A 57671-nucleotide genomic window follows, 5' to 3' on the forward strand; every position below is an offset into this window, starting at 1 on the left:
TTCAACTTCATGCTGGTGTTCCAGGCTGAGCACAACATTCTGATGCACCCCTTCCACATGTTGGGTGTCGCGGGTGTGTTCGGTGGCTCTCTGTTCTCCGCCATGCACGGTTCACTGGTTACCAGTTCTCTGGTGCGTGAGACCACCGAGACCGAGTCGCAGAACTACGGCTACAAGTTTGGTCAAGAAGAAGAGACCTACAACATCGTGGCGGCCCACGGCTACTTCGGTCGTCTCATCTTCCAATACGCCAGCTTCAACAACAGCCGCTCTCTGCACTTCTTCTTGGGTGCGTGGCCTGTGATTGGTATCTGGTTCACCTCCTTGGGCATCAGCACCATGGCTTTCAACCTCAACGGGTTCAACTTCAACCAGTCGATCCTTGACTCTCAGGGTCGTGTGATTGGCACCTGGGCGGATGTGATCAACCGGGCGAACCTGGGTATGGAAGTGATGCACGAGCGCAATGCTCACAACTTCCCCCTCGACTTGGCGACGGCTGAGGCGCCTGAGATCATCGGCTAGTCTTGACTGACTACTCCACTGATTGATTGAGCAAAGAGCGCTCCTCGTAAGAGGGGCGCTTTTTGTTTTTGCAAAAGCGTGGAATCGTTCACGCTGCGATCGCAGGTTGATTTAAACTTTAGGGCTGTCGTTATCGAGAACTACACCTATGTTGGAGTTTATGACCCTGCCCAATAATCTGCTGCCTCCGGTGGCTCCTTACTCCCATGCGGTGCGGGCGGGCGACTTTTTGTTTGTTACCGGTCAGCTAGCGGAAGATCCGGCTACAGGCGAAGTTGTCAAAGGCCCAATTGAGGAGCAAACCCGGCGGGTGATGGATAATCTGGCCCTAGTGCTCGACCATGCGGGCAGCGGTTTTAACAAGGTGGTCATGGCAAGGGTGTTTGTTACCGACTTTCGCTATTACGAAACGGTGAACGCCATTTACCAGTCGTACTTTGGCGATGCTCTCCGGCCCAGTCGCACGACTGTGGGGGTTACGGCTTTGGCAGGCTATGGGGATGTGGAGATTGATCTAATCGCCTACTGTGGGGAGTGAATCAGCGGGTGGATGAGTAGTGGTTCCCTGTAATAGCTCATCCACAAGTTCTAAACAAAGCCATACATAGAGATAAAGCACGCCCCGTTGACGAGGGCAGTCAGCACAGCGGCCATAATCACTCCTTTAGCCATGGCGGGACGCCCTCGCCGCCGCAGGGTAATCACTAACGGAATCACGTAGAGCAGCTGCCAAAAGAAGAACCCTGCTGCCCCAATGACCCAAGGAATGGCAAACGCGTAGTCACCGATGCCAATGACGGCCAACAACAAACCCAAGAGAAATATTAGTGCCCCTGCCACGGCATGGCAGCCCAACAGCAGCAGCATACCTTTGACAATTTCTAGACCTTCATTTTGGGAATTGGGATTGGTCATAGCGTGGGGAGGTTTAATGCCGGGCTTGTGGGCAGCGAGGCGATTCGCTAAGCGATCCGTCCCGGAATCGCAGAACCCCGCATTTTGAGCAATGCGCAGCCCGCTAGTGTAAATAATCAGGTGCCTTAGGGGGTGGGTTTTCTAAAGTCTAGTGCGTTTCGTATAAATTCCTGTATCAATCCCAGTATGAATGGATTAGAGACGGAGCAAAGTCCGTTGAGCAGGGCGGTAAGCACAGCCATAATAACGACGCCTTTTGCCATCGCAGTTCGGCCTCGCCGCCTGAGAATAGTGATTAACGGAACGACGTAGAGCAACTGCCAAAACAGAAACCCTACTAACCCAACCACAATAGGTGCTAGTGAGCTGTAGTTACCAAAGTGCGACTCTGTCACCATACCGATGAAAAAAATCAGCACCATTGCAAGGGCGTGACAGCCCAGCAGCAGCAGCATGCCGCTGGAGATTTCTGAGCCTTCGCGTGGGGGGGTGGGGCTAGGGTTGGTCATGGCGCTGGAACCGGGTTAGCGGCTTGAACCTCGGCCAGTTTAGCGGCCCCTGCGCTGCCCTCCCGGTAAAACAGGTTGTAGGTGTCAAAGGGAATGATGCGGCCATCGGGGTGGACGATGTGAATGCACGATCGCTTCACCGATCGCACATCGAAGTTATAGGCATCGAGAAACTGCACAATCATAATGCGAAAAATATTTTCGTAGGTGATGCCGCTGGGCACCGCTACCTGGGGCAGACAGCAGAGCAGCTGCTTTAGCGCATTGGCCGACGACTGCGGGGAGTGGCTGGTAGAAAACAGCTCGAAAATTTTTTGCTTGAGCTGGGGGTCTTGCTCGTAGAGCACCGAGTTAGGCATCATCTCCACAAAGGTGGGCGTTGAGAACATGCCTGTGAGAGGAATCACCTGACCTTTGACCTTAAGGGCGTAGGCCATTGCCAGCGAGTCGGGGTGGCAGGGCACCGGCAGAATGTCCTGCGGTTTGAAGTGGGGGCTCTGGTCGAGAATGGCGCGGCGCACCTCGGTGAGGGTGTAGCGATCGCGCCCCGCCTCAAACCCCTCTAGCCGCCCCGCCGCCTGAATGGGCTGAAACGTCACGCCTCGCACGCACCGTTGGGCCAGAGCGTAGTCAATAATTTTGCCAATTTCGTGGTCGTTGAGCCCTTTCTTGAGCGTGACCACCAGGGTGGTTGAGAGGTTGAGGTCGTTGAGGCGATCGATTGCCTGCTGCCGTGTAGCGCGCAGATCGGCCCCTCGCAGTTCGCGCAGGGCTTTTTCCTCAAAGCTGTCGAACTGGAGATAGATTTCAGTGCCGGTTTTGTATTGGGCGAGGCGATCGCAGAAGGCCGCATCCTGTGCAATCCTCAGCCCGTTGGTATTGATCATCAAATGCTGGATCGGTCGGGCCTTAACCAGCTCCAGCACTTTAAAGAATTCAGGATGCAGGGTGGGTTCGCCACCGCTGAGCTGCACCACCTGAGGGCTGCCCTCGTTAGCGACGACTGCATCCAGCATGCGCTCGATCTCGGCGAGGGAGCGGTGGCGGCGGAGCTGGCTAGCAGCGTTGTGCTCCTCGACACCCGAGTCGGCATAGCAGATGGGGCAGCTCAGGTTGCAGCGATCGGTCAGTTCGATCAGCGTCAGGCAGCTGTGCTGCTCGTGATCGGGGCAGAGGCCGCAGTCGTAGGGGCAGCCGTAGCGGATGGGGGTGTTGAACTTGAGGGGCATATCCCCCGGTTTGATAAACACCTGGGTTTGCCGGTAATACTCTTCGTCGTCAGCAATCAGCACCGCTTCGCGCCCGTGGGTAGGGCAGTGCTTGTGCAGATACACGCCCCCGTCTTGGAAAACAATTTTGGCCTCGACTTTGCCCAGGCAGCGGGAGCACAGGCTATTGGTGAGAGCGTAGAACAGGTAGGGGCGGGTGGGCATGGGGACGCTGCTACGAAACTGTGAGCTGCCGCCGCGAAAGCTGGCGTAACCCATAGGCCACTCCCAGCAGGCAGGCGAGTTGAATAAAGCTTAGCCCTAAGAGCGGCTGAAAGTCGGGCTTGAGAAAATCAACAGCAAAGCGAAAGCCAAGGTAGCCAACCAGATAGAGCTGAAACAGCCTGCCGCTGGGGATCTCACGTTGACGATACCAGACCAGAACTAACCCCAAAATTATCAGGAACGCCACCTCATAGAGCTGAGTAGGGTGGCGGGGCAGGCCGTCGCCAAAGTCGATGCCCCAGGGCAGATCGGTAACGGTACCGTAGGTGCGATCGCTCAACCCGGTCAAAAAGCACCCTACCCGCCCGATCGCCGTTCCCACCAACAGCGGAAACACAAAGGCATCACCGGTCGACCGCGTCAGGCCAATCCACTTTTTGGTCAGCTCGACGCCGATTAGCCCGCCCAGTAGCGCTCCCACTACCGTTTTGCCCTGTAAGCCTAGCAGCAGCCACGATCGCCAGTTGCTTCCCAACAAATCCACGTGCTGGAGCAGCACCAGCAGCTTTGCCCCCACCAGCGCCCCAATCAGCCCACCTACTACAACCGAACTGCGCTGGCTCAAGGGAATAGCGTCGCTGCTGACGTTGCGACGCAGCAACCCCATGGCGACCCCGTAAGCCACTACCTCAAACACAAAATGGGGGTGGAGCTTGAACGCCCCCACCCCCACATAAACCGGAAACACCATAGATCGACCCGATTAGGTGGGGTGAACCGCAGTTTAACCCAACAAAGCTCAATTGCTGTTGGGTGCCGCTGGCGCTCTACCTAGCCCTCACCCCCAGCTCCTCTCCCACGAAGGAGAGGGAGCCGGAGAACCTTTTAAAGTCCCTCTCCCAGCTTGGGAGAGGGAGTTAGGGTGCAGGCTAAATCTCGTCAGGAGAGATTATTTTTGATCTACCTAACCTACTAACCGCGCATTTTCTCAGACCAGACGCGGGTGGGCAGGCCCCACACGTAGATAAAGCCCTCGGCTGCCTTGTGGTCAAAGGCATCGTCGGAGCTGTAGGTGGCCAGGGCATCGCTGTAGAGGGCGAGGTTAGACTCGCGGCCCACCACCCGATTGGTGCCCTTAAACAGCTTCACCCGCACGGTCCCGCTGACTCGCTCTTGGGTCTGCTGAATGAAGGCATCGAGCGCCAGCTTCAGGGGGCTATACCAGAGGCCGTTGTAGACCAGGCGGCTGTAGGTTTCTTCGATGCCGCGCTTGTACTGGGTGACATCGGCGGTAAGGGTCAGGCTCTCCAGGTCGCGGTGGGCGTCGATTAGCACTAGCAGGGCAGGAGCTTCGTAGATTTCCCGTGACTTGATGCCTACTAGACGGTTTTCGATCATATCGATGCGGCCGACGCCGTGGCGACCGGCGATCGCATTCAATTGAGTAATCAACTCCACCGGGCTCAGGGCTGCACCGTTGAGGCTAGTGGGCAAACCCTTGGTAAAGCCGATGTCGATGTATTCCGGCTCGTTGGGGGTGTTTTCGATCGCCTCGGTCATCAAAAACACTTCTTCCAGGGGCTCGGTCATGGGGTTTTCGAGCGGCCCGGCCTCAATGCTGCGGCCCAGCAGGTTGCGATCGATGCTGTAGGGGCTAGATTTTTTCACCGGGAATTCGAGGCCCATTTTTTCGCCGTAGGCAATGGTGTCTTCGCGGCCCATGCCCCACTCGCGGGCGGGGGCTAGCACCTTGAGGCTGGGGTTGAGGGCAGCGATCGCCACGTCAAAGCGCACCTGGTCATTGCCTTTGCCGGTGCAGCCATGGGCGACGGCATCGGCCCCGTAGCGATCGGCGGCTTCGACCAAGGCTTTGGCGATTAGCGGGCGGGCCAGGGCGGTAGAGAGGGGGTAGCGGTTTTCGTATAGGGCGTTGGCCTGAATGGCGGGGAAGGCGTAGTCGGTAATAAATTCTTCGGTCAGGTCAGCGATTAGGGATTCTTTGACCCCGGCGTTTAGTGCCTTGAGGCGAATAGGCTCTAGCTCGTCGCCCTGGCCCAGGTCTGCCGCCAGGGTAATCACCTCTTTTACGCCCCACTCATTCATTAGGTAGGGAATACAGACGGTGGTATCGACGCCACCGGAATAGGCTAAGACAACTTTCTCTGCGCGACCCATGGGCAATTCCCTACTTTCGTTAGACGATTCGTTTAATAGCTGTCCTGAGCGGACGACTCACTAAATAAGCCAAAGCCTGTGGTTCTAAATAGAACGGTGACGCTCTGGCCATGGCTATCTTATATGGAGTTGCCCGCCCTGCACTACGGCGATTTAGCAAGATCTGATGACATCGGAAACGACCTACCCGCTGCCGCCATTTACTGCCATGCTAGGCAAAGCTGTCGTCAACGCGGTTTCGTTATGGTTTCTGCGCCTTTCTCTTCCGACATCCCGTCCAATATTTCTCCTAGCCATCGCGCCGCTATTCTCGCTGCCCTGGAGCGACTGGTCGATGTGATTGCCCAGCTGCGTCATCCCGAAACCGGCTGCCCGTGGGATTTGGCCCAAACCCCCACCAGCCTGATCCCCTACGTGATCGAAGAAGCCTACGAGGTAGTCGATGCCATTCAGGTGGGGGAAAAGGATGCGATCGCCGAAGAACTCGGCGACCTGTTGCTCCAGGTGGTGCTCCAAGCTCAGGTGGCCAGCGACAACGGCGACTTTGACCTGGGCACCGTGGCCACTGGCATTGCCGACAAGCTGGTGCGCCGCCATCCCCACATCTTTGGCGATGCCTCAGGTGAGACTCCCGAAGAAGTCAGCCAAAACTGGGACCGCATCAAAGCCGCAGAAAAGGGCGTTGCCCATGAGCCCCACAAGCTATCGCCCAAGCTGACCAAATACAGCCGCACCCTGCCGCCGCTGATGGCCGCCAGCAAAATCTCCGTCAAAGCCGCCAAGGCTGGGTTCGAGTGGGAAACCGTTGACGATGTGTGGGCCAAATTTCACGAAGAGCTGGACGAGTTTCACCAGGCCCTGGCCCATGAGCCCAAGGAAAATCAGCAGGCAGAGCTGGGCGATCTGCTGTTTACCCTGGTGAATTTGGCTCGCTGGTACGACCTTGACCCCGCCGAGGCGTTGCAGAGCACCAACCGTCGCTTCATTCAGCGTTTTGAGCTGGTGGAGGCAGTGGCAGAGAAGCCCCTGGGCGAGTATTCCATTGAGGAGCTAGAAGCACTGTGGCAGCGGGCGAAGGCGCGTTTGGCTCAGCCCGAGGACTAGTGGTGGGCAGTGCCCACCCTACGGCAACTCTGGTAGGGTGGGCACTGCCCACCAGTTCCGATCCATCCCCATGCAGAGCGATCGCACCTCTACCGCGGCGCGTCGGGTTTGTAATAATCGTTGGGGTTTACTGCCTGGCCACCGCCGTCTTTGTTGATGCAGCCAGCTTTATCGACGTAGCGGCAAACTCTAGCGTAGAGCCGGGCTCGGTTGCCGGGTGGGCCAGCCGAGAAGAGTACGCGATCGCCCCCCACCATGCCCACCATAATTTTGACGCCACATACAGGACAGGTTTGGGGAGCAGCCATAGGTAAACCCTCTGTTGAACCTGTGAGGATTTTACCTTGTTGGGGTGGATGGGTGGATGGGTGGATGGGTGGGTGAGTTTAGAGATTGTTGAGTGAGTTGCGCCAGGTTTTAACTAGGGACCGCAGCGGATCGGGCAGCCAAGGATCGTATTGGGGATAGATGGGTAGGCGGGGCTGAAGGTGCCAGCCGGAGGGGGCGATCGCATCCTCCAGCGACTCTAGAGTCGGGTGGTCATAGTCAGGGTTCACCTCATCCACTGGGCTAATGCCGCCCAGATCCCTCGCGCCTGCGGTTAAACAATCCAGCAGTCCTTGATGACTGACCAAGTTGGGCGGAATCTGAAGGTTGACGTCTGGGGGCAGATATTCCTTCGCCAGCTGCACGGCTCTCACCAGCGCGGCTTCATCGAGCGCCATTCCTGGCTGAAGCTGCTGCTGCCCAGGGCTGTGGGGTTGCAAAATGACTTCTTGAATGTGGCCATAGCGAGTTTGGATGGTGGCGATCGCCCGCAGCGACTCTACCCAGTCAGCCTCACTCTCCCCTAGCCCCAACAGCAGCCCGGTGGTAAAAGGAATCTTTAGCTCTCCGGCCCAGGCCAGCTGTTGCAGCCTCACCTCAGGTCGTTTGCTGGGGGCATGGCGGTGAACGGTGTCGAGCAGCTTCGGCGTTACCTGCTCGACCATGAGCCCCATCGACACATTGACCTGCCGCAGCTGCGCCATCTCATCGCGGCTTAGCGGACCGGCGTTGGTGTGGGGCAGCAGCCCGGCTTCTAGAGCCAGCGCACAAATTTGGTAAATGTGGCGAAACCAGTCATCGCGGCGGGGGCTGTGGGGAGCCACCTCTCCGCTGAGCACCAGCACTTCGCACACCCCCTGACGGCGCAGCGTGGGCAGCTGTTGAGCTACATCTTCTAAACTCAGCCAGGGCGAATGACCGGGGTCAACCCGAAAGTTGCAGTAGGTGCAGCGGTTGAAGCACTCGTAGGTGGGCACCAAGGTGTAGGCCCGACTGTAGGTCACCACCCGCTGCAACCCATGCTGTGTCAACAAACCGCTGCGTGAATCAACTGCCCTAGCCTGATCCATACCAACGCCATCGCTTCAACCCCGCCAGTTTAGGTGAGTTTAGGCCACTTCCGCCGTCACCACTTCTACCGGAAAGCCCGCCGCTTTCCAGGCCGCAACCCCGCCTCGAACGATGGCAACCTTGGAGAAGCCTGCCTCCCGCAGCTGCTCGGCCACAGCGGCGGCTTCATTGTCGGTGTTGCTATAAATATAGAGATCGCGGCTGACCTCAAAGCAGTTAGCAGCTGTGGACAGCAGCGAATCTGCCGGCATCGAAATGGCGCCGGTAATGTGGCTCTCGTTAAAATCGACGCGATCGCGAACATCAATAATCGTTAGCGCCGGTTCTCCCCAGTCCAACCGCTCCTTGAGATCGTAAACACGAGATTCAGGCCGCAAAGGCTTAGGCTTAGGCAAGAAGCCAAAAAAACGTTTCATGTGAGGAGGATCCTGGGAGAAGGAGTTCTCCTGCAATGTAACAAACCTTAATGGTGGGCGCAAACTTTCATTGAAAATAGTAGACAAAGTAACCTATTGTCTTGTTCTCATTGATTGAAAATTTCAATGAACTTCCTTGAGTCAAACCTCAACTCCTGAGTTGAATAGTCCGACACAAGCACCCCCGAATCGCTAAAAGCTTGATGTACCGTAGGGTGGGCACTGCCCACCAGCATCAAGCAAGCGCCATTCATTCATAGGGTTAAGACCACAACTAGATCCTTTGTTCCAGTGCCCAACCTGCGCAGTAGCATAGAATCAGTTGCCTCGGAGCCCCATCCCTATCCCTGCTGACAGCGTTTCTAATCTAGTGCCCTGCCGTATCCAGCTGTTGCCTGGAGATGTTATTCACAGCATCGCCGCCGGAGAGGTGATCGATTCTTTGGCGGCGGTTGTGCGCGAGCTAATTGAGAACGCTCTCGATGCTCAGGCCACGCATATTACCCTCGCCCTCTGGCCCGACCAGGGCCGGGTGCAGGTAGCCGACAACGGCACTGCCATGGCACTGGAGAATTTGCACCAGGCCGCCATCCCCCACAGCACCAGCAAAATTCGCACCCAGGCAGACCTGTGGCAGGTGAGTAGTTTAGGTTTTCGCGGCGAAGCTCTGCACAGCCTGGCCCAAGTTGCCCAGTTAGAAATTTGCAGTCGCGCCCCCGGTGCAGAGTCAGGCTGGCGCGTCACCTACTCTGCCCAAGGAGAACCCCTAGACACAGCTCCAGCCGCCCTTGCCCAGGGCACCGTGGTGACAGTCACCAATCTCTTTGGCGACTGGCCTGCTCGTCGAGAGCGACTGCCGACCATACCCCGCCAGCTCAGCCAAGTGCAGCGCGTTATCCACCACTGCGCCTTGGCTCATCCAACGGTGACTTGGGCGGTGCAAGTGAGCGATCGCCCCTGGCTGGCCTGCACCCCCAGCCCCACCGCTAAAGGGCTCGTTCCTCAACTGCTGCGGGCCGTCAGCGAAAGCGATTTGCAGGAAGGCTGGCAAGTCGCCCCTTGGTCCGTAGGAGAAGACAATTTCTTAGAGAATCTTCCTTCAAAAGCAGGGATCTATGGTCTGATTGGTCTGCCCGATCGCTGCCATCGCCCCCGACCTGATTGGGTCAAGGTCGCAGTCAACGGGCGGCTTGTAGCGGTTCCTGAGCTAGAGCAGGCTGTTGTGAACGCCTTTCGCCATACTCTACCTCGCCACCGCTATCCTTTGGCGTTTGTGCACCTCACCGTTCCGCCCAGCGACATCGACTGGAACCGCCGCCCCGACAAATCGACCCTCTACCTGCACCGGCTCGAAAACTGGACGGCACTCTGTCAAAGCCACGTGGCTACGCTTTTAGGGCAGCAGGCCGAAACTCTGACCGATGCCAGCCAGCAGCAGCGCGTTACCCAACTGCTCAAGACAGCGGAACCCAGTAGCACCTACGGCATTGCTGAATTGTCCGACGGGTTGCCCTACCGCGAGCGGCCGGGAAGTTTGCGGGCGATCGCTCAAGTCCACAACCGCTACATTTTGGCCGAACAGACCGATGGCCTTTGCCTGATCGAACAACACATTGCCCATGAGCGCGTTCTCTACGAGCGTCTGCAAACCCAATGGCAGCTGGTGCCGTTAACCACCCCCGTTGTGCTGGAAGGGCTAACTGAGAAGCAGCTAGAACAGCTCCAAAGACTGGGGCTGAACCCTGAGGAATTTGGGCCAAATCGCTGGGCTATTCGGGAAGCACCGGGGCCATTGTGCGATCGCGATGACCTCCCCGACGCCCTGCTAGAACTCAGCCTTGGCGGAAATTTGGACACGGCTCAGGTGGCGATCGCCTGTCGCACCGCCATTCGCAACGGCACGCCGCTCGCTCTCGCCACCCTGCAAACCCTGCTCGACGACTGGCAGCAGACCCGCAACCCCCGCACCTGTCCCCACGGCAGACCCATCTGCCTGACGCTGAGCGAGACTAGCCTGGCTCGCTTCTTCCGCCGCAGCTGGGTAATCGGCAAAAGCCACGGCATTTAGGGCGGGGTCAAGCACGGCGGGGTTAGGCAGCGAAATTTGTCGGGTCTTGGTCGCGGCGGTGACGAGTTGGCAACGGGTCGGGCTGGGCCTCCCCAACGAGGGCGGCGGTGGCCTCTAGGGCTTCGCGCAAGCGCTTGGCAGCATAGATCGACATATCGCGGGGGACATTGATGCGATCGCGCAGATACCGCAGCCCCAACTCAGCCCCAGCCGGAGGCTGGCAGGGCTCCCCCGTCATGAGATAAGTCAACGCACAGCGCAGGGCTGGATCAATGACATCCCTCGCAGCAGGGTTCACTTTAATAATGTTGTCTCGGTGCTTCACCATGCGAGTTAAAGCCTCAACGCGGGAGGTTTCTGGCTCTGGGTAATTTACGTCGGGCAGGCCAAACCAGGGACCGCGATCAACCTGGACCTGGTTGCGTCGGGTTTGGGGCAAATCGTTCTCGTAGCAGCCCCCCATCTGCGGCGGCAGGTCGTGCACGTGGGTGTGAAAGTCGCTCTGGGTACCGCGGTAGGTAGAGCGGCTCTCCAACCCATCAAACCAGTCCTTGAGGCGAGGGTTCTCCTCCCGCAGCGAGTAGCCTTTGTAGTAATAAAGGCTGGCATTCATGCGCTCCACATAGGGCACAAACACCACGTCAGCAGTGCTAAATTCTGGCAAAAAGAAAGGGCCAGGAGTCGCGGCCAAGGCCTGCTCCACCCGTTGCACAACTCCTACAAACTGCTCGCCCGCTCGCTGGTCTGCAGCCGGCGATCGCGCTGGCTGACATAGCCACATGCACCAGGCCCGAAACAGCAGTCGCTCTAGCTGCCGCAGAGGCACCACCGCCGGGTCTTTCATTCCCCATTGCAGCGGCCCAAACGCCTGCTCCAGCGCCAGCAGAATATCATCGCTCTCGGTAATCATCCGCCCGTCTAACTCCAGGGCAGGCAGCATGCCCGAAGGTACCTTGCGTTTGTACCAGGTTTCCTTCTCGCCATAGCAAAACATGGTGACCTTTTCGATGCGGTAGGGCACCTGCTTCTCTTCAAGCCACAGCCATACTTTTTGGCAATAGGGGCACCAGGCGTGATTGTCGCGGTAGAGGGTGACCCGCACTGCCGACTCAGGCTGGCCAAACAGGCGTAGCCGAGACTGGGCATTGGTAGGGCCATTCACGTAGTCAACAGAAAAATCGGCCATTTCTTCCAGGGCCGACCAGCTGAGGGGAGCAGTTGTCATAAATCAGGGCATGCGATTAGGTCACTACCCTGATTGTGCCAGGTTCAAAGGAGGGTTTAGGGTTCATGGTTTAAGGTTCAGGGCAATTCCTTTAACCTCACACCCTGTACCTTGAACCCTTGGATGGTTTAGGGTTCAAGGCAAATTCCTTAAACCTCACACCCTGTACCTTGAACCCCTTTCTAGGCCTTGTTATTCTCTATGGCCCAGCGGGCTAACTCTGTGCGGTTGTTTAGGCCGGTCTTGCCCAGCATGTTGCTGACGTGGCTTTCAATGGTGCGCTGGCTGACCTGAAGCTCGTTGGCAATCTCGCGATTAGCCATGCCTCGGGCGACAAACTGCACTACCCGCAGCTCGGTAGGCGTCAACTCTACATCAAAGGGAACTTGAATCGCTGGGCTGCCGCCACCTTTAATCTGCTGTTTGATCAGCCGAGAGGCCTGTTTGAGGGAAGACTCTACCTGAGCGACTAGCTCCTCAGGCTCGAAGGGCTTGACCATATAGACGTCGGCCCCGGTGTTGAGCCCCTTGACGCGATCCTGGCTTTGGCCTTTGGCGGAGAGAAACAAAATCGGAATCCACTCGGTGGAAGGATTTTCTCGCACGTGGCGCACAAAGGCGTGGCCATCCATCTCGGGCATCATCACGTCGCAGATGATCATGTCTGGGGTGGTGTTCTCCAGCATATCCAGGGCTTCTCGACCGTTGCCCGCTGTCTTCACCTCATAGCCACGGAACTCAAGATAGTCCTTGACTAACAAGATCAGGTTTGGGTCATCGTCAATTAGCAGAAGCTGCTTCTGATCGCCTGGGGTTGAATCCTTCATGCTTTGACAGTCACTGCGATTAGCTCATCGTTAAAACTAAGTATGCCCCCAAAAGCCCGGTGCCCTTACATTGAATAGCGCAGCACCGCGAGCTCTGAGCCCCACCCCTCTAATCGTGGTTAAAGGGCTAGCGCTTATTGCTGATGATACTTCAACAAATTGATATCAGCGTGCGATCGCCCTCCAAGGACCACTGTCGTAGCTCAGGGCTATCGTGAATCTCAGCAATTGCCCCTATAGCAAGCGGTCGCCCTAACACTAGGGCGACCGCTTGCTATAGATTAAGCTTCTGTGTTGCAATGCGGCGACATTGACTATTTCCGCAACATCTACACCTCAAAGCGTGCCACAGAAGGTTGTCCCTTGGACATTACGGCAGCAGCACTGTGTCAATAACGTGGATGACGCCATTGCTGGCTTCAATATCAGCCGTCACCACATTTGCTTCGTTGATGGTGACAGACTCTTCACCCACGGTGACGGTCACGGGAGCACCGGTTAGAGTATCCACCTCGCCAGAGGTCAAATCTGTGGAGCGAACTTCGCCATCCACCACGTGATAGGTCAGAAGCTGCGCCAGCTGATCACGGTTTTCGGGCAGTAGCAGCTCATCTAAAGTTCCCTCGGGCAGGGCTTCAAAAGCTTCGTCAGTGGGGGCAAACACAGTGATAGATAGTTCGCTATTGCTCAGGGCTTCAGTGAGACCAGCGGCTTCAATAGCAGCGGTCAGAATTTCAAAGTTTTCATCACCAGCGGCAATCTCAGCAATAGACTGCTCGGTGCTAGCGGTAGGCTGCTCAGCGTCAGTAGGTTCTTCAGCGGTGGGCTGCTCAGCACCAGTAGGTTCTTCGGCAGTAGGCTGCTCAGCGTCAGTGGGTCCTTCAGCGGTAGGCTGCTCAGCATCAGCGGGTTTTTCCGCAGCGCTGGGTTGCTCAGTGTCAGTGGGTTCCTCTAGATCCACAGCGGCAGGCTGCTCAGCCTGAGGCTTGTAGGTATCAGAGATAGCCTGCTGAGGAAACGCAGTGATAGCAGCAGGAGCGGCACCAAAAAGCACTAGACCCAAGGCAATGCGAAGAGTGTTCGGAGTCATAGAAAGTTACGTCCTAACAAGTGTTACAAATGCCTGGCTAACAGCGTTACATAGCTTAACCAGACTCGATGAGTTGTAACACGGTCTCGAAAGGCAACTATCCCTCCTCCGATAGAGTTATTTCGTTCCCCAAAAAAACAAAAAAATGGCATTGTCCCTTGTGCTGACCGATAGCGTATATTTGGGCTAGCTGAGAAAACAGCAGTAGGATTGCTAATTTATACCCTGAAACGCAGGTTATACGCGGATTGAGCCCGATGAGCTAGAACAATACCTGCTCGCTTTTCCCTGATTTCAAAAATTTGGTCATGACTGCAACTCGACAGAGCGCGAGGATGATGCGGTGGTCAACCTTCTTCAAGAGCCTATGTCGCTAGGGGGGTAAGTTGAGGGCGATCGGGCAATACAGGGGGTCGAGCTAGAGCCAAATTGCTGAGTAAATAACCGAAGATGCGTTGAGATGGTGACCTATCCAGAGCCGTCAACACCAAACAGCAACCAACGATTTGCGCTTATCCCAACCCGGGGCAGCTCTATCGAGCTTCAAGGAGATTTACTCGTGACGCTGACCATTGCTTTGGACTCGCCCAGGCACAGCCTCCATAGCGGCCATAACGGCTCTTTGGGCAGCTAGAATATCGCGTTCTTCGCCACCTAGGTAAAGACGACCAAAGCTACCTACCGAGCTAATCTGGAGAATATTGATCAGTGCTGCTTTTTCGGCCTCGTTGGCGGCTAAAGAGGCGTAGGCAGCAGGTTCTACTTCAAACACGTAGAGGGTTTGCCCTGCCACAATCATGTTGCCACGGCGGCTGCGGTTAATTAGCTGAACGTGGTGAGGGTCAAGGTTGCGAATCACCTGACTGGAAATGATTCGGGGTTTGAGCCGCTCTCGGTAGGTGAGCCCTAGGGCGTCGAGCATAGCCCCCCCGGCAGCATGCACTTCGCCTTGGTTGCTAGCGTGGATCTCAAGCAGACCGTAGAGACGTTCGACGATGAGTGTGCCAGGGCGCACCACGGCGGCTTTGAGGCCAATGTCGAGGATGCGGTTAATCTCAATGCCGGGGGAGATTTCTATCCATAGGGAAGCATCGCCGGGCAACGGCAAAAACCCCAGCGAGACAGTACCCATGTAGGCTGCATGCTGGGGTTGAAGATTGTCAATATAAACGTAGCTACGAAGATCGACGCCCAAGGCCCGGTGTTCCAATTTCTTTCCTTGGTAGTATACCGGGCTAGGGCGACAAGTCAGGCTCTTGCCCAAAGCATAAGCTGCCTTGGGCGCCAACTAAAACTTAGAACCAAAGCCGACAGAGGTTGTGCCCATGGCATCGTAAACGGTGAGACCTAGGGGTAGGTTTACCTCTCCAGACTCGTCTACCAGGTCATTGAGTATGGGTAAGTTTAAAGACTCAGCTAGATCAGTGATACCACTGCTTTCTTGGCGACCTACTCGTTGATCCAGTTGATTAGCTACGCGGTTGAGGCTGTCTTGGTCACGCTGTTCGACAGCAAGGGCGTCAGCCATGGTTTGAGGTGTTGTTTCCAGGTCTTGGGGGGCTGCCAGAGCTTGACCTGGGAGAACGCAAAGGCCTAGAACGGCTGCTGCTGTAAGCCAGTATGAATGGTACATAGGTCTTTTGTGTGTGAGGGGTTTTGACGGCTGACGGCCAGGAACTCAAACCCTTGCCCTGACAAAAAGGCGACGAGCTGTTTCATGTATAGCCCGCCAAATTGGATTGGCAAAGCAAACTTATTCTGAGTTCATGAAGCTGCGATGTTGCGAAGTGCCTGAGACAAATTTCTCAAAACACAACGGGAGTAGGCATCGGCCCACGGGGGTAGCTTGCCCAGTCTGTGCAAAAAACCACCGCTATTTCAGTCGAATGAAATAGTTCTGGAGTAGGAACAGGATCTGAATTTTTAGATATGGATCTAGATATCCACTTGCCGACCTGTTTCGGCAGCGATCGCGATTGCTTCCATCAGCTTCACAAAGTCGGTAGCCATGGGTCCCGCCGATACTGGTGAAGGCCTATTGTTGGCAACGCACTCTAAAAAGTGAGCGCACATCTGTTGAAGTGGCTCTAGGCGGGCGATCGCCACCGCTTCAACCGCGAGACCACTGGGTACAAAAGGGGGCTCCTGGGGCTGAAAGTGCCCAGAGTATAGGGTAAGGGGCTGAGCCTGAGGGCTTTCGTCAAAGACCAGGGTGCCGCGATCGCCTACTAAAGCCAACCGCCGCTGTCGGTCGGGGTTGGCCCAGCTCACGTGCACCATTACTTCTAGCGGGGCATAGCCAACTGGGTTGGGGTACATCAGCCGTAGCCAACCCACATCTCGCAACTTGGCCTCCGCCTCGGTTTGCAGCCACACTGGCCCCCAAGCGGCGACAGCCAGCGGGCTCTGCCCCAGCCAGTAATTCAAAATGGAAATGTCATGGATGGCTAGATCCCAGAACACGTCGGCATCGGAGCGTACTGGCCCCAGGTTGGTGCGGGCGGCATAGCCGTAACGCAGGGGCCCAATTTGACGGCACAGCTCGCGACCCCGTTGCACTGCCGGGTGAAACAGATAGGTGTGATCGACCATGAGCTGTCGCTGCTGGGTAGTGGCTAGCTGACAAAGAGCAGCACTGCGGTTGCTGTCTAGCGTGAGGGGCTTTTCGCTCAGCACGTGCAGGCCGGCTTTTAAGGCCGCCTGAATTATGGGGTAGTGAGTGCTGGCCGGGGTAGCAATTACTACGGCCTCTAGGCCTGAATGGGTCATGGCCTGAGGCCAGTCGTCGTAGCAGGCCACGGTGTCGCCCAGGGCAAAGCGATCGCGCAACTCGTCTAACCGCTGTCGATTAGGATCGACCACCGCCACTACTCGCGCCGTGGGCAGAGCCAAAAAGTTTCGCATCAGGTGACTGCCCCAGCGGCCCAAACCAAAAATAGCGAGGTTAAGGGGACGGGGAGGAGGACTCATAGGTAAGGGCTTGACGAAGGCGATCGTAGGCGACGGCGGCGGCGGCCTGCTCGGCCTGTTTTTTGGTGGGGCCGTGACCGCTTCCCCAACAGGTTTCCCTAAACCAGACGGTAGATGCATAGCGCTGGGGGTCGCCATCTACCGATCGCTGCTCTTCGGTGCGGTACTGAGGTAGGGTTTTGCTGTGAGCCTGGGTGAGTTCTTGCAGGGCTACCTTGTAGTTTTGTCGGGTTGGGTCTTGGCGCACGACAGCCGTCAGCCGCAGCAGTGAGTCGTCTAGCCAGACGCGCACTGACCCTAGGGCATGGGTTTCTAAATAGAGCACGGCCACTACCGCCTCTAGGGCGTCGGCTAGGTGGGTGGGGCCAACCGTCATCCCACGGGCAATGGTGAGGTAGGGGGCTAGATCTAGCTCTTGGGCTAGCTGGGCGAGGGTGCGATCGCTAATCAGTACCGATCGCACCGCCGACAGTTCCCCCACTGAAGCGTTGGGAAAATTTTCTTGCAAACATTCTGTTGCCGCCAGTCGCAGCACCGCATCTCCCAGCAGCTCAAGCTGTTCGTAGTTGTTGGCTGCGTCTACCGACTTGTGGGTCAAAGCCTGGTTGAGGCGCACCCAGTTGAGAGTACCAGCGGTGGGTAAGGCAGACTTTTGCACCCACTGCTCCAGCTGTCGCTGTCGAGATGGGGGGAGATCGGTCACGGTCAACAAATCGTCAGTAGGAAGAAGATGGAGGGAAGGAGGTAGACATAAGCCGGGTTCTGTTCCCCTGTTGCCAGGGGGGCGGTTATCTATCTGGGACGCTTGTTGCCAAACGCCTCTTGCGGTACGTAACAGCGGGGCTGGAAAAAGACCAACCTTGCCCCTCGACCTTGCACCCGACCGGGGTTTACCGAGCCAGCACCTCTCGATGCTGCTGGTGCGCTCTTACCGCACCCTTGCACCCTTACCTGTGCCCCTGGAAAAATTCCCGAAGCCATCGGCGGTATGTTTCTGTGGCACTTTCCTCACGGTTGCCCGCACTGGGCGTTACCCAGCAGGTCTGGTCTTTCGGGAGCCCGGACTTTCCTCAGATTGGCAAAACCAATCCGCAACCACCTGCGCTACCTCCCTCTTGTTAATAGTTTAAGCCCCAGGGTAGAAACGCTGCGTATAAAACAGCAGCGGTGGATGGCCCTTTTTGTCTATCACCGCCCGTACTTGGCTCCAGCGGACAACCCTGCTTTTCTACTCTTCAAGGCAAAGTGGGCTGCTGCTGAAAGCGGGCTTGGAACTGAGAAGAATAACAATAGGTGGGGGCGATCGCAACAACAGCAGCCGCTACCGCCAGTGTCCTACAACCAAACCGATACAAAACACCCCGGCTAACTTAGGTCAGCCGGGGTGTTTTGGTCAATCGTTCTAGAGGGCTTCGGTTTGGTCGTCGATTAAGAGATCATCGTCGACATCAATTCCGCTCCCCAGTCCGGGGAAGTCACCGTTGCCGCGCGGCGTGCCATCTTCCAACGACATACCGCCGATCATTTCATCGTCATTGAGCATACTGAGGTTGCCCTCAAGGTCATAGCTGCGAGCGGTGAAATCATCCAGCACCACGTCCTGGAGCACCATGTCGTCGTCCAAAATGGCCGACTCATAAGCCGGATCAAGTTCTGGCGCTGGAGACTCTTCATAGGCGTTATAGCCCGTCCCGGCCGGAATCAAACGACCGATGATGACGTTCTCCTTCAGGCCGCGCAGCCAGTCCGACTTGCCTTCGATCGCCGCTTCTGTCAGCACTCGGGTGGTTTCCTGGAAGCTAGCGGCGGAGATGAAGCTATCGGTGTTCAGCGAAGCTTTCGTGATCCCCAGCAGCACCGGCGTGTATTCCGCCGGAGCACCGCCCGTGATCGCCATGGCCTCGTTCACCTGCTCCACCTGGTAGATTTCCACCAGCTCACCGGGCAGCATGGTGGTATCACCGCCGTCGTCAATGCGGCACTTCGACGACATCTGCCGCACGATCACCTCGGTGTGCTTGTCGGAGATGTCGATGCCCTGGGACTGGTACACCGACTGCACCTCGTTTACCAGGAACGACTGCACCTCCTGCAAGGCCCCAAGCGCCGCATCGTGAATGCCCATGCCCAGGCTGAGGTTGTACTTAAAGAACACCTCCAGAATCTGGTGGGGGTTGGCGGGACCGTCGGTGAGGTGCTCAGCGGTGCTCACCCGCTGGCCATCGGAGACAATTACATTCTGGCCGGGGCTAATCGGATATTCCGTCACCACGCCATCGTCTTCGATGATTTTGACCTCGACAGTCTCGTCATCGCTATAGACCACCTGAGCGTTGCCGGGGCGCTCAGACAGCACACAGGCCTCCTTGGGTTTACGGGCCTCCAGTAGTTCCTCAATCCGGGGTAGACCCTGGATGATGTCGCCGGTTTTAGCCCGCTCAAACACCAGGAGTACCAGGTTGTCACCCCGCTGTACCAGGTCACCGTCTTCAATATGCAGCACGGCACCGGTAGACACCCGGTAGGGACGAGCCAGCCGCAGAGCAATTTGGCCGCCTTCGATGGCGGTTACCTGGCCTGACTCTTCGTGGGTCAGACCAGGGGCTAGCTCAGTATCGGCTACCACCAGATCGCCCACCTTTACCGTCGGCTCTTTGCCTTGGAGATCGACCTTCATGCGGTCGGACTCGCGCACGACCAGCACTCGGCGAACAGCCTCTTGCCCTTCGCGAATACCGCGCACCTCGCCTGCTTCTTTACAGCGAATTTCGGTGCGGGCCACTACGGCTCCTGGCTCAATCTGCTGGCCATCTTCCACCAGCAGTCGGGTGACGGTGCTGCCCTGGGTTTGGTCAGCCACTACGTCACGGCGAATTACCTGGGTTTCGAGCACCACCATTTGCAGGCGCATCAGGTCGGCATCGCTGTCGTCGGGTACCAGCTCAATGTCGGCCACTACGTGGGGGGATTCGTCTTCGATGTCGAGCACCAGCTGAGTGCGCAGCAGCTCAACGCCAACCACTGATTTCACCCGCTCCCCATCTTTGAAGGGAATCCGCTGGATGGCGCGCAGCTTGATCGAACCAGCGGCATCGGCGGCGCTGTCCTGGCTGGGTACAGCGGGCTCGTTGGGCACGACGTATTCTTCCACCGGGCGCAGCAGCAGGGCGGGGCCATCGGGGGTTTCGACATACTCGATGTAGCGCAGGGCATCGGCCACTAGACCTGGCATGACCTCTTCCCCAGCGTTGACCAGAGTGCCATCGCGATCCATCACATCCTCGGGGGCATCCACCATGTGAATGTCACCAGGCTTGACCAAGATCTCGCGCAGAATGTCATTCTTTTGGGTAACTTCGACCACACCGCTGTTTTGGCAGAAGATGTCTTTAACGACTTCAGTGCCCGCTTCCAGGTACTGGCCGTCTTCCACCATCAGCAGAGAAATGTCTTTGTTGACCTCGTGAGCCTCCTCAGGAATCCACAGCAGGGTGCCGCCCTGAACGACTTCGTAGCCCTGCTTGCCCTTGCCTTTTTTGGCCACATCGACCCCGGCGAACTTGACGATACCGCCCGTTTGGGTGTGGAAGCGATCGTCTTCGAGTTCAGCAATTACCTGGCCGCTGGTGACCTTGGCCCCCGGCGTGGCGATCAGAGAGAACCGCTGACCGTGGGCGGTCTCAATGAAGTAGTGCTCCCGACCCTGACCCTGCTCCTTACGTACATGGGCTTGGTCAAGCATGACGGAGGCGGTGATGATTTCAACCTCGCGAGTGCCTTTTTCATCGTCGGCTTCGGGCAACCGCACCAAACCACCCCGTTCAGTGGTGAGTTTGGTTTCGGCCAGCGTGTCATCGGCGTTGACGTAGTCACCGTTGCGCACCACCGGCTCGGCACTGGGAGGCAGGTTGTAAACGTCACCGGCTAGCACCCACAGCAGACCGCCCCGCTGGGCTAAGCGGGTGGTGTTGCCCTGACGGTCAGTTTTCTCTTCCTGCACTAGGCCGGCAAATTTTACTTCCCCAGCTAGGTCAGAGGTCACGTCTTTGGTAGCCTTCTCGGTCACCTTGCGCGTGCGCCCTGCTGAGGGAAGCTCAGCCAGGAGCTGATCCTTTTGTACGGTCTCACCGTCATCGACAAACAGAATCGTGCCCTGGGGCAGCGATTCAGATTTATTCTTGCCGCTGCCCTCGATCACCACGTCAGCGTTCGACTCGATCATCAACGCATCTTCGCCGTAGCGAGTGCGGAAGGCACGGGTCTTCAAATTTTTAGGCAGCTTCACGGTGCCATCCTTGCTGGCCCGGATGCGGGGTGCCACTTCGCCGGTAAAGGTACCGCCAGTGTGGAAGGTGCGCATGGTCATCTGAGTGCCAGGTTCACCGATGGACTGGGCCGCAATGATGCCCACGGCTTCGCCTAGGTCAACCATTTCAGAGTGGGCCAAGCTCCAGCCGTAGCAAAGGCGGCACACGGAGCGGGTGGCTTCGCAGGTGAGGGGCGATCGCACCACCACGCCTTCAACCCCAGCCTCAGCCAGCATTTCTGCCGTCTCTGGAGACACGGGATGGTCTTTCTCCAACAGCACTTCGCCGGTTTTAGGATGCGGCACATCTTCGGCGACCACCCGGCCCAGCAGACGGTTCTCCAAAGGAATCAGCACCCGCTCACCATCGGTCATGCTGCGCAGGGGAATGCCGCGGGTCGTACCGCAGTCATGCTCCCGGATGATTACATCCTGGGAGACGTCCACTAGACGGCGGGTGAGATAGCCTGAGTCGGCAGTTCGCAGCGCCGTATCCACCAGACCCTTGCGGGCCCCGTAGGAAGAGATCACGTACTCGGTAACGGTCAGCCCTTCGCGAAAGTTGGTCTTAATGGGCAGGTCGATGATTTCCCCTTGAGGGTTCGCCATCAGACCCCGCATACCCACTAGCTGGCGCACCTGGGAGATGTTTCCCCGGGCCCCCGAGAAGGCCATCATGTATACCGAGTTAAGGGGGTTGTTTTCCTTGAAGTTCTTCACCACCTGGTCTTTCAGCTCTTCACTGGTGTCGTTCCAGGTGTCAATTACCTTAGTGAGACGCTCTACTTCAGTGATTTCGCCCCGCGTGTACCGCTCTTCGGTAATGCGAATGTCTTCTTCGGCAGCAGCCAGCATGCCCTTCTTCTCCTGGGGTACCTGGAGGTCTTCCACGCTAATGGAGACCCCAGCCCGGGTGGCGTACTTAAAGCCCAAGTCTTTGATGCGATCGGCCATCTGGGACGTGCGGGCGGTGCCGTAGTGGGTAAACGACCAGGAGATCAGCTTTTTGAGCTGCTTCTTATCGATAATCCGGTTCCGAAAGGTCAGAGAGGTTTGAGGTGCCCCTTGCTCAGCCATAGGTTTCGCCCTTGTGTAGTGATGTTCGTGCTGTGTCGGTGTTGTGGTGTGGCCCCTAGCCTGCGATCGCGTCGAGCACCGCCTTGTTGTAGATAATGCGGCCGGCAGTCGTCTTGATGTACTGGGAGATTAATTTGCCTTCGCTGTCTACGCGCACTCGGCGATCGGGATAGATTTCGGTGATGCTGCCATCCTCAGATTCCATCCGCTCTGGGGCAAGGTTCTTAGGCTGGTCAGACTCCACCTCGCCGTCAAATCGTAGCCAGACCTTAGCGTGCAGATCCACCAGGCCCTGCTCGAAGGCCATAATGGCGTCTTCCATGCTGCCGAAATAGTGGCCCTCGCCTTTAGTTGCATCGGGGTTTTCCGCCGTTAGGTAGTAGCAGCCCAACACCATGTCCTGGGATGGGGTAATAATGGGCTGGCCAGTGGCAGGCGACAGCACGTTGTTCGATGCCAGCATCAGCAGACGGGCCTCCGACTGCGCCTCAAGGGACAGCGGCACGTGCACGGCCATCTGGTCACCGTCAAAGTCAGCGTTAAAAGCCGGACACACTAGCGGGTGCAGCTGAATTGCCCGCCCTTCCACCAGGATGGGTTCAAACGCTTGAATTCCCAAACGGTGTAGAGTCGGAGCCCGGTTGAGCATGACCGGATGGCTCTCAATCACCTCTTCCAGCACGTCCCACACGCTGGGGTCGTTGTGCTGAATCAGCTTCTTTGCCGCCTTGATGTTGTTGACCAGACCCTGGCGAATCAGCCGATGGATCACAAAGGGCTGAAATAGCTCGATCGCCATCTCCCGAGGCAGACCGCACTGGTGAATCTGCAGCTTCGGCCCCACCACAATTACAGAACGGCCGGAGTAATCAACTCGCTTGCCCAACAGGTTCTGTCGGAAGCGCCCCTGCTTACCTTCGATAATGTCGGAGAGTGACTTCAGCGGGCGATTGTTAGCCCCCACCACGGTTCGACCCCGGCGACCGTTGTCAATCAGGGCATCTACCGCCTCCTGCAACATCCGCTTTTCGTTGCGGACGATGATTTCAGGAGCCAGAATCTCCTGAAGGCGAGCCAACCGGTTGTTGCGGTTGATCACCCGGCGGTACAGGTCGTTCAGGTCAGAGGTCGCAAAACGGCCGCCGTCCAACTGCACCATCGGCCGCAGATCGGGCGGAATTACCGGAATCACGTCCAGCACCATCCACTCAGTCTTAGAACCTGTGGCAATAAAGTTGTCGATTACCCGCAGACGCTTGATCAACTTGGCCCGCTTCTGGCCCTTAGAATTGGCGATGTCTTCCCGCAGCTTTTCCGCTGTGGTTTCCAATTCCAGATCCTCTAGCAGCCGCTGAAGAGCTTCAGCGCCAATGCCAACCTCTACCCCAGCCAGCTCAGTCTCTTCGTCGTAGAGCTGGTCTTCAATTTCAATCCACTGATCTTCTGTCAGCAGCTGCTTATAGCTGAGATTCTCAGCGTTACCCGGATCAAGCACTACGTAGGCGTTGAAGTAGACAATCTGCTCCACGTCCCGCAGCGGCATATCGAGCAGAATGGCGATGTAGCTGGGAATGCCTTTGAGGTACCACACGTGGGCTACCGGAGCAGCCAGCTTGATATAGCCCATGCGGTGACGACGCACCCGCGATTCAGTCACCTCTACACCGCAGCGCTCACAGACAATGCCGCGATGGCGCACACGCTTGTACTTACCACAGTGGCACTCCCAGTCCTTGGCGGGGCCAAAGATGCGCTCACAGAACAGCCCGTCCATTTCGGGTTTAAGAGTGCGGTAGTTAATGGTTTCAGGCTTGGTCACCTCACCCACAATTTGCCCGTTGGGCAGGGTGCGTTCCCCCCACTGGCGAATGCGTTCTGGGGAGGCTAATCCAATTTTGACGTAGTCAAACCGCTGTTCTAGCTTGGCCATGCTGGGTATTTTCCTTGTAAGCGCGCTCGGTCTGATCAATGCAGGTTAGGCCGACCTCCGGAACTGGGTCAGATACAATTCCGGGGTCGGATCAGGGATAGGCTAGTCTTCTACTTCCTCTAGCTCTTCATCCCGGGCGATGGACTCATAGGTGGGGCGAGAAGGGGTACGGCGACTGTTGACGTCGGCCATGAGATCCACTTCGGTATCGCGGCTAGTGCCGTCTTCCCGAGTTTCTACCTTGTGCACCGCAATGTCTAAACAGAGGGACTGAAGCTCTCGCATCAGCACCTTGAAGGACTCAGGGGTACCCGGCCGAGGAATCGACTTACCCTTGACGATCGCATTGAGCGCCTCATTACGGCCTTGCATATCGTCCGACTTCACCGTCAGCAACTCCTGAAGGGTGTAGGCTGCCCCAAAGGCTTCCAGGGCCCAAACTTCCATTTCTCCAAAGCGCTGACCACCCTGCTGGGCCTTACCACCCAGAGGCTGCTGAGTCACCAGAGAGTAGGGGCCTGTAGAACGAGCGTGGATCTTGTCGTCAACTAGGTGCACCAGCTTCAGCATGTAGGCTCTACCGACGGTAATTGCCTTGTCAAAAGCTTCCCCGGTACGGCCGTCCCGCAGCACAATTTTGCCGGGGTCGTCAGGATTGAAGATCCAGTCTTTGCCGCTGGTTTCTCGCGCTTCCATCAACTTGCCGTGGGTAGAGTTTCGAGAGGCCTCCTCTCCGTACATCTCGTCGAAGGGAATCACCTTGAAGCGACAATCAAGGTTGTCGGCAGCCCAGCCCAGCAGACACTCAAACACCTGCCCCACGTTCATGCGGGAAGGTACTCCAAGCGGGTTGAGGGCAATGTCGATGGGAGTGCCATCGGGCAGGTAGGGCATATCTTCAATGGGCAAAATGCGGGAAATAATTCCCTTGTTGCCGTGGCGACCAGCCATCTTGTCGCCCACCTGAATCTTGCGCTTTTGGGCCACATAGACCCGCACCACCATGTTGGCGCCGGGGGGCAGCTCGTCGCCCTGCTCTCGGGTAAACACCCGCACATCCACAACCCGACCTTTCTCTCCGTTGGGCACTCGCAGAGAGTTATCGCGCACGTCTCGAGCTTTTTCACCAAAGATGGCCCGCAGCAGCTTTTCTTCAGGGGGCTGGTCAGACTCGCCCTTAGGCGTGACCTTACCCACCAGAATGTCACCTGACTCTACCCAGGCCCCAATGCGAATGATCCCAGTTTCGTCAAGCTGACGCAGGGCATCTTCACCAACGTTGGGAATCTCCCGAGTGATTTCCTCGGGGCCAAGCTTTGTCTGGCGCGCCTCGATCTCAAACTTCTCCACGTGAATGGAGGTGTAGACGTCGTCGTATACCAGACGCTCGCTGAGCAGGATAGCGTCCTCGTAGTTATAGCCCTCCCAAGGCATGTAGGCGACCAAAACGTTTTGCCCTAGCGCCAATTCACCGCCCTCGGTAGCAGAGCCGTCAGCCAACACCTGGCCCGACTGCACCTTTTCCCCAGGGAATACGATGGGGCGCTGGTTCAGACAGGTGTCTTGGTTAGAGCGCTGGTACTTTTGCAGCTCGTACTCGTGGACGTTGCCTTCGGGATCGCGAACCTTGATCAGATCGGCATCCAGGTAGACAATTTCCCCGTCGGTGCGGCTGATGATCACCATGCCCGAGTCACGGGCGGCCTGGGCTTCTAAGCCAGTCCCCACCAAAGGGCGTTCAGGCTGAAGCAGAGGCACGGCCTGGCGCTGCATGTTAGAACCCATCAGCGCCCGGTTGGCGTCGTCGTGCTCTAGGAAAGGAATCAGCGAGGTAGCCACAGAGATAATCTGTACGGGTGACACCGCGACGTAGTCCACCTCAGTGGAGTCAGTGGTGGTGAAATCTTGGCGATAGCGCACCGGAATTGTGCTGCCAATGATGTAGCCGTTTTCGTCGGTGGCAATGTCTCCAGGGGCGACCCGCAGATCGTCTTCCTCATCGGCAGTCATATAGATGGGCTCGACGTCCTTGAAGACCCGACCGTTCTCAGCTTTGAAGAAGGGGGTCTCAATGAAGCCGAACTCATTGACACGGGCGTGGGTAGCTAGAGAGCCAATCAGGCCGGCATTAGGACCTTCCGGAGTTTCAATGGGACAGATACGTCCGTAGTGGGAGGGGTGAATATCCCGCACGGCAAAACCAGCCCGCTCCCGGGTGAGGCCGCCTGGGCCGAGGGCGCTAATGCGTCGCTTGTGGGTCAACTCCGCCAGAGGGTTGGTTTGATCCATAAACTGGGAGAGCTGGCTAGAGCCAAAGAACTCCTTGATAGCAGCCACCAGAGGCTTCGGGTTGACCAGAGATGCTGGGGTGAGTGAGTCTGAGTCAGAAACGGTCATGCGTTCCCGAATGATGCGCTCTAGGCGGTTGAGACCTACTCGCACCTGGTTTTGCAGCAGCTCACCCACGGAACGCACCCGGCGGTTACCTAGGTGGTCGATGTCGTCGATGGAACCGATATCAAATTCGAGATTGATCAGGTAGTCAATCGCCGACAGAATGTCGGTGGGGGTCAGCACCCGAGTGGCATCAGGCACGTTGAGGCGCAGCTTGCGGTTGAGCTTATAGCGACCTACCCGGCCTAGGTCATAGCGCTTGGGGTCAGAGAATCGCGAGTGTAGCAGCTGCTCACCGCCCGCCACGGTGGGCGGTTCGCCGGGACGCAGCTTGCGGTACAGCTCTAGCAGAGCCTCCTCTTCGCTGAACTGGCCCTCCTTCTCAATGGTTTTTTGGAAGTAGTCGGGGTGACGCAGAGAGTCAAAGATCTCGTTGTCGGTTAGCCCCAACGCCTTGAGCAGCACCTGAGCCGATAGCTTGCGGGTCTTGTCAATGCGAACCCAAACCAGGTCGTTTTTGTCGGTCTCAAACTTGAGCCAAGCACCCCGGTTGGGGATCAGGTTAGCGTTGTAGGTGCGGCGACCGTTTTTGTCGGTCTCGGCCTTATAGTAGACCCCAGGGCTGCGCACAATCTGGTTAACGATGACTCGCTCTGCACCGTTGATGATGAAGGTGCCGCGATCGGTCATCAAAGGCAGGTCACCAATAAAGACTTCCTGCTCCTTAATCTCCCCAGTCTCCTTGTTGATTAGCCGGGTAGGCACATACATTTGCACGGCGTAGGTGGCATCCCGCCGCTTGGCTTCATCGACGTCATACTTAGGGCTTTTGAGCTTGTACTGTTTGCCGAGGAAATGCAGTTCAAGTTTGCCGGTATAGTCGGTAATAGGAGAAAAGCTTTCCAGCTCTTCGATTAATCCCTCTTCTAGGAACCAGCGAAAACTAGACCGCTGGATTTCTACCAGGTCGGGCAGGACAAAGTTGGGGGGAGCTTGGTAAACGGTAGTTTCAGTCATGGGTCTCCTAGTGCAGGTTGGCCAGGTGCAGGTGGCCAAGATCAACGACGCGTCTGGAACAATAGGCAGCAGCGAACAAATCGCCTCGCCTGATTAAGCTAACTGCTAACCGCCCGCCGGGGTTGGAAGACGAGATGTATCGGCATCAGCGGAGGAAAATACAAGGGACTTGGGTAGGTTAAACAACGTCACAGCGTTATGAGTGGTGGTCTGGGCTAAAGCCTCAAATTCAACCTGGCGCAGCTCGGCTAGGTGAGCTGCCACATGGTACACAAAGGCTGGCTGGTTGCGTCGCTCCTTGCGGCGAGGCTCAGGGGTAAGAAAGGGACAGTCGGTTTCGACTAGCAGGCGATCGCTGGGCACCATTTGGGCTGAAGCCTTGACTTGATGAGCATTCTTAAAGGTAACGATGCCGCTAAAGCTGATGTAGAAGCCCAGATCTAAAAATGTTTGGGTCTCCTCTGGGGTGCCTGCCCAGCAGTGCATTACACCCGTGACAGAACCAACGGTGAGCTGAAACTCTCGAATGACTTCGGCAGTGGCTGAGGCTGCATCTCGACAGTGAACGATAACCGGCAGATTTTGGCGATGGGCAATGGTCAACTGTTGCCAGAAGGCTTCGCGCTGTACGGCTTCATCATCGGCTTTGAAAAAGTCGAGGCCAGTCTCGCCGATGGCGACGACTCGACTGTCAGAAGTCGCTAGCTGAGCAATCTGATCCGCTGTAGCACTACTCCACTTGTCCATATCGAGAGGATGGAGCCCTACGGCTAGAAACAGCTCCGGGATGCGATCGGCGATGCGCTGCATGGCCAAAAACTCCCCTGGCTCTACGCAGGAATGCACCAAAGCCAAAACCCCGGCCTGTCGCCAGGCCTGGGTTAGTTCGTCGAGATCCCCAGCGAACGATTCAAAGTTGAGATGTACGTGGGTATCAACCAGAGGCATAGGGAATGCAGCGACAAAAACGGCAGGCAGCGTAGGTCAACCCAAAGGTGCCTAAGACGCAACCCCTGCCGCCTCCTGAGCCTTGAGCACTCGCGCTATACGGGATTTTTTGCGAGCCCCTGTGTTGGGGTGAAGTACACCACGCTTAACGGCCTTATCGATCTTGCTGTAGGCGGCAGCCATAGTAGATTCGACCTGCTTGAGAGAGTCGGGGCTAGGGTTAGCCTGATGAGCCTCGACCGCAGCGAGGTAATTTTTGGTTAGGGTTTTAACCGCCGATTTATAGGACCGGTTATGGAGCCGATTGCGCTCGGCAACTTCAATTCGTTTCAGTGCAGACTTAATGTTTGCCACAGTTCGCCCTAGCTTAACAAGATTATATTGACTGGATAAAACATGTTAGCACCTAATAGCGCTATTGACGTGATTGAATGCGTTGGTTTCGTGCCAAATTGGTCTTTAGATCGACTAGGATGTTAGAACGCTGGCGTTGACTGCTTTTCAGGGACACTCCATCTCCCTTTGAGGGGCAACCTGGCCAACTGTACCTTGCTGGCTTATCGGGATTCCTAGCTGTAATGCTCCGCATCACTCATCAGCTAACTGAGGCAAGAACAGAGCTGCAACGCATCTGTGCCCGCACCCACGACGACCAAGTCGTTCACAAGGAAGCAACAGTTCGAGAGATTTTGCATGCGGTTCGGCGCCAGGGAGATCAGGCGCTGTTGCAGTACACAGCGGATTTTGACGGCGTTACTTTGGCTGCTGAGGGGTTACGATTTTCGGGGGCGGAGCTGGATACTGCCTACCAACAGGTCAGCAAGGGCCTGCTGGATGCAATTCGCTTGGCCTGTAAAAATGTGGAGTCCTTTCATCGTGAGCGAGTGCCCCAAAGCTGGGTGCGGTTTGAGGACAATGGGGTAGTACTCGGTAAGCGCTATACCCCTGTCGACCGAGCTGGGCTCTACGTGCCTGGTGGGCGCGCTTCCTATCCGAGCACCGTGATTATGAACGCTATTCCGGCTCGGGTAGCTGGGGTACCCAAAATAGTTATGGTGACTCCGCCTAGCAAAACCGGCACGGTCAACCCGGCCGTATTGGTCGCGGCTCAGGAGGCTGGGATCACGGAGATCTATCGGGTTGGAGGAGCTCAGGCGATCGCAGCTCTAGCCTACGGTACCGAAACGATCCCGGCGGTGGATGTGATTACTGGCCCCGGCAATATCTACGTGACTCTGGCTAAAAAGCTGGTGTTTGGGACAGTGGGCATTGACTCCTTGGCGGGACCTTCAGAAGTATTGGTGATTGCTGACCATACCGCTAATCCAGCCCACGTGGCAGCCGACCTGCTGGCTCAGGCCGAACATGACCCGATCGCCGCTGCGATTTTGATTACCACCAGTGCCTCCCTAGCTGAGGCGGTCGCAGCTGAGGTAGATCGGCAGCTCCTGGGCCATCCGCGCCAGACGCTAACCGAGAAGGCGATCGCAAACTATGGTTTGGCAGTTGTTGTTGATAGCCTGGAGCTAGCCGCCGACCTTTCCAATGGCTTTGCGCCCGAACACCTTCAGCTAGAGGTAGCCGAACCCTGGGACTTGCTGGAGCATGTTCGCCACGCTGGAGCGATCTTTTTAGGGCACTCGACCCCGGAAGCGGTGGGTGACTACTTGGCTGGGCCTAACCACACCCTGCCCACCTCTGGGGCTGCCCGCTATGCCTCGCCCCTATCCACCGAAACGTTCATGAAGCACTCTAGCCTGATGCAGTATTCGCCGGAGGCGCTGCGGGGAGTAGCTGAGGCGATCGCCGTGCTGACTGAAACCGAAGGGCTACCCTCCCATGGCGACTCAGTGCAGCGGCGAGTGCAGCCTGACAGCAGCGACGGTGCCCCTAGCCTTTAACAACGCACCCGATTCCAGCATTAAAGATGGGCGGGGTGCCTGGTGCCTGTGGCACAATTAACGGGTTCACGCTTCTGGGGTCTGGGTTGAGCTGCTATGACGAAGTTTGTATTTGTAACCGGCGGCGTGGTGTCGAGCATCGGCAAAGGCATTGTGGCATCTAGCCTGGGGCGGTTGCTCAAGTCGCGGGACTATTCCGTTTCCATTCTGAAGCTCGATCCCTATATCAATGTTGACCCCGGCACCATGAGTCCCTTTCAGCATGGGGAGGTGTTTGTTACCGAAGACGGGGCTGAGACCGATCTCGACCTGGGCCACTACGAACGCTTTACGGACACCGCCATGTCGCGATTGAACAGCGTCACCACAGGCTCAATCTACCAGGCGGTAATTAACCGAGAGCGGCGGGGCGACTACCAGGGAGGCACGGTGCAGGTGATTCCCCACATCACCAACGAGATTAAGGAGCGGATTCATCGGGTGGCTCGTAACACCACCCCTGATGTGGTAATTACTGAGATTGGCGGCACCGTGGGCGACATTGAGTCACTGCCCTTTTTAGAGGCGATTCGCCAGTTTCGCAAGGACGTAGGGCGGCAAGACGTGCTCTACATGCACGTTACCCTGGTGCCTTGGATTGCCTCGGCGGGAGAACTCAAGACCAAGCCCACCCAGCACTCGGTGAAGGAACTGCGCTCCATCGGCATCCAGCCTGATATTTTGGTGTGTCGCTGCGAGTGCGCCTTGCCCCAGCCGATGAAGGAAAAAATTGCCGAGTTCTGTGACGTGCCTGCCGAAGCGGTGATCACCTGTCAAGATGCCAGCAGCATCTATGAGGTACCCCTCAAGTTAGAGCACGAGGGGTTGGCCCATCAGGCTATCAAGATCCTTGCCCTCGACCAGCGTCAGCCCCACTTAGGCCAGTGGGAAACCCTAGTAGAAGGGCTCTACAGCTCCAGTCGTCCAGTCGATATTGCCATTGTTGGCAAGTACGTCAGCCTCAACGATGCCTATTTGTCAGTGGTGGAAGCCTTGCGCCACGCGGCGATCGCCCATCGGGCTGCCCTTAATGTGCGCTGGATCAACTCCGAAGATATTGAGGTCAACGGCCCAGATGCTCATTTGAGCGGCGTCAACGGCATTTTGGTGCCGGGGGGATTTGGCTCTCGGGGCATTGACGGCAAGGTGCAGGCTATTCGGTATGCTCGAGAGCGAGGCATTCCCTTTTTGGGGCTGTGCCTGGGCATGCAGTGCTCAGTGGTAGAGTGGGCCTGCAATGTTGCGCACCTAGAAGGTGCCGATAGCTCAGAGTTTTCCCCGGAGGCTGCTAATCCGGTGATTAGCCTGCTGCCTGAGCAACAGGACGTGGTTGACTTGGGCGGCACCATGCGCCTGGGGCTATACCCCTGCCGTCTTGTCCCCGACACCTTAGCCAGCCGTCTCTATGGCGAAGAGGTCGTCTACGAGCGCCATCGCCACCGCTACGAGTTCAACAACGCCTACCGCAACCTATTTCTAGAATCAGGGTATCAGGTCAGCGGCACCTCCCCTGATGGTCGTCTAGTGGAAATCATTGAGCTGCCTAGCCATCCGTTCTTTATTGCCAGCCAGTTTCACCCCGAGTTTCAGTCGCGTCCCAGCGCCCCTCACCCACTGTTTTTAGGGTTAGTTAATGCTGCCCTAGAAACCACCATGTCACATACCCCAATACCGTTGGAAGTTGGGGCGGCTGTAGATGGTTGAGTCTGTTCTTTAGCTAGCGCGATCGGCCCCTTGCTGTCGCCAGGGGTATTCATACGGTTTTGTGTGAATGCCCCCAAGAAGGGCGTTATGGTTTTCAATTCAGGGCGTTTGAATAGCGGATAGCTAGTTGCCCGCACCCGTTCTGCCGCAAAGCTCGCTGTTGGGCGTTAGGGATACCAGAGTGAGTGTGGGAGCGGGGCAGTCCCTAGCCGCAGCAGAGGGCTTGGCTTGCGGGATATTCTAGGGCAACAATTGGGGAACAGCAGGAGCTGTTCTGGTCTTGTCCAGCCAGCCAGTAGGTGGTCATGCTATCGCCGCTTTTCAAGCGGATTGGGCCGCGGGGCTCTAGGGCGAAGTGGTCTTTAAGGTGAGTATGGGTTAGCTCCGACACCTGAATTTTGCCCGCTTCGCCGGTGGTTTCCATGAAACTAGCAATATTGACGGTGTCGCCCCAGAGGTCGTAGATAAACTTGCGAATACCGATTACGCCGGCCACCACGCTGCCTGAGTTGATGCCGATGCGCAGCTCAAAGGGACGGCCGTCGGGTCGGCAAAAGTCGCGGATCGTCGTCTGCATCTCGAGGGCCATGCAGGCGATCGCCTGGGCATGATCAGGGCGTGGCGTGGGTACCCCTGCTGCCACCATGTAAGCATCGCCGATGGTTTTGATTTTTTCGAGCTTGTAGGTAGCGGCCAATTCATCAAACCGAGAAAACATGCGATTGAGCAGCTGCACCAGCTCACAGGGAGCGAGTTTGGCGGCCACAGTGCTAAAGTCCACGATGTCCGCGAACAGAATGGTAACGCCGTCGAATTGATCGGCGATCGCCTGCTCCCGTTCCTTTAGGCGCTGGGCAATTTGAAAGGGCAGCACGTTGGTCAGTAGTTCTTCGGAGCGCTGGCGCTGGCGACGCAGTTCAGCTTCGGCCAGCAGGCGCTCTTTGATTTCGGCCTGAAGCTGCTGATTTTGAGCCTCTAGCTGCAGCTGCTGGCGACGCAGGGCCAGCTGATGCTTGACCCGCAGCAGTACCTCATAGGCCATAAAAGGCTTGACGATATAATCCGCCGCCCCCAGTTGAAAGGCCTTTTCTTTTTCGGCTTCCGCATCGCGAGCCGTGAGAAAAATCACCGGAATGCTCTGGGTGGCTGGGTCGGCTTTGAGCTGGTGACACACGGCAAAGCCATCCATGGTGGGCATGGTAATGTCGAGCAAAATGAGATCGGGAGGAGCTAGGGCGATGGCGTTGAGAGCCAAAGCCCCACTGATGGCCTTGCGACAGCGGTAGCCTTCGATCTCAAGAATGGCTGACAACACCCGCAGATTGTCAGGGATATCGTCTACCAACAGAATGTCTACATCCTCGTTGACGTGGGGTTTGGCGATAATCATAGGTTGAAGCTACAGGGAAACGGGTGCGGTGGAAACAGCCGTCAGGTCGATAATGACATCAAGGCGAAAATCGTTAACCAGGCGGTCTAGCCGCTGAGCTAGAACCTTCTGCTCAGCGGGAAGTTGAGCGATCAGCTGACGAACCTGCCGATCGTTGGCAGCCTGAGCCGCCTGATGAATTTGAGCTAACCAGTCGGGAGCCAGCGAGCTGAAGTCGGCTTGGGTAAGGGGGCGCTGATCTCTGCCTGAGCCTTGTCCATTAACGCTGAGGGGGCCAACTACAGCTGTTTTGGCGTCGGTCTGTACGACCTCGGCATACTGGTAGATTAGGCCAAGGCTACAACCAATTTGTTCTAACAGTTGATCGCGCTTGAGGGGCTTGGGCAACACAGCATCACAGCCCGCCACGATGCAGTCTGACTGCTGCTCTTCAAACACGCTAGCGGTAACGGCGACAATTACAGTGGCACTGCCACCGGGCAGCTGGCGCAACTGGCGGGCTACACCATAGCCGTCAAGTACGGGCATACGCATGTCGAGGCAAATCAGATGGGGCTGCCAGTTTGTCCACAACTCGATCGCTTCTTCCCCTTGGCTGGCTTCGCGGACCTCAAAGCCAACCCCCTCTAACCAATGGCGCATGAGTAGGCGGCTTTCGGCTACATCGTCGGCGACCAAAATGCGGTAGTGGGGCTGTTCGGGGGCTAGGTGCACAATTGTCCGTTCTGCCTCGGCGGGTTCGAGCAGGGCAGTGGTAATCGCCCCAACGGGAATGCTCAGGGTAAACGTCGAGCCTTTGCCGGGCAGACTGGTTACCGCAATGGTGCCCCCCATGAGCTGGGCAAAGTTGTTGCTGAGGGATAGACCTAGCCCTGTGCCCTCGGCGGAGCGCCGACCCGATTTAGTTTGCTCAAAGGGCTGAAACAGGTAGGAAAGCTCGTCGGAGTCGATGCCAACTCCGGTGTCCTGCACCGTGATCTCAAGCCAGTGGGTTTTACTGCCGCCGCTATCCAGCATTAAGGCGCTGCCCCGCAGCCGCGATCGCACGGTGACGCAGCCCAAGGCCGTAAATTTAATGGCGTTGCTGATCAAGTTGATCAGAATTTGCCGCAGTTTGCCCTCATCAGCCCACAGCCGATGGGCCAGCGGCGGCGGTTGAACCACTTCCAAACGAATGCCTTTGGCCTCGGCCTTGAGCTGCAGCATGTCGTCTACGGACTGGAGAAGATAGTGCAGATCGAAGGCCGCTTCATCGAGGCTGATTTTGTTGGCCTCAATTTTTGCTAGGGACAGCACATTGTTGATTAACCCCAGCAGATGGTTGCCACTGCGATTCACGATGGCAATTAAGTCGCGGTGGTCGTTGCTGAGGCTGTTGTCGTCATGCAAGATTTGGGTAAAGCCTAAAATGGCGTTGAGGGGCGTGCGCAGCTCATGGCTCATGCTGGCCAGGAAGTCACCCTTGGCCTGGCTCGCGGCATCGGCGGCGCGCTTGGCAATTTCTAGAGCCTGGGCCTGCTGCTGGGTTTTGCGCAGCAGGTTGGCCTGTTGTACGGCGGTACCCAGCTGCGCCCCCACCTGGAGCACCATTTTGACCTCGTGGCGAGTCCAGGTGCGGGCCTGGTGGTGGGCGTAAACCCCCAGCAACCCCCAGAGCTGACTGCCAGCAAAAATCGGCACGATGACGTAGGCGCGAATCTGCCAGCGCTCTAAAAACTCCAGATAGCAGCTGTCAAACCCTTCGCCATAGATGTCGTTAACGCGGTGATAGGTGCGGTCTTGGCGGTAGGTTTCGGCCTGGGTTTCTTGGAGGTAGGTGTCTTCTAACAGCAAATAACCCTCGTCAAAGCCGCTATTTTGCATCTGGCGAGCACCACAGTCATCGCGATCGATGAGCGAATGCCCCGTCGTTGGATCGGCCACAGTCGAGGGGGCCATGGGGTCAGCGAGGGCTTCAGCCACGACAGAACCGCTCCAGTTTTCGTTGAAACGGTAGATCCAGGCGCGATCGCAGCCGATGGCCTGCTGAAGTTCTTGGGTAGTGGCGGCAAAAATGGTTTCTAAATCGAGGGTTTGGCGCATGCGTTGCACAATGCGCATGATCGCCTGTTCACGGTTGGCTACCGCCCGCACAGCGTCCTCGGCCTGCTTTTGAATAGTGATGTCGCTACAGGTGCAGACCACCCGTTCGATGTCGCCGACCTCGTTGAGTTGGGGGTCAACGTTGACCAACAGCCAGCGCGGTGGGTCGGCGATCGCCGCACTGACCCCCATGATCACGTCTCCGATCGGGGTCTTGTGGGCAATGGCCTGCTGCACCGGCAGGTCGGCGGGTGCAAAGGGGGTACCATCTTCGCGGTAAATTATCCCCGCTTGACCAAACACCAGCGGAGCACCATTGGCTGCGGGCAAAAGCAAAAACTGCTGAGCCGCTCGATTGCTAACCAGAATTTCGGCCTTGGAATTGAGCAGCAGCGCCCCTACCCCCATCTCGCGAATTAGGGTGCGAAAACGGTGTTCACTGTGAGATAACGCCTCTTTTTGCAGGCGCTGTCGAGTGAGGCGCTGGTTAATTCTTAGGGTAATGAGGATGCCCAGCAAAATTAGCCCAACCCCAAATCCGACCGCCACCGCCAGCCAGCGTCCCTCTAAATTTGGCAAAACTCCAGCCGCTTCTAGGCGGTTGGGGCTAGTCAAAAACACCGTTCCCGCCATGCCGGTGTAGTGCAGACCGCCAATCCCCGACCCCAGAGAGAGCACAGCTAGGTGGGCAGGCCAGCGATCGCCCCGCGTGGGGTAGCGGCGAGACCAGAGGCTAAAGCTCAAGGCAACAGTTGAAGCGGTGACGGCGACGATGACCGAAAGTCCCACCAGAGGCCACCGATAGCTAATGTGGGCGGGCATGGCCATGGCGGACATTCCGGTGTAATGCATCCAGGCGATCGCCAGCCCCATCACAATGCCCGACGCACTCAAGCTCAACCAGCTAAAGCCCGCGCGGCTGACCAACCACAGGGCCATTCCTGCCGCCAGCACCGCATATACCAACGAGAGTGCGGTAATGAGCGGATCGTAGTTGACTGGCAGCGGCAGCTCTAAAGCCAGCATGGCCACAAAGTGGGTAGCCCAAATGCCGGTGCCCATTGCCAGGGCACCACCTGTCAGCCAAAGCCACTGCCGCCATCCCGTTGCGGCCAAGATTTGCTGCCCTAAACTTAGCGTGGTGTACGAGGCCAGAATTGCAATCCCAAAAGATAAGCAGACTAAACCAGCGTTGTAATGACCAACAACCGCATAGGCCATCGTGGTAGTTTCAACCGAAGACTAAATATGAAATTGCCTTAGATGCACCTCTAGCTTTCCCGAACTCACTGTGCTTTCACCAGCTGTTTGTGTCGAAGATCACAATTTCTTCGGGATTGCAAAATCTCGCTAGTTCGAGCCTCAGCTAAGTAGGTAAACGCATTAAAACTCCCTTATCTAAGGGTTGTAATGCCTTTTTCAAAGAAAAACAACGGTTGACTTATAGAGAATTAAATTACGTTTTAACCTGAGGTGTATCAGGATAAATGCCCCATTTTTTTCATTGTGCCGCCCTTATCCTGAGGAAAACACTTTCTAGAGTGTTTGTCCCCTCTCTTTGGAAAGATGCCACCAGTACCAGCTTCAGCTACATGCGCTCTAGTACCCGAATGCCTAGCAGAGATAGGCCCAGTTTTAGAGTTTTGGCCGTCAGATCGCAAAGCAGCAGGCGAGAGGTGCGCTGCGGTTCTGCGGCCTGGAGCACTGAGCAGCGATCGTAGAACTGGTTGAACTTTTGGCTCAGCTCAAATAGGTATTGGCAAAGGCGGTTGGGGTATAAATCCTGCGCCACCTCTCCCAGCACCTCATCAAGCTGGAGCAGATGCCGGGCTAAGGCAAACTCGCTGTCATCTTCTAGGTGAATGCAGGCTTCGGCGGGCAGGTGGTCGAAGTCGATGTCGCCCTTGCGGCTAATGCCCTGCACCCGCACATAGGCGTAAAGCATGTAGGGAGCCGTGTTGCCCGCCAGCGCCAGCATTTTGTCAAAGCTAAAGATGTAATTGCTGGTGCGGTTTTGGCTCAGATCGGCGTACTTAACGGCCCCAAGACCCACGGCCTCGGCCACATCTTGAATAAAGTCCTCCGTTTCCTGCCGATCTTCGGCTTGAATGCGAGCCTCTAGGTCGGCGCGAGCCCGGCTGACGGCTTCATCCAGCAAATCCTTGAGCTTCACCGTATCGCCAGAGCGGGTTTTAAACTTTTTGCCGTCTTCGCCCTGCACCACGCCAAAGGGCACGTGGGTCAGCTCAACGCCCGCCGGAATCCACCCCGCTTTGGCGGCGACCTGAAAGACCTGAGCGAAGTGGTTGCCCTGGCCCGCATCCACTACGTAGAGCACCCGCTCGGCCCCGTCCTGCTGGGTGCGATAGCGGATGGCGGCTAAGTCGGTGGTGGCATAGTTGTAGCCGCCGTCGGTTTTCTGGATGATCAGCGGCAGTGGGTCGCCGTCTTTGTTGGTAAAACCATCGGCAAAGACCACCTTAGCCCCCCGGTCTTCCACCAGCAGGCCGAGGGATTCGAGATCCTTCACCACATCCGCCAACAGAGGATTGTAAAAGGATTCGCCGCGCTCTTGGATTTGGACGTTGAGGCGATCGTAGAGTTTTTGAAATTCCTGGCGGGATTGGTCACAGAGGGCTTGCCAAGCTTTGGTAGAGGTTTCATCCCCTGACTGCAACCCCACCACGGCTTCGCGGGAGCGGGTTTTAAAGTCGTCCTCATCATCGAAGCGCTTTTTGGCCTGCTTATAGAAGGTTACCAGATCGCCAATATCGACTTTGGCACCCGCTTCCAGCGCCTCGGGACAAGCTTCTTTCAGGTGGGTGATCAGCATGCCGAACTGGGTGCCCCAATCGCCCACGTGGTTGAGCCGCAGCACGTCGTTGCCCATAAACTCCTGCACCCGGGCAATGGAGTCGCCGATGATGGTCGATCGCAAATGCCCGACGTGCATCTCTTTAGCAATATTGGGGCTAGAGAAATCGACAATTACTTTTTGGGGCGTCTTTACCGGTTCCACTCCCAGACGTGGGTCGGCCTGCATCGCCCGCAGTTGATCTTCTAAATAAGCGGTTTTGAAGCGCAGGTTGATAAAGCCGGGGCCAGCAATTTCGGGCGGTTCGCAGAGGTCGCTGACATCAAGCTTTTCGACAATCTGCATAGCAATGTCGCGGGGCTTTTGCTTCAGCGGCTTGGCCAGCGACATGGCCAAATTGGCTTGATAATCGCCAAACTTGGGGTTGCTGGTGGGCACAAGCATTGGGTCGGTGCCAGCCAAATCTGCACCAAAGGCGGTGACCAAAGCCTGGTCAAACCGGGCGGTAAGTTGTGCAAGTGTAGACTTCATGGTGTGTTCTAACCCCGTTGCGCTCCAAATAGTCCCTAAATGTTGATTGGCCTATGCACCGTCACCCGTTACTGACCGCTGCTGCGATCGCTGCCCTGCCCGAATCCACCTTTGTCCATCCCCTCAATCCTAGAGCAATCCGCCACGGCAGGTCGCTGGGCGATGCCGTCGGGTTTGAGCACATCGGCGTTCACCTGGTGCGGGTCGAACCCGGCCACGACTCAACCCAATACCACGTCCACCAGGCCGAGGAGGAATTTATCTACATTCTCTCGGGGCGAGGGCTGGCGGAAATTGGTGACGAGACCGTGGAGGTCAGCCCCGGTGATTTTATGGGGTTTGCTGCTGGCGGGCTGGCTCATAGCCTGAGCAATCCCTTTACGGAAGACCTAGTGTACCTGGTTGGGGGCATGCGGCTGGAGTTTGACATTTGCGATTATTCCAGGGTCAACACCCGTATGTATCGGCGAGGCGATCAGCGCGAGTATGTGGATTTGGCAGAATGAATGACTTATCTAGCATTGAGAACCTAACTTCAAACGAGTATCCGCCCCAGTATCGCCCTCCCTACCACCGCTTCATTGGAGTTGATCTAGGCTGGCAGAGCGGGCCTACTGGGCTCTGCTGTCTGCACCTGGATGAGGGCAAGCTGCGGCTAGTGGCGCTCGATCGCCTGCAAGCGGTAGACGACATTCTGGCTTGGATCTCCCGCTGGGCTGAAGGCTCGGCCAACGCAGTGGTAGCTGTAGATGCCCCGACGCTGATTCCCAACGAAGCAGGAATGCGCCTCCCCGATCGCCAGGCTCACAAGCACTTTGGCCGCTACGACGCGGGCTGCTACCCCGCTAACCTAGGCCGCCCCTTCGCCGCAAAATTGCTCGCCTTTGGTCTAGCGCTCGAATCCCTTGGCTTTCGGCACCAACCCCACAGCCAACCCCGGCCAGAGGGACGATTTCAGCTAGAGGTATTTCCCCACCCGGCGACAGTTCACCTATTTGGTCTGAGCAAAATTCTTAAGTACAAAAAGGGCACCTTGGCCCAGCGCCGCCCTGAGCTAGAGAAACTGCGGCAGTATCAGCTCTCAGTGCTGCCCACCCTAGAGCCTGCCCTAGAGCTACAAGAAGCCGATTTGCCAAAAATTCCCTTCGCTGGAGCCGCCCTGAAAGCGGTAGAAGACCAGCTCGATAGCCTCACCTGCGCCTATGTGGCCGCTCACTGGTGGACCTGGGGCATGGAGCGGAATTGGGTGCTGGGCGATCGCACTGAGGGTTATATCGTCGTCCCTGCTCCAGTCCAGATGCCAAGTTAGGCGATCAAAAGCTGCCTAACCAAATTGTCAGAAAGTACAATGAATTGTACAAAGGCGCAAAAAATTGTCTTTTTGTACAATTTTTGTGCCCTTCCTAGGATGCCGCCTGTATCTCACCCGTTTCAAAAAGGCTTGTTGGTCGTGCTAATGAACTACAACGACCATGCGCCGCCCCATAATTCATGTCAAATATCAGAACGATTACGGCAGCTATCGCCTTGAAATCAAATCCCGGCGATGGATGCAGTCTAGTAAACAGTTACCCCCAAAGCTAAAGCAGTTAATCGAAGCCTGGGTAGAAGCCCATGAAGAGGCCCTACTGGAGCAGTGGCAACGAGCAAGGCAAAACGAGACAGTTGAAATTGTGGGTTAAAGCAATGAAGTGGCAAGCTTGGCAAGCTCTGGCTAATGACGAAACCTACTGGCAAAACACCCAAGAGAAAGGCCTGTTAAAGGCTGAATGGCTGGGTGAATACTGTCTAAGGCTGTGGTTTGAAGTGTTGCTGGATGTAGAGATCTATGAGCTAGATTTCTTTCCCCTGTTGATTGAAGAAAACCCTGGCCCAGCGTTGTTGCCTCTGCAAGACCAATCACGATTCCAGTTTGTCAAAGGAGACTACGCCCTAGTTTGGCCCAATCCAGAGACAGGGGCCTACGATGAAGCTGCGATCGACCTAGCGCCCGAATGCGTACGGTTCTTCTGCGAGCGGTACGGTAAGTTGATAAAACCAGCAAAGTCTGTGGCCGTTGCCTGAAGCAATTGTGCCGTAACCCGTTCTGTAGCTAAGAGATTACCTGCCTTACCCATGCCAAAGCCTTTAGATATCAATGACTTTTTGCAAGGCTCTGGCCCGATTCTCGACGTGCGCAGCCCAGGGGAATTTCAGCAGGGGCACATCCCTGGCGCGATCAGCTTTCCCTTGTTCACCGATGCAGAGCGCGCCCAGGTGGGCACCTGCTACAAGCAGGTGGGGCGAGAGTCGGCGGTAGAATTGGGCTTCGACATCGCCGGCCCTAAATGTGGTGAATTTGTGCGCGTGGCCAAGGCGCTGGCCCCTGATCGCCACCTGCGAATTCACTGCTGGCGGGGGGGCATGCGCAGCGGCGGCATGGGCTGGATTTTGGAAATGGCGGGGTTTGCCGTTCACCTCCTCGATGGTGGCTATAAGGCCTATCGGCACTGGGTGCGGCAGACCCTGGCGACGCCCAAGCCAACCGTGATTTTGGGCGGGATGACGGGCAGCGGCAAGACGCTGATTCTTGAGGAGCTAGCGGCTTTGGGAGAGTCAGTATTGGATCTAGAAGGTTTGGCAAACCACCGAGGCAGCAGCTTTGGAGCGCTACTGCTGCCGCCCCAGCCCTCTGTGGAGCACTACGAGAACTTGTTGGCGAACCAGTGGGCAAGATTTCCGAGCGATAGTCAAGGACTGGCTTCAAAGGGCCAACGCCCTATTTGGCTAGAGGCCGAAAGTCGCCGGGTGGGCACCTGCCGGATTCCCGACGAGCTGTTTGTGCAGATGGATGCGGCTCCGGCGGTAGAGGTAGTGCGATCGCTCGATGAACGCCTTGACCTGCTGGTAGAGATTTATGGCGAAGCATCCCCGGAGAGTTTGGTAGAAGCGACGGAGCGAATTCGGAAGCGGTTGGGGGGCGATCGCGCCCAAGCCGCAGTACAGCACATTCGCTCGGGGAACCTGCGCGCTGCTTGCGCCATCATTCTGGACTACTACGATCGCGCCTATCGCCACGATCTAGAGCGCCGTCGCCGGGTTATTCCCCAGGTTGACATCAGTGGTTTGTCTCCCGCCGCCAGCGCTCGGCTGCTAGCCGAAAAGTTGCCGCAACTGGGTTTGCAACCGACCCCGTTGAGCCAGCACTAGGCTGAACATCGTCCTAGACATCCAAAAACGCCAGCGCCAAGGAGTTAGCGCTGGCGCTGACGTTGATTGTCAAACCAGTAACGGTTGACGGTTTTATTAAAGATAGCTCTACGAGTTGGGTTCAGCGGTGACGTTGGTAGCGCCATCTACGCCCCGGGCAATTTTCTTAGCTTGCTCTAGCACACCCTCAGCATCGGGGTTGTACTTCAGCACCACAGTGGAGCCGGTTTGAGCCACCCAGAGGCCAACAGTGTCAGAGATATTGGCTTGGTCGAGGGCCAGAGCTACACGTTTGGCCAAACCACTCTCGTCGAACTGACCATCGATGCCCACCTTGGCGGGTTCGATGGAGGCTTGAGTCGCTGCTTGCTTCACGTTGACTCTAGGGGAGGACTTAGCCTTTTCTTCTTCTTTTTTACCGAACAATTTGCCTAGAAAACCCATAACATATCTCCTGAATGAATTGGACCCGTTCCTTTGGTTGTAGACCAGCTCTGGTTAAAGCTTTTTGTGCTTTGCTAAAAGCTGGGGCTGCACCAAGATGGAACCTACCAGCAAATCGTAAAGAATCGATAAAGAGCCGACAAGGCCCACCGGATACAGTTGTCAACTCAGTCTTCAGGAATATTTCGCTGAAGTCTGGGGCAGAGGCTTTGGGCTAAGATAGAAAGCTGGCAACGCATTCGCCATCGTTTTCATCACTACTGCTTTACCGTATATCGCCCACAGGTCTGCCATGAGTAAGGGTACGCTGTTCGACAAGGTTTGGGATTTACACACCGTAGGTACCCTGCCCTCGGGGCAGACTCAGCTGTTTATTGGGCTGCACCTGGTGCATGAAGTTACCAGCCCCCAGGCCTTTGCCATGGTGCGCGAACGCCAGCTCACGGTGATGTATCCCCAGCGCACCGTCGCCACCGTCGACCACATCGTGCCCACCGAAAGCCAGGCCCGCCCCTTCGCTGACCCCCTGGCCGAGGCGATGATGCAGGCCCTCGATCAAAACTGTCAGGATCACGGCATCCGCTTTTACAACATTGGCTCAGGCAGTCAGGGCATTGTGCATGTGATTGCCCCCGAGCAGGGGTTGACCCAGCCCGGCATGACCATTGCCTGCGGCGATAGCCACACCTCGACCCACGGGGCTTTTGGGGCGATCGCCTTCGGCATTGGCACCAGCCAGGTGCGCGACGTGCTGGCCTCCCAAACCCTGGCCCTTGGCAAACTCAAGGTGCGCCGCGTGGAGGTCAATGGCGACTTACTGCCTGGGGTGTACGCCAAAGATGTGGTGCTGCACATTATTCGCAAGCTTGGGGTGAAAGGTGGCGTGGGCTATGCCTACGAGTTTGCCGGCAGTGCGATCGAGGCCATGTCAATGGAAGAGCGCATGACCCTCTGCAATATGGCGATCGAAGGGGGCGCGCGCTGCGGCTACGTCAACCCGGACCAAATCACCTACGACTATTTAAACGGGCGCGACTTTGCCCCCAAGGGTGAAGCTTGGGATGAGGCCGTGTCCTGGTGGAACACCCTGCGCAGCGACGCCAACGCCGAGTATGACGATGTGGCTGTGTTCGACGCCGCCGACATTGCCCCCACCGTGACCTGGGGCATTACTCCTGGCCAGGGTATTGCCATCAACGAAACCTTGCCCTGGCCCGACAGCCTGCCCGACGAAGAGCAGGTGCTGGCCCAAGACGCCTTTGCCTATATGGATTTCACCCCCGGCCAAAGCCTGAAGGGCACCGCCATTGACGTGTGCTTCATCGGCAGCTGCACAAACGGGCGCATCAGCGACCTGAGGGAAGCGGCAAAAGTAGTCCAGGGTCGAACGGTAGCCGAGGGAATAAAAGCCTTTGTGGTACCTGGTTCTGAGCGGGTGAAGCAGCAGGCCGAAGCCGAAGGGCTAGACCAAGTATTCACCGCTGCGGGCTTTGAGTGGCGCGAAGCAGGCTGCTCGATGTGTCTGGCCATGAACCCCGACAAGCTCCAGGGTCGACAGATTAGCGCCTCATCCTCTAACCGCAACTTTAAGGGTCGTCAGGGGTCGGCCTCGGGCCGCACTTTGCTCATGAGCCCAGCGATGGTAGCGGCGGCAGCTTTGGCTGGGCAAGTGACGGATGTGCGCGACTACCTACCCACCCACTAGAGCTAGCCTCATCTCAGTGGGGTACAGCGGCTACAAGGTATTGCAGATAGCCAAATTCGTCTTGGTTAGTGCGGTAAATCACAAACGTTAATAAACTATTTCCCTGGACTTAACCTCGTCTGGGGGATTCCTTAATTTAGGCCGCTGAAGATGGGGCTGGGCAGGTTGATAGCGTTGGCCAGGACCAGCCATTTGGGATGATTGGTCCTTGGGATACTGCGATCGCCCCTTAGGGCTGTTCTAACCCTCTTACCCTCGCTAACGGCCTACCCGGGCGAACTCTAGGTACCCCCGTGTCTGCAAGCGCAACCTCCACTGCCCCCACTGCCGCCATTGATTTCCGCAGCCATCAAACCTTTATCCAACTGCTAGAGCAGCTCTATCGCGAGCGGGCCCTCGTCCCCTTTGCGGCAGGGCGACCCATTCCCCTCCGCAACGATGAGGTGCTGATCATCTGTCGAGGCATTGTGCAGCTGTTCACCATTCAACACGACGGCAGCGAAACGCTGCTTGGCCTGGCTGGGCCATCGATGCCGATCGGCCTACCCCTAACCACCGTTGACCCCTACTGGGCTACTGCCCTCACCGATGCCGATGTGCTGTCGCTGCCCATGGTTGAAATCGAGGGCTCATCGGTACTGATGGCAGGCATGTTTCGCAATTTGACCCTGAGAATGCAGCAGGCCGAGGCCTGGCTGGCGCTCTCGGGCAAGCGCCTGGTAGCCGATCGCCTCAAGCACTTTTTGCTGATGCTGGCCAAAGATTTTGGCCATGTCGAGCCCAGCGGCATTCGCATTCCCATGCGGCTGACGCACCACCAGTTGGCCACGGCCATCGGCACCACCCGCGTCACCGTAACTCGCCTGCTAAAAGAATTTAAAGTCGAAGGCTGGCTGACTATTGACCAGCGCCAGCTCGTGCTCCAGCTTGACCCTCGGTTTCCGGCAAATCAACTGCTAAACCCGATGGCTCAGCGCTGAACAGTCCTGGTTCCGACCTGGTTCCGATTAAGGCTCTGACTTCAGCTAGGGCTGGCTTCAGATCTTCTAGAACTGTCTCTGACTCAGTTTCGCGATGCTGGAGCTGGTGAAAAAACGTCAGCACGGTTTTTCTGGTCGCCCAGTCGGTCAGGGGCTTAGCAAATTTGTCTAGCGGGTTGAGATCTACCAGCCAGTGCCCAACTTTTACCCCCAGAGGTTCGAGGTGTTTGCCTTCTAGTTCGGCATGGATTAGCTGTTTGGCTTGCAAATGCTGGTAAAGCCAGAGGACATCGCTGGTGGCGGGGCAAGGGTCTTGAATGCTTCCCGCTACAGTGTCGTGGGTGAAGGAAACCATGGCCGTCAGATTAAAGAGGCGGCTGCGATCGATCAGAGCGAGGGTTTGTTGGCGGGTGGGCCGTACTCCCAGGCCTAACTTATCGAGCAGGTGCGCCAATGATTTGAGCGGTACTGCGCTAGTGGTATCGCTAATGTCGGGAGCTAAGAGCTGAGTGGGCTGGTTCCAGATGCTAGGGGAAGCCGCTAGGCGATCGCGCAGCCACTGGGCATTCCTGATGCCGATCACCTCATCGAGGGTAGTATCCATTGGGTCTAGCTCAACGCCGCACAGTAGTTCCAGCAGGGCAATGTATTTGCAGCCTAGGCTGTGGCCCAGCCAGGCGTAGCGATCGCTCTGGTGATATACCTCAGTGTCGTACCCAACTTCGGCAGCAAGCTGCGGTAGATAAGTTTGCAGTCGTCGCTGCTCCTCTAGCAGGCTTAGGGCAATGCCCCAGTGGCGAAAGCTGAAGCGGAAGGGCATGGCCACCACGGTGTAGCCAGCGTCATACAGCTCGCGCAGCAGGTGGCGATAGCACAGGGTCGGCAACGAGCCAAAAAATGCTCCACCAATAAACTGAATTATCCCTTTAGGCTGGGGATGCAGCGCCACCCAGCTAAAGGAAACCGGCTGAAAGGTAAAAGGTTTCATTAAATACTCAGCGTTACGGCGGTTTTCCATAGCGTTCCTCAGCCGCAGGTAGACACTACCAGGGCTGAGGGCATTAGAATTACGTGGCACCTACCGGTTGGTCGGCTCCATGCGAATAGGAATTTCCAGCTTGGAGAGCAGGTCACTGACGGTGCTCAGGTTTTCGGCGCTGGGGTCTACTTGAGCCAGGGTTTCGGCCAAAACCTCGGCCCGAGCCGTGGGGCTGAGCAGCGATAGGTCAATCATGGGGGGATTGATCAGGTCGGGCAGCACCGGGCGATCGCCAGCCACCTCAGCCACGATGACGGGATCGATAGGGAAGAAGCCGCGATCGGGCTCTACTTCATTGAGGCCCTTACCGCTGGCGAGTTCTAGCGGATAGTTGATCTGGTCAAAGTCGCCGCCGCGAGCCGTGAGGTCGTTGGGCAAAAAGGTGCCGCGGACCTCGGGGTTGAGCAGCACCTTGACTGGGCGATCGCTCTGGGGTCTGAGGACCACCCCCCGGCGCAGGGCGGGCAGGCGCAGGCGCACAAAGCCGCGAATCTCAACATCGGGGTTGGCCTCATCGAGCAGGCCGGGCCGAGTCAGGTCAGGCAGCAGTTGCACCGAGGCGGTCTGCTTTGCCGGCAGCCTAAACCGGGTGGTAAACACCGGAGTCACTGGGCTGGGCATCACCTCGGTCAGTGCCAGCTTGGTGTTTTCGCCAGCGATGTCAATTGCTACAAAAGCATTGCCAGTCAAGGTGCGATCGGGGTCAACGGGGTTGGGGCGGCTGACGTGAAACTCAAGCTGATAGGTAAAGTCGCGGTCTTCTAGATTGGCAATGGTCAGAAAATATCCCTGCACCACGCGGCGGGCCACGGAGGGGTCGGCTGGGGGTGGGGCGATACGCTTGACCAGCAGCTCAAAGGTAGTAATTTCCATAGCTTGATTTCACCAAAAAATACGGCTTGCCCCAGCGGCCTTGACTAGTTAATGGAAGCGGAGGCTTCTGGCTGTCGGGGTTGAGCCCATTGTGGAATTTACGCTCTGGGGTCGCCGTCACCCGAGCGGGTACTTTTGGCTGCGGTATCAGGGCCGGTCGTGATCCTCGCATCCTAGGGCCGCCAAGGCGATCGCCGCTGGGTAGATGCGGTGCTCTTGCTGCTGAACGCGGGACTGGAGCATATCGGGGGTATCGCCGGGCTGTACCGGCACTACCGCCTGCATAATGATCGGGCCGCTGTCTACCGCTAGCTCGACATGGTGAACTGTGCAGCCCGCCACCTTGACCCCTGCCGCCAGCGCCTGCTCTACCGCATGTAGCCCCGGAAAGCTGGGCAGCAGGCTGGGGTGAATGTTTAGCACTCGTTGGGGAAATGCGTCAATTAATACCGATGTCACGCAGCGCATCCAGCCCGCCATAATTACCCAATCAGCGTCGCGGGCGCGGAGCGTTTCCACAATATCTTTGTCCAAGGCTTCGCGGCTGGAGTACTGGCGGTGGTTGAGCAGCACGGTGGCCAGTCCAAGGCGCGCCGATCGCTCGGCCACCCCAGCCTTGGGGTTGTTGTACACCACTACCTGAATTTGAGCGTGCAGTTGGCCCCGACCGATAGCCTGGGCGATCGCCTCCAGGTTGCTGCCGTTGCCTGAGGCCATCACCCCCAATTTTAGAGGCTGCTCAAACTGGGGCCAGGGGTCAGGCAGCGGCGGTGAAATCAGGGCGGAGGCATCTGGCATAGCGTCGAGAAACGGGGAAATGAGGTCTATCATATGACAACATAAAAACCCCCTATCTTAGGGGCGAAGGAGCGCGGTTGGTGAAGCAGAGCATGCGGCTGGGACTGATCTTTCTTTTGGGCCTGGCGATCGCGGTGACCCTCTCCCTCAGCCCCAGCAGTCAAGGGGCCACTCCCCAACGTTCTTTAGTGGTTGGGCCGACCCCTGGCGTTTTTTCGGCCCAGGGTAGCGAGCCACCCGCCGATGAGTCAGCTCCTAGTGATGGGTCAGAACCCACTAGCCTCAAGTCTTTTGAGGAGACAGTCAAGGGACTGACCGTTTCTCAAGGGTTGTTCACGGTCTACCACGATCTCCAGCGCAATCGAGCCTTTTTAGGGCTAAAGCCTACCCAGCTCAACCAAAATCTGCTGTTTATCGCCACCCTAGAATCGGGGGTGGGCGAGGCCGGGCTGTTTCGAGGCTGGCCCGTCAACGATTTTATGGTTCAGTTTCGTCAGATTCCTGACAACCGCTTGCAGGTGGCCATTCCCAACGCGTTTTTTCGCGATCCACAGCCTCAGGCCCAGCAGCTGCTGCGAGAATCCTTCAGCGATTCGGTGCTGACAACGCTACCGATTCAGGCCATCGATGGCGAAACCGGCGAACTGCTCATTGACCTGAAAGACTGGCTTATCACCCGCGATCCTGCCAATCTGGCCAACCAGTTTCCCTGGGTGCTGGGCAGCTACGCCCTCAACGCTGATGCCTCCTATCTGGGGCCGGTCAAAGCCTTTCCCGAAAACGTTGAGCTGGAGACAGTGCTAGGGTTTTCAGGCGGCAGCAGCGGTGCAAACCCCTTTGCCCTGGCCCTCAGCAGCATTCCCGACAGTCGGGGGTTTAACCTGCGGGTGCGTTATAGTCTGTCAGCCATTCCCGCTCATCCTGCCTTTCAGCCCCGCCTGGCCGACGAGCGGGTAGGTTATTTTATTACCGCCTACCGCGCCCCAACCCGACCCGGTAGTTCAGACCCCTTCGTCCGCTACATTCAGCGCTGGCAGTTAGAAAAACAAGACCCCACCGCCGCCCTCTCGCCGCCCAAAACGCCCCTGGTCTTCTGGATTGAGAACACGACACCCGAGGAATATCGCGCGGCCATTCGCGACGGCATCGAGTGGTGGAATGCCGCCTTCGAGCAGGCTGGCTTTACCCAGGCAATCGAAGTGCGCCAGATGCCCGCCGATGCCGATTGGGACCCCGCCGATGTGCGCTACAACGTGATTCGCTGGTCAGACTCACTCTACCCTTGGGCTAGCGGGCTTGGGCCCTCACGGGTCAACCCTCTGACCGGCGAAATTCTCGATGCTGACGTTGTCCTTGACGCCAGCGTTGTGCGCGACCTAGCTCTGGAGTACGACACGTTCGCCGGTCAGAGGGCGATTCCAGGACGGATTGCTTCGCCAATTGCCAGTGGCGAAATGGCGCTCTGTGGTCACCCCCTGGGCGATCGCCTGCTCGCTCGACTCGCTGCCCAGACAACTGAACGCCCGACCTCGCCCCAGCTCGACACCCTACACTACTGCGCTGGGGTAAGAGCCTCGCAGACCAACGCCTTTGGCCCCCTGGCGATCGCTACCCTCGCGCCACCGTTTTCAACCCGTGAAGCCAAGGCAGCTTACCTAGAGCAAGCTCTACGAGCGCTGACCGCCCACGAAGTGGGCCACGTGCTGGGGCTGCGGCACAATTTCTTGGGCAGCACTCTGCTAGCTCCCGCCGACCTCAACAACCCGGCTATCACCCAGGCCCAGGGCATGACCAGCTCCGTCATGGACTATTTGCCTCCTAACCTAGCCCCCATCGGCCAGTCCCAGGGTGACTACTTCCCGACCCGGCTCGGCCCCTACGATCGCTGGGCGATCGAGTATGGCTATCGCCCGGTCACCAGCCGAGCGACCGCCCAGCGCGAGCTTCAGTCCATTGCCGATCGCGCGACAGACCCGGCTCTGGCCTACGCCACCGACGAAGATGCCTACACCATGGTCGACCCCAAGGCCAACGCCTGGGATATGAGCAATGACCCTTTGGGCTACGCTGAGGGGCAGCTAGCGATCGCCAAAGCCATTTGGGATCGCCTCGACTGGTTTTCGGTGAACCCGGGCGAGGGCTACGGCCAGCTGCGCCAGCGAGTGGATTTGGTGTTTTTCTACTACGGCAGCCAGGCCGATACCATGGCCAACTACATCGGCGGCCAGCGCTTTGCCCGCACTGACCCCTGGAGTTCGCGGGGGCAATCCCCGTTCGAGCCCGTGGCGGCGGCGGAGCAGCGGCGTGCCCTGACCACCCTTAGCCAGCAGGTCTTTGCCCCCAACGCCCTCAGCCTGTCGCCTGAGTTGGTCAACCGCCTGGCTCCCGATCGCTGGTGGCACTGGGGAGAAGATCCGTTTAGCGATCGCCTCGACTACCCGATTTACGATCGCATCGTATCGACCCAGGGCTTTTCCCTCAGCAATCTGCTGGAGGGCGAGCGGCTGCTGCGCCTGCGCGACAGCGAATTTAAACAGACAGAGCCAGATCCCTTTACCCTGGCTGAGCTGTTTGACACCTTAAACCAGGCGGTTTGGGCCGAAGTGCTAAATCCACCCGCTGAGGCAACGCCCATTTCTAGCCTGCGGCAGGGGCTCCAGCGTCACCACCTCAACACCCTCACCAGCCTAGTGCTGCGCAACCACGGCTCCGGCGAGGGCGTCACCGACTTTCTGGGCTTTGTCGCCCAGGAGGCCACCTTTGGTGCCCCTGAAGAAGCTCGAGTGCTAGCCCGCTACCAGCTGCGGCAGCTTCAGGAGGCGATCGCCCATCACCTCGACCGCCAGGGTCAGCAGCTCGACCTGGCGACCCTGGCCTACCTCGAAGATGTGAGCGATCGCATCGTTAAGGTGTTAGACGCCCCCTTACGTGGCCAATAACCAAATCCGATCTATAAAGATTCAATGATTTTCCCGAAAACATGGCTAAATACCCCGTCCCCCAAGGTGCTATTGTTGATCGGGTCAATCTAGTCACTGTCACCGTTGCCTCTAGATCGTTGTCATTTGCTTACGCTTCCGGCAACTTCAACGCTGGTTACACCGCCCTCCACCCTAACCAATGTTGACCATTGCCAGGGTCGCCGTCTACTGCTTCAGGCTTGTTTTACCTGGGCACACTGAATTCACTAGTATTTTGGTCGTTCCACGGGTTATCCATGCTGAGTGCGTTAGTCGCTTTCACTCTTTCCCCGCTGTTTGCTCAACTACCGCCGGGTGAAACTACCCCAGCCCCCGAGGCTAAAACCGTTGTCATTCCGCGCGATGGCAGCTACGCCGAGGTTATTCGTTACCAGGAAGTGCGCCCCCTCCCCGGCAGCCTGGACGAAACCCCTGTGTTTAACAGCAACAGCCCCGAAGTCGTGCAGCAGAACGGCATTCTGCTGTCCACCTTTCCCAAGGACGGCATGGCATCCCCCGATGCGCACCTCAACTATGCCTTTAACGGCCGCTTCGATCTCTTTGCCCACCACATCGCCCGGGGGGTAAATGCTGACGATCGCCGCACCCTATTCATGGGCGTTGTGGTGTACAACCCCGGCGACGAGCCGATCGATATCACCATCCACCAGGGAGTCAGCTACCTCAGCCAAGAGGCCCCCTTCATCAACCTGCCCGATGCCCGGCTCAGCTCGAACGGCAGTGTCTATGCTGGCCCCGGCAGTCGCACCACCACCGACATTTTGCGCGGCGCTAACCAGTCCCACTGGCCCGATCGCATCACGGTGCCACCGGGCCATGTGCAACTGCTGATGAACACCCCCATTCCGCTGCGATCGCTCACCGTCCCAGTCAACGGCAGCTATCCCCAGGGTGGCGTCATTCCCAAGCCGCCCATACGCCCTATTACCCTGACTGCCGCCGATGCTCAAATCAACCCTGAAACCGGCGGCGACACCGCCGCACTGCCGCGTCCCCTAGCCCCGCGCCCCATTCCTAGCAATGGTCGCACGTCAATGATGTATCTCTCCAGCAGCGGCCCTGTGCATGTGGCCAGCCTGGCCCGCTATGCCGACGTGATGCCCAACGGCAACGAGCGCGTGCCCACCCTGCAAGACTGGCTTCAGGTGCTGAAGCAGGGCAACCTGGCTGGCCCCCGCGATATTCCCCCCTCTGACCCCTCAACCTATCGGTTTGGGCGGTTTTACTACGGTCGAGTGGCCGGGGTCGCCAAGGGTGCTAGCTGGAAAGCCACTCTCACTGACTCCCCCGACACCGATGTGTTGACAATTCCGGCACCTGGCAATGCCTTCTCCTACGTGATTAGCTCCGTCGATCGCAACACCTTTGGCACCGGACAAATTCAGAGCGCTCCCATGGTGGCTCGCTACCCCGATACTGCTTACCGTGCCCACGGCAACTACGGCGTGCGCTACAGCCTCAAACTTCCCTTCTATAACAATCGGGGCGTCGAGCAGGCCATTACCCTCAAGTTCCAAACCCCTATGCGCGACGAGGAGCTGGTTCAAGGGCTACGCTTTCGTCGTCCTCCCGAAGACCGAGTATTCTTTCGGGGGACTGTGCGGCTCAAGTTTAAAAATCAGATGGGGCTAGAGCGCACCCACTACGTTCACCTAGTCCAGCGTCGAGGGCAGGAGGCTGAAGCTCTGCTAAAGCTCAATATTCCCGCCGAAGCCCGCCAAGACCTCGAGGTCGATCTGGTCTATCCTCCCGATGCTACTCCACCCCAGGTGCTCACAGTACTCAATGACGGCGTGCCCGCAGTGTTTGAGGCGGAGACCATTGAGGCTCCTGCTACCCCTGCCCTCAGCCGCGATCTCTAAAATTCAAGCCGCGTTCTTTTCAGGCTTCTTGTAGGGGCCAACGGCGGCAGGTCAGTTAGAGCACTGCCCTGGCTTGGGCTTACTCAACGGACTTCCACAGCTCTTCAGGCATAGTGCGAGGCTGGCGTGAAACCAGATTGGGTTTAAACACGGCGGGGTCAGCATCGTCGTGGAGGATTAAAAAACCCGCAGCCGTGAGATTGTTCAGCATGCCTTGGATGGCGGCAGGCTCTGCCTGGGTATGGGCCATGATATCGGCCAGGGATGCACCTCTCTGACGCAAAAGCCAATTTAATAGAGTGCGCTCTGGCTCGGCTAAAGTCAGCAGGTCGGTCATGGTCTTAGGCCCAGCCGCAGCGACGGGCCGGAGTTGGGGGTGGAGAGCCTCCCCCTCGGCGGGGCTAGTCATGGAGGCTACTCCGCAGCAATGAGTTGGCGGGCTACGGCATGTACCTCCTGGCTGAAGGCATGGTCGGGGTGATGTAGCCAAAAAATGCCGCCGCTGGCCAACTGTAACATTTCATCGTTTTCGTAAAACAGTCCGGCTACCGGTACACCGTATTGGGCCTGCACCTTGCCAATTAGGGCTTCGCGAGGGTAAATATCGGGGGCCTTATTGATTAGTAGGGTAATGTTGGGCACGTCAAGCTTTTGGGCCACTTCAAGGGTGACGGCGGTGCCCAAGAAGTCTTGGCGATCAGGGCGCAAGATGATCACCATCCGGTCAGAAATGGCGATGGAGAGCAGAGTTTCTTCGTTGAGGCCTGGGTGGGTATCGATGAATAGGTAGTCGAGGCCGAGCTTATTAATCAGGTCGTGAAAGCAGTCGTTGAGCAGCCCTACGTCGTAGCCCTCCCGCAAAATCTTGGCAATTTCGCCAGCCTTGAGGCTAGAGGGCATCAGGTAAACAGCACCGCTGATATCGGCGAGGGTCCCGTTGGCAGTAGCCAGAGCCGTTACATCGTAGGCCGCATCTTTGGCGCTGCACTTATCCCATAGGTAGTCATTGAGGGAATGGGTAAAGTCTTCGTCGTCCAGCCCAAAGAGGACGTGAATGCCAGGGGACTGAATATCGGTGTCGACAATGGCGACGCGCTTGCCCTGGCTAGCTACCGCTGTAGCAATGTTAGCCGTCAGGTTCGATTTGCCTGTGCCGCCGCGAAAGGAGTGAATCGAAATAACCTGCGCCATAGACGTCTGCCCCCGCCGGATAAACAATAAAAGTTTTGCTGCAGACTGCCCAGTTTTGGAGGCCGACAGAACTGAGCTTAGTATTGGAATAATTGCTGCGAGACTAACGCGCTGAAAGCAGTCACACCTACTTTGGAAAAAAAATCAAGCGCGAGGGAAACGTTGCAAGCCAAGTTTTAGAGAGTGGCAGGGTCGGTGTACAAGCTGCTGGTTGATAGTCGGTGCAACAGAGGGCAGCCTCTGAACCAGCATCGAGGGGCCGGACAGGGCATTTGAGGTATGGACTATTGGTGTAGTACTGGCAGCGGAAACAAGGTACTTGGTGTAAGCGCCGCAGCCGTTGCACACCATCGCTAACGGCCAGCAAAATCGCCAGCACAAAGACCAGCACCATAAACCAGATGCCAAGGGGCACTACGATCGCCAGCAAAACGTCGGCAGAAAGCATAGAACCTCGCTAAAAGCAGTGGCAGAGATTAGGGAACTGTTCTGAGACTCTGAGGTGCGACTAGCAAGTTTTCCGTCGTTCCCCAAAAGCTCAAAATCTGGCTGGCTACGGGATGGGGATGCACCGCATGGAAAAAATGGCGGCCCGGAAATGAAGCTATGCGATCGCTCCCCTTAAGCCAGGGCTGCCATCCCTGAATTTGGGTGGGGTCAACGATAGAATCTGATTCGCCACCGCAGACGAGTAGGGGCACCGCTACGCTGCCGGGACAGAGGCTAGCCCGCTTTAGCAGCGAGTGGGGCGATACCGAGTGCAGCAAATCCTGCTCTAACAGGTTGATCCAGCCACGTAACAAAGGCCGTGATTGGTGCCCAAATAGGCTAAAGACCATTTGGGTGAGCACCTGCCGCCGCTTGCAGGGCAATTGTTCGAGTTGAGCGTAGTAGTGGGCTTGCCAATCGACCATGGGGTTAACCCCCACCGAGAGTAGCGTCAGCGACTTGACCCGATGGGGATTTTGGCGGCTGTAGAGCAGCCCCACCAGCCCGCCTAGGCCATGACCCATCAAGTGCACCGGCCGATTATGACCTTTGAGGTAATCGTGCAGTAGGGTGACAGCAATATCGAGGGAGCTGGGCTCATCGGGGGTTTGTCGGTAGGCCCACTGGGCAACTTCAACATGGCGGGTTAGGCAGCCCAGCAACTTTTGGTCAAATCGCTCAAAGCTGGGACTGACGTTGAGCCACAGGGCATCGGGGCAGGTGGATACAGTCATTGGATACACAATTTCTGAACAATGTTTGAAGCAGGCAGGGAGTAGGAGGTGCACCTTGAGCAATGGGCCAGCGATGCCCTACAGCCGAAAAGGCAGGCTAGACGCCAAAGGCTGACTTTAGCTGGGTGACCCAGGTTTTGATGCGATCGCTGGTCAGCTCGGCCTGATTGTCTTCATCGATCGCCAGACCCACAAATTTGCCATCTTGAACGGCCTTAGACTCGTTAAAGTCATAGCCATCAGTAGGCCAATGGCCCACGGTAGCAGCCCCCAATGCGGTGATTTTCTCAGCCAAAATGCCCATGGCATCCTGAAAATTGTCGGCATAGCCCACCTGATCACCAGCGCCAAAGTAAGCCACCTGCTTGCCGCTAAAATCGATGGCATCGAGTTCGTCGTAGAAGCCTTCCCAATCCGATTGCAGTTCGCCAATATTCCAGGTGGGACAGCCAATGACAATGCAGCTATAGTCAGCAAAGTCGTCGGGGCTGGCGTCGGCAATGTCGTGCAGGGTGACCACGCTTTCACCCCCAAACTCAGTCTGAATTGCCTTTGCTAGGGTTTCGGTATTGCCGGTCTGGGTGCCAAAAAATAGGCCAATTTTAGTCATGGAAAATCCTGTCCTGGTTTAATGTGAGTAGCGACATGAGGAAAGGGGGGCAGGATGTTGGAGCCCTATGTGCCCCCCAAGAGAGGAGAAGTTAACCCAACGCTACGATTCGACGGTGCTCAGAGCCTTTTCTACTCGGCGAAAGTCGAACCCAATGGCGCGCAGGGCATGCCACAAGTGGCCCTGCAAGCAGAAGAACGCCAAAATAAAGTGGGCATTGGCTAACCAGCAGCGCGAGGTGTGGGCATTCAGCGGTAGCACCACAGTGTCGACGAAGTAGGGCATAATGCCGAGCTTGACGGCCAAGGGCGGGCCATAGAACTCTACCGGGTAGGCCAGGGTGTTCACCGCGCAGAAGTAGGCCGCCACAAACCCTGCCAGGGCAATGCCGCCCAGGGAGTAGGACAAAATTGCTTCACCCGAAAACAGCAGCACGTTCTTAGCCCACTTCAGTGGCGGCACCAGAATGTGCCAGATGCCTCCAGCAATCAGCAGCACTCCGACAAATAGGTGGCCGCCCACCAGATCCTCGAGATTGTTCACGCTGGCAAAGTGGGTTTGATAACCGTAGATCACCAGCGGGTCGAGGGTCGGCTGTACCAGCCGCACGGTCTGAGTCGTGGCGTCGTAGAGACCGCCCCAGGTGGTGGCTTTGGCCACGAGCAGTAGCGCCCCAGCCCCTAGAAACAGCAGGTGGTGGCCTAAAATCAGCCCTAGCTGAGCCGGGTCATCCCACTCGAAGTGAAACCTGCGGGCCTGCCCCTTGGTTTCCTTCAAATTTGCAGGGGCTTTGAAGGTGTGAAACAGTGCCCCGGCCCCTAATACTGCCGAGGCAATTAGGTGAACTGCCCCCACCACAAAGTAGGGATAGACATCAATAACGTCACCACCATCGCCAACGCCTAGGCCGAGGGTGGCCAGGTGGGGCAGCAAAATTAGCCCCTGCTCACCCATCGGCACAGTCGGGTCAAACCAGGACAGCTCGAACAGGGTGAAGGCTCCAGCCCACAGGGCAATGAGCGCTACCTGGCCCACATGGGCCGCAATAAAGAATCCCGACAGGTTGGCAAAGCGGGCATTACCGGCCCACCAGTCGTAGCTCACTTCGGGGTTGCCATAGGTTTGCATAGCTAATGAATCCTTACTAAAGTCAGAATCAGCACGCACTTATTGAGAAGAAAACTCAATAAGGAGATTTGACCACAGATCGGAATCATTCTCAATAGGTGGAGGTTAAGTTTTGTTGCATCCGCACAGGGCCCTACGTCCTAGGGCGCAGTGCAACAAGCGGTACAGGATGTTTTCGTGGTTTATCCAAGTCCCTAAGCAGGCTGTGACGGCCAGAAAGGAAGCAGCTATTGACTTATGGTTTCAACAGGGCTAGCTGAAGCGATCGCCCCCGTCCCGTTCACAAAGACCAAGACAGGGGCGATCGCCTCCTACTCTCACTATCGAGACTAGCTATTTAGAAAAGTCGTATTCCCGAATCTCTAAGCGACAGTCATTCTGAAGGTTGAGGGCCCGCTTAATTGGGTTAATGTCTCTAAATCCTTCGGCCCCCTGCTGCCTCAAACTAGCCTCAAATCGTTCGGCAAACTGTGAAGCACAGGGGCTGCGGCTGGCTTGCAGACGCTCTAGATGGATCAATGTTGTGTCCATATCCCAGACTTCTACGGAGCTGTGCAGCTGTTCCCACAGGCGGTTTTCTCGGCTACTAGTAGCCGTTCGGAGCTGGTAGCGATCCAAGATGCGGTAGGCCAGCCAAAAGCTAGCGCTCAAAATGACCGCCATGCCCAGGGAAATTAAGCAGCCAGCCAGTGGGTTGCGCCGAGTCAATCGCCCTGAAGGCTGGGGCAGCGGCTCGGCGTTGAGCTGCCGGTAGTAATCCACAAACTGAGGCATTTGATCGAGGAACCAAATCTCAATGCCCTTGGGCTGAATTTGCTCAGCAATGGCCTGGGCAGACTCCCAGTCCTCCTCGGGCGTG

Annotated in this window: 47 protein-coding genes, 1 other RNA gene and 1 pseudogene (1 of these 49 running past the window's edge); 14 read left to right on the plus strand and 35 right to left on the minus strand. The window is 57.1% G+C overall.

Going from position 1 to position 57671, the window contains the following annotated elements; translation table 11 throughout:
* A pseudogene (locus tag H6F75_RS20685) lies at window positions 1-525 on the plus strand (photosystem II q(b) protein); the annotation flags it as partial.
* Between the two features lie 148 nt (window positions 526-673).
* Window positions 674-1063, plus strand: a complete 390-nt coding sequence (locus H6F75_RS20690) for a RidA family protein (protein ID WP_190754347.1) — start codon at window positions 674-676, stop codon at window positions 1061-1063.
* Between the two features lie 50 nt (window positions 1064-1113).
* On the opposite strand, the gene H6F75_RS20695 is transcribed toward H6F75_RS20690, so the two are convergent.
* The 5 genes from H6F75_RS20695 to H6F75_RS20715 form a co-directional block, all read right to left on the minus strand.
* Window positions 1114-1440, minus strand: coding sequence for a hypothetical protein (locus H6F75_RS20695; protein ID WP_190754348.1), 327 nt, complete (start codon window positions 1438-1440; stop codon window positions 1114-1116).
* Window positions 1441-1565: 125 nt separating this feature from the next.
* Complete coding sequence (locus H6F75_RS20700) at window positions 1566-1949, minus strand: hypothetical protein (protein ID WP_190754349.1); 384 nt, start codon at window positions 1947-1949, stop codon at window positions 1566-1568.
* On the minus strand, window positions 1946-3382 hold the full coding sequence (locus H6F75_RS20705) for a radical SAM protein (RefSeq protein ID WP_190754442.1): 1437 nt from the start codon (window positions 3380-3382) through the stop codon (window positions 1946-1948). Before H6F75_RS20705 ends, H6F75_RS20700 begins: the two co-directional genes overlap by 4 nt.
* Window positions 3383-3392: 10 nt before the next feature.
* Window positions 3393-4133 carry a prolipoprotein diacylglyceryl transferase family protein gene (locus H6F75_RS20710; protein ID WP_190754350.1) on the minus strand — a complete coding sequence of 247 codons (741 nt, stop codon included), beginning with the start codon at window positions 4131-4133 and terminating at the stop codon, window positions 3393-3395.
* A gap of 221 nt (window positions 4134-4354) precedes the next feature.
* Window positions 4355-5557, minus strand: a complete 1203-nt coding sequence (locus tag H6F75_RS20715) for an argininosuccinate synthase (protein ID WP_190754351.1) — start codon at window positions 5555-5557, stop codon at window positions 4355-4357.
* Between the two features lie 243 nt (window positions 5558-5800).
* Between H6F75_RS20715 and mazG the strand changes: the two genes are divergently transcribed.
* Window positions 5801-6661: a nucleoside triphosphate pyrophosphohydrolase gene (gene mazG / locus H6F75_RS20720; protein WP_190754352.1), complete on the plus strand. Its 861-nt coding sequence runs from the start codon at window positions 5801-5803 to the stop codon at window positions 6659-6661.
* A gap of 89 nt (window positions 6662-6750) precedes the next feature.
* Here mazG and H6F75_RS20725 read toward each other — a convergent pair whose 3' ends face one another.
* The 3 genes from H6F75_RS20725 to H6F75_RS20735 form a co-directional block, all read right to left on the minus strand.
* A complete protein-coding gene (locus H6F75_RS20725; RefSeq protein ID WP_190754353.1) occupies window positions 6751-6969 on the minus strand; it encodes a hypothetical protein in 219 nt (72 codons plus the stop codon).
* 78 nt (window positions 6970-7047) lie between these two features.
* On the minus strand, window positions 7048-8058 hold the full coding sequence (gene cofG, locus H6F75_RS20730; RefSeq protein ID WP_190754354.1) for a 7,8-didemethyl-8-hydroxy-5-deazariboflavin synthase subunit CofG: 1011 nt from the start codon (window positions 8056-8058) through the stop codon (window positions 7048-7050).
* Between the two features lie 39 nt (window positions 8059-8097).
* Window positions 8098-8475 (minus strand): rhodanese-like domain-containing protein, encoded by a 378-nt coding sequence (locus tag H6F75_RS20735; protein WP_190754355.1) that lies wholly within the window; start codon window positions 8473-8475, stop codon window positions 8098-8100.
* 322 nt (window positions 8476-8797) lie between these two features.
* Here H6F75_RS20735 and mutL point away from each other — a divergent pair, with 322 nt between their 5' ends.
* On the plus strand, window positions 8798-10543 hold the full coding sequence (gene mutL / locus H6F75_RS20740) for a DNA mismatch repair endonuclease MutL (protein WP_242020246.1): 1746 nt from the start codon (window positions 8798-8800) through the stop codon (window positions 10541-10543).
* Window positions 10544-10565: 22 nt separating this feature from the next.
* Here the strand turns inward: mutL and H6F75_RS20745 are convergent, their stop codons facing one another.
* The 13 genes from H6F75_RS20745 to rpsT form a co-directional block, all read right to left on the minus strand.
* Window positions 10566-11768 carry a glutathione S-transferase family protein gene (locus tag H6F75_RS20745; protein WP_190754356.1) on the minus strand — a complete coding sequence of 401 codons (1203 nt, stop codon included), beginning with the start codon at window positions 11766-11768 and terminating at the stop codon, window positions 10566-10568.
* A gap of 182 nt (window positions 11769-11950) precedes the next feature.
* Complete coding sequence (locus H6F75_RS20750) at window positions 11951-12595, minus strand: response regulator transcription factor (protein ID WP_190517735.1); 645 nt, start codon at window positions 12593-12595, stop codon at window positions 11951-11953.
* Window positions 12596-12965: 370 nt separating this feature from the next.
* Window positions 12966-13685 carry a fasciclin domain-containing protein gene (locus tag H6F75_RS20755; RefSeq protein WP_190754357.1) on the minus strand — a complete coding sequence of 240 codons (720 nt, stop codon included), beginning with the start codon at window positions 13683-13685 and terminating at the stop codon, window positions 12966-12968.
* A 553-nt stretch (window positions 13686-14238) separates the two neighbouring features.
* Complete coding sequence (locus H6F75_RS20760) at window positions 14239-14880, minus strand: hypothetical protein (RefSeq protein WP_190754358.1); 642 nt, start codon at window positions 14878-14880, stop codon at window positions 14239-14241.
* Between the two features lie 93 nt (window positions 14881-14973).
* Entirely contained in the window at window positions 14974-15213 is a 240-nt protein-coding gene (locus tag H6F75_RS20765; protein ID WP_190754359.1) for a hypothetical protein, read from the minus strand.
* 407 nt (window positions 15214-15620) lie between these two features.
* Window positions 15621-16655: a Gfo/Idh/MocA family oxidoreductase gene (locus H6F75_RS20770; protein ID WP_190754360.1), complete on the minus strand. Its 1035-nt coding sequence runs from the start codon at window positions 16653-16655 to the stop codon at window positions 15621-15623.
* Window positions 16630-17358 (minus strand): ribonuclease III, encoded by a 729-nt coding sequence (gene rnc, locus H6F75_RS20775; protein WP_347710686.1) that lies wholly within the window; start codon window positions 17356-17358, stop codon window positions 16630-16632. The genes H6F75_RS20770 and rnc overlap by 26 nt, the downstream gene beginning before the upstream one ends.
* Before the next feature lie 33 nt (window positions 17359-17391).
* Window positions 17392-17767, minus strand: an RNA gene (rnpB, locus tag H6F75_RS20780) — RNase P RNA component class A.
* A gap of 290 nt (window positions 17768-18057) precedes the next feature.
* The gene (locus tag H6F75_RS20785; protein WP_190754362.1) at window positions 18058-22038 is read right to left on the minus strand and encodes a DNA-directed RNA polymerase subunit beta'; all 3981 of its coding nucleotides are present in this window, start codon (window positions 22036-22038) and stop codon (window positions 18058-18060) included.
* A 55-nt stretch (window positions 22039-22093) separates the two neighbouring features.
* Window positions 22094-23968, minus strand: a complete 1875-nt coding sequence (locus tag H6F75_RS28570; protein ID WP_190754363.1) for a DNA-directed RNA polymerase subunit gamma — start codon at window positions 23966-23968, stop codon at window positions 22094-22096.
* Between the two features lie 102 nt (window positions 23969-24070).
* Entirely contained in the window at window positions 24071-27379 is a 3309-nt protein-coding gene (gene rpoB / locus H6F75_RS20795) for a DNA-directed RNA polymerase subunit beta (protein WP_073607786.1), read from the minus strand.
* A gap of 105 nt (window positions 27380-27484) precedes the next feature.
* Complete coding sequence (locus tag H6F75_RS20800; protein ID WP_190754364.1) at window positions 27485-28327, minus strand: TatD family hydrolase; 843 nt, start codon at window positions 28325-28327, stop codon at window positions 27485-27487.
* Window positions 28328-28378: 51 nt separating this feature from the next.
* The gene (rpsT, locus tag H6F75_RS20805; RefSeq protein WP_190754365.1) at window positions 28379-28681 is read right to left on the minus strand and encodes a 30S ribosomal protein S20; all 303 of its coding nucleotides are present in this window, start codon (window positions 28679-28681) and stop codon (window positions 28379-28381) included.
* 224 nt (window positions 28682-28905) lie between these two features.
* Here rpsT and hisD point away from each other — a divergent pair, with 224 nt between their 5' ends.
* Both hisD and H6F75_RS20815 read left to right on the plus strand, forming a co-directional pair.
* On the plus strand, window positions 28906-30228 hold the full coding sequence (hisD, locus tag H6F75_RS20810) for a histidinol dehydrogenase (RefSeq protein WP_190754366.1): 1323 nt from the start codon (window positions 28906-28908) through the stop codon (window positions 30226-30228).
* 96 nt (window positions 30229-30324) lie between these two features.
* Window positions 30325-31971 (plus strand): CTP synthase, encoded by a 1647-nt coding sequence (locus H6F75_RS20815; RefSeq protein ID WP_190754367.1) that lies wholly within the window; start codon window positions 30325-30327, stop codon window positions 31969-31971.
* 205 nt (window positions 31972-32176) lie between these two features.
* Here H6F75_RS20815 and H6F75_RS20820 read toward each other — a convergent pair whose 3' ends face one another.
* From H6F75_RS20820 to argS, 3 genes are all read right to left on the minus strand, one after another.
* Window positions 32177-33361, minus strand: coding sequence for an adenylate/guanylate cyclase domain-containing protein (locus H6F75_RS20820; RefSeq protein WP_190754368.1), 1185 nt, complete (start codon window positions 33359-33361; stop codon window positions 32177-32179).
* A 9-nt stretch (window positions 33362-33370) separates the two neighbouring features.
* Window positions 33371-36559 carry an MHYT domain-containing protein gene (locus H6F75_RS20825; RefSeq protein ID WP_190754369.1) on the minus strand — a complete coding sequence of 1063 codons (3189 nt, stop codon included), beginning with the start codon at window positions 36557-36559 and terminating at the stop codon, window positions 33371-33373.
* Window positions 36560-37031: 472 nt separating this feature from the next.
* Entirely contained in the window at window positions 37032-38789 is a 1758-nt protein-coding gene (gene argS / locus H6F75_RS20830) for an arginine--tRNA ligase (RefSeq protein WP_190754370.1), read from the minus strand.
* 53 nt (window positions 38790-38842) lie between these two features.
* Between argS and H6F75_RS20835 the strand changes: the two genes are divergently transcribed.
* From H6F75_RS20835 to mnmH, 4 genes are all read left to right on the plus strand, one after another.
* Window positions 38843-39295 (plus strand): cupin domain-containing protein, encoded by a 453-nt coding sequence (locus tag H6F75_RS20835; RefSeq protein ID WP_190754371.1) that lies wholly within the window; start codon window positions 38843-38845, stop codon window positions 39293-39295.
* On the plus strand, window positions 39292-40098 hold the full coding sequence (locus H6F75_RS20840) for a DUF429 domain-containing protein (RefSeq protein ID WP_190754372.1): 807 nt from the start codon (window positions 39292-39294) through the stop codon (window positions 40096-40098). Before H6F75_RS20835 ends, H6F75_RS20840 begins: the two co-directional genes overlap by 4 nt.
* Window positions 40099-40475: 377 nt before the next feature.
* Window positions 40476-40853, plus strand: a complete 378-nt coding sequence (locus H6F75_RS20850; protein WP_190754374.1) for a hypothetical protein — start codon at window positions 40476-40478, stop codon at window positions 40851-40853.
* A gap of 51 nt (window positions 40854-40904) precedes the next feature.
* Window positions 40905-41978, plus strand: a complete 1074-nt coding sequence (mnmH, locus tag H6F75_RS20855) for a tRNA 2-selenouridine(34) synthase MnmH (protein WP_190754375.1) — start codon at window positions 40905-40907, stop codon at window positions 41976-41978.
* A 108-nt stretch (window positions 41979-42086) separates the two neighbouring features.
* Here the strand turns inward: mnmH and H6F75_RS20860 are convergent, their stop codons facing one another.
* Window positions 42087-42422 (minus strand): hypothetical protein, encoded by a 336-nt coding sequence (locus tag H6F75_RS20860; RefSeq protein ID WP_190754376.1) that lies wholly within the window; start codon window positions 42420-42422, stop codon window positions 42087-42089.
* Between the two features lie 292 nt (window positions 42423-42714).
* On the opposite strand from H6F75_RS20860, the gene leuC reads away from it, so the two are divergent.
* Both leuC and H6F75_RS20870 read left to right on the plus strand, forming a co-directional pair.
* Window positions 42715-44127 (plus strand): 3-isopropylmalate dehydratase large subunit, encoded by a 1413-nt coding sequence (gene leuC, locus H6F75_RS20865; protein ID WP_190754377.1) that lies wholly within the window; start codon window positions 42715-42717, stop codon window positions 44125-44127.
* A gap of 293 nt (window positions 44128-44420) precedes the next feature.
* On the plus strand, window positions 44421-45107 hold the full coding sequence (locus tag H6F75_RS20870; RefSeq protein WP_347710687.1) for a Crp/Fnr family transcriptional regulator: 687 nt from the start codon (window positions 44421-44423) through the stop codon (window positions 45105-45107).
* Here the strand turns inward: H6F75_RS20870 and H6F75_RS20875 are convergent.
* The 3 genes from H6F75_RS20875 to purN all read right to left on the minus strand — a co-directional run bounded on the left by H6F75_RS20875 (window position 45025) and on the right by purN (window position 47817).
* The gene (locus tag H6F75_RS20875) at window positions 45025-46185 is read right to left on the minus strand and encodes a DUF1350 family protein (protein WP_199304044.1); all 1161 of its coding nucleotides are present in this window, start codon (window positions 46183-46185) and stop codon (window positions 45025-45027) included. The genes H6F75_RS20870 and H6F75_RS20875 overlap by 83 nt on opposite strands.
* On the minus strand, window positions 46186-47019 hold the full coding sequence (locus H6F75_RS20880) for a hypothetical protein (RefSeq protein ID WP_190754378.1): 834 nt from the start codon (window positions 47017-47019) through the stop codon (window positions 46186-46188).
* Window positions 47020-47166: 147 nt separating this feature from the next.
* Window positions 47167-47817: a phosphoribosylglycinamide formyltransferase gene (gene purN, locus H6F75_RS20885; protein ID WP_190754379.1), complete on the minus strand. Its 651-nt coding sequence runs from the start codon at window positions 47815-47817 to the stop codon at window positions 47167-47169.
* Window positions 47818-47897: 80 nt separating this feature from the next.
* Here purN and H6F75_RS20890 point away from each other — a divergent pair, with 80 nt between their 5' ends.
* Window positions 47898-50756 (plus strand): zinc-dependent metalloprotease, encoded by a 2859-nt coding sequence (locus tag H6F75_RS20890; protein ID WP_190754380.1) that lies wholly within the window; start codon window positions 47898-47900, stop codon window positions 50754-50756.
* Window positions 50757-51034: 278 nt separating this feature from the next.
* Window positions 51035-52660 (plus strand): DUF3370 domain-containing protein, encoded by a 1626-nt coding sequence (locus H6F75_RS20895; RefSeq protein ID WP_190754381.1) that lies wholly within the window; start codon window positions 51035-51037, stop codon window positions 52658-52660.
* Window positions 52661-52739: 79 nt separating this feature from the next.
* Here the strand turns inward: H6F75_RS20895 and H6F75_RS20900 are convergent, their stop codons facing one another.
* From H6F75_RS20900 to H6F75_RS20930, 7 genes are all read right to left on the minus strand, one after another.
* Window positions 52740-53069, minus strand: coding sequence for a hypothetical protein (locus H6F75_RS20900; protein WP_190754382.1), 330 nt, complete (start codon window positions 53067-53069; stop codon window positions 52740-52742).
* Window positions 53070-53074: 5 nt separating this feature from the next.
* A complete protein-coding gene (locus H6F75_RS20905; protein WP_190754383.1) occupies window positions 53075-53851 on the minus strand; it encodes a MinD/ParA family protein in 777 nt (258 codons plus the stop codon).
* A gap of 127 nt (window positions 53852-53978) precedes the next feature.
* Window positions 53979-54299, minus strand: coding sequence for a hypothetical protein (locus tag H6F75_RS20910; RefSeq protein ID WP_190754384.1), 321 nt, complete (start codon window positions 54297-54299; stop codon window positions 53979-53981).
* A gap of 28 nt (window positions 54300-54327) precedes the next feature.
* Window positions 54328-55074, minus strand: a complete 747-nt coding sequence (locus H6F75_RS20915; protein WP_190754385.1) for an alpha/beta fold hydrolase — start codon at window positions 55072-55074, stop codon at window positions 54328-54330.
* 97 nt (window positions 55075-55171) lie between these two features.
* Window positions 55172-55684: a flavodoxin FldA gene (gene fldA, locus H6F75_RS20920; protein ID WP_190754386.1), complete on the minus strand. Its 513-nt coding sequence runs from the start codon at window positions 55682-55684 to the stop codon at window positions 55172-55174.
* 102 nt (window positions 55685-55786) lie between these two features.
* A complete protein-coding gene (locus H6F75_RS20925) occupies window positions 55787-56812 on the minus strand; it encodes a chlorophyll a/b binding light-harvesting protein (protein ID WP_190754387.1) in 1026 nt (341 codons plus the stop codon).
* Between the two features lie 333 nt (window positions 56813-57145).
* Window positions 57146-57671, minus strand: the 3' portion of a protein-coding gene (locus H6F75_RS20930; RefSeq protein WP_190754388.1) for a hypothetical protein. The gene runs 251 nt beyond the window's last position; only the last 526 of its 777 coding nucleotides appear in the window; its start codon lies off the right edge, out of view; it ends in the stop codon at window positions 57146-57148.

The sequence above is a fragment of the Nodosilinea sp. FACHB-131 genome (genome assembly GCF_014695395.1).
Taxonomy (GTDB): domain Bacteria; phylum Cyanobacteriota; class Cyanobacteriia; order Phormidesmidales; family Phormidesmidaceae; genus Nodosilinea.

What these genes read in the sequence shown, in the direction of transcription:
- H6F75_RS20910 (WP_190754384.1), bottom strand. Translation starts at nt 54,299, where the DNA reads ATGCTTTCTGCCGACGTTTTGCTGGCGATCGTAGTGCCCCTTGGCATC.
- H6F75_RS28570 (WP_190754363.1), bottom strand. Translation starts at nt 23,968, where the DNA reads ATGGCCAAGCTAGAACAGCGGTTTGACTACGTCAAAATTGGATTAGCC.
- H6F75_RS20715 (WP_190754351.1), bottom strand. Translation starts at nt 5,557, where the DNA reads ATGGGTCGCGCAGAGAAAGTTGTCTTAGCCTATTCCGGTGGCGTCGAT.
- H6F75_RS20840 (WP_190754372.1), top strand. Translation starts at nt 39,292, where the DNA reads ATGAATGACTTATCTAGCATTGAGAACCTAACTTCAAACGAGTATCCG.
- H6F75_RS20755 (WP_190754357.1), bottom strand. Translation starts at nt 13,685, where the DNA reads ATGACTCCGAACACTCTTCGCATTGCCTTGGGTCTAGTGCTTTTTGGT.
- H6F75_RS20860 (WP_190754376.1), bottom strand. Translation starts at nt 42,422, where the DNA reads ATGGGTTTTCTAGGCAAATTGTTCGGTAAAAAAGAAGAAGAAAAGGCT.
- H6F75_RS20725 (WP_190754353.1), bottom strand. Translation starts at nt 6,969, where the DNA reads ATGGCTGCTCCCCAAACCTGTCCTGTATGTGGCGTCAAAATTATGGTG.
- H6F75_RS20765 (WP_190754359.1), bottom strand. Translation starts at nt 15,213, where the DNA reads ATGGCTGACGCCCTTGCTGTCGAACAGCGTGACCAAGACAGCCTCAAC.
- H6F75_RS20820 (WP_190754368.1), bottom strand. Translation starts at nt 33,361, where the DNA reads ATGATTATCGCCAAACCCCACGTCAACGAGGATGTAGACATTCTGTTG.
- purN (WP_190754379.1), bottom strand. Translation starts at nt 47,817, where the DNA reads ATGCCAGATGCCTCCGCCCTGATTTCACCGCCGCTGCCTGACCCCTGG.
- H6F75_RS20835 (WP_190754371.1), top strand. Translation starts at nt 38,843, where the DNA reads ATGCACCGTCACCCGTTACTGACCGCTGCTGCGATCGCTGCCCTGCCC.
- H6F75_RS20850 (WP_190754374.1), top strand. Translation starts at nt 40,476, where the DNA reads ATGAAGTGGCAAGCTTGGCAAGCTCTGGCTAATGACGAAACCTACTGG.
- H6F75_RS20815 (WP_190754367.1), top strand. Translation starts at nt 30,325, where the DNA reads ATGACGAAGTTTGTATTTGTAACCGGCGGCGTGGTGTCGAGCATCGGC.
- rpoB (WP_073607786.1), bottom strand. Translation starts at nt 27,379, where the DNA reads ATGACTGAAACTACCGTTTACCAAGCTCCCCCCAACTTTGTCCTGCCC.
- H6F75_RS20785 (WP_190754362.1), bottom strand. Translation starts at nt 22,038, where the DNA reads ATGGCTGAGCAAGGGGCACCTCAAACCTCTCTGACCTTTCGGAACCGG.
- H6F75_RS20895 (WP_190754381.1), top strand. Translation starts at nt 51,035, where the DNA reads ATGCTGAGTGCGTTAGTCGCTTTCACTCTTTCCCCGCTGTTTGCTCAA.
- H6F75_RS20745 (WP_190754356.1), bottom strand. Translation starts at nt 11,768, where the DNA reads ATGACAACTGCTCCCCTCAGCTGGTCGGCCCTGGAAGAAATGGCCGAT.
- H6F75_RS20900 (WP_190754382.1), bottom strand. Translation starts at nt 53,069, where the DNA reads ATGACTAGCCCCGCCGAGGGGGAGGCTCTCCACCCCCAACTCCGGCCC.
- hisD (WP_190754366.1), top strand. Translation starts at nt 28,906, where the DNA reads ATGCTCCGCATCACTCATCAGCTAACTGAGGCAAGAACAGAGCTGCAA.
- H6F75_RS20735 (WP_190754355.1), bottom strand. Translation starts at nt 8,475, where the DNA reads ATGAAACGTTTTTTTGGCTTCTTGCCTAAGCCTAAGCCTTTGCGGCCT.
- H6F75_RS20705 (WP_190754442.1), bottom strand. Translation starts at nt 3,382, where the DNA reads ATGCCCACCCGCCCCTACCTGTTCTACGCTCTCACCAATAGCCTGTGC.
- H6F75_RS20880 (WP_190754378.1), bottom strand. Translation starts at nt 47,019, where the DNA reads ATGGAAATTACTACCTTTGAGCTGCTGGTCAAGCGTATCGCCCCACCC.
- mnmH (WP_190754375.1), top strand. Translation starts at nt 40,905, where the DNA reads ATGCCAAAGCCTTTAGATATCAATGACTTTTTGCAAGGCTCTGGCCCG.
- H6F75_RS20905 (WP_190754383.1), bottom strand. Translation starts at nt 53,851, where the DNA reads ATGGCGCAGGTTATTTCGATTCACTCCTTTCGCGGCGGCACAGGCAAA.
- H6F75_RS20690 (WP_190754347.1), top strand. Translation starts at nt 674, where the DNA reads ATGTTGGAGTTTATGACCCTGCCCAATAATCTGCTGCCTCCGGTGGCT.
- argS (WP_190754370.1), bottom strand. Translation starts at nt 38,789, where the DNA reads ATGAAGTCTACACTTGCACAACTTACCGCCCGGTTTGACCAGGCTTTG.
- H6F75_RS20695 (WP_190754348.1), bottom strand. Translation starts at nt 1,440, where the DNA reads ATGACCAATCCCAATTCCCAAAATGAAGGTCTAGAAATTGTCAAAGGT.
- leuC (WP_190754377.1), top strand. Translation starts at nt 42,715, where the DNA reads ATGAGTAAGGGTACGCTGTTCGACAAGGTTTGGGATTTACACACCGTA.
- H6F75_RS20750 (WP_190517735.1), bottom strand. Translation starts at nt 12,595, where the DNA reads ATGAAGGATTCAACCCCAGGCGATCAGAAGCAGCTTCTGCTAATTGAC.
- H6F75_RS20710 (WP_190754350.1), bottom strand. Translation starts at nt 4,133, where the DNA reads ATGGTGTTTCCGGTTTATGTGGGGGTGGGGGCGTTCAAGCTCCACCCC.
- H6F75_RS20915 (WP_190754385.1), bottom strand. Translation starts at nt 55,074, where the DNA reads ATGACTGTATCCACCTGCCCCGATGCCCTGTGGCTCAACGTCAGTCCC.
- mazG (WP_190754352.1), top strand. Translation starts at nt 5,801, where the DNA reads ATGGTTTCTGCGCCTTTCTCTTCCGACATCCCGTCCAATATTTCTCCT.
- H6F75_RS20770 (WP_190754360.1), bottom strand. Translation starts at nt 16,655, where the DNA reads ATGAGTCCTCCTCCCCGTCCCCTTAACCTCGCTATTTTTGGTTTGGGC.
- fldA (WP_190754386.1), bottom strand. Translation starts at nt 55,684, where the DNA reads ATGACTAAAATTGGCCTATTTTTTGGCACCCAGACCGGCAATACCGAA.
- H6F75_RS20800 (WP_190754364.1), bottom strand. Translation starts at nt 28,327, where the DNA reads ATGCCTCTGGTTGATACCCACGTACATCTCAACTTTGAATCGTTCGCT.
- H6F75_RS20700 (WP_190754349.1), bottom strand. Translation starts at nt 1,949, where the DNA reads ATGACCAACCCTAGCCCCACCCCCCCACGCGAAGGCTCAGAAATCTCC.
- H6F75_RS20925 (WP_190754387.1), bottom strand. Translation starts at nt 56,812, where the DNA reads ATGCAAACCTATGGCAACCCCGAAGTGAGCTACGACTGGTGGGCCGGT.
- cofG (WP_190754354.1), bottom strand. Translation starts at nt 8,058, where the DNA reads ATGGATCAGGCTAGGGCAGTTGATTCACGCAGCGGTTTGTTGACACAG.